The sequence below is a fragment of the Bacillus sp. FSL E2-8868 genome (assembly GCF_038005505.1).
In the GTDB taxonomy this organism is placed as follows: Bacteria; Bacillota; Bacilli; order Bacillales; family Bacillaceae_G; genus Bacillus_A; species Bacillus_A mycoides.
Window position 1 is genome coordinate 691156 of record NZ_JBBOTI010000003.1, and the last position, 57159, is coordinate 748314.

At 38.2% G+C, this 57159-nt stretch carries 58 protein-coding genes, 9 tRNA genes, 3 rRNA genes, 2 pseudogenes and 2 riboswitches (1 of these 74 only partly in view); of the genes and pseudogenes, 59 read left to right on the plus strand and 13 right to left on the minus strand.

The features are described 5' to 3' along the window. The first annotated feature begins 27 nt into the window (after nucleotides 1-27). The 25 genes from rpsN to NSS74_RS24740 all read left to right on the plus strand — a co-directional run bounded on the left by rpsN (nucleotide 28) and on the right by NSS74_RS24740 (nucleotide 15242). Nucleotides 28-213, plus strand: coding sequence for a 30S ribosomal protein S14 (gene rpsN / locus NSS74_RS24620; protein WP_001085700.1), 186 nt, complete (start codon nucleotides 28-30; stop codon nucleotides 211-213). 29 nt (nucleotides 214-242) lie between these two features. Continuing rightward, a complete protein-coding gene (gene rpsH, locus NSS74_RS24625; protein WP_002091529.1) occupies nucleotides 243-641 on the plus strand; it encodes a 30S ribosomal protein S8 in 399 nt (132 codons plus the stop codon). A gap of 32 nt (nucleotides 642-673) precedes the next feature. After that, nucleotides 674-1213: a 50S ribosomal protein L6 gene (rplF, locus tag NSS74_RS24630; protein ID WP_002139937.1), complete on the plus strand. Its 540-nt coding sequence runs from the start codon at nucleotides 674-676 to the stop codon at nucleotides 1211-1213. Nucleotides 1214-1244: 31 nt separating this feature from the next. Then, nucleotides 1245-1607, plus strand: a complete 363-nt coding sequence (gene rplR, locus NSS74_RS24635) for a 50S ribosomal protein L18 (RefSeq protein WP_002009761.1) — start codon at nucleotides 1245-1247, stop codon at nucleotides 1605-1607. Nucleotides 1608-1628: 21 nt separating this feature from the next. Further along, nucleotides 1629-2129: a 30S ribosomal protein S5 gene (gene rpsE, locus NSS74_RS24640; protein WP_002063426.1), complete on the plus strand. Its 501-nt coding sequence runs from the start codon at nucleotides 1629-1631 to the stop codon at nucleotides 2127-2129. Between the two features lie 13 nt (nucleotides 2130-2142). Then, a complete protein-coding gene (gene rpmD, locus NSS74_RS24645) occupies nucleotides 2143-2325 on the plus strand; it encodes a 50S ribosomal protein L30 (RefSeq protein ID WP_002009757.1) in 183 nt (60 codons plus the stop codon). Between the two features lie 33 nt (nucleotides 2326-2358). Then, nucleotides 2359-2799 (plus strand): 50S ribosomal protein L15, encoded by a 441-nt coding sequence (gene rplO / locus NSS74_RS24650; RefSeq protein WP_002009754.1) that lies wholly within the window; start codon nucleotides 2359-2361, stop codon nucleotides 2797-2799. Beyond that, nucleotides 2799-4100, plus strand: a complete 1302-nt coding sequence (secY, locus tag NSS74_RS24655) for a preprotein translocase subunit SecY (RefSeq protein WP_002091534.1) — start codon at nucleotides 2799-2801, stop codon at nucleotides 4098-4100. Before rplO ends, secY begins: the two co-directional genes overlap by 1 nt. Before the next feature lie 54 nt (nucleotides 4101-4154). Beyond that, complete coding sequence (locus NSS74_RS24660; protein WP_002063428.1) at nucleotides 4155-4805, plus strand: adenylate kinase; 651 nt, start codon at nucleotides 4155-4157, stop codon at nucleotides 4803-4805. Next, a complete protein-coding gene (gene map, locus NSS74_RS24665; protein WP_002139936.1) occupies nucleotides 4805-5551 on the plus strand; it encodes a type I methionyl aminopeptidase in 747 nt (248 codons plus the stop codon). Before NSS74_RS24660 ends, map begins: the two co-directional genes overlap by 1 nt. Nucleotides 5552-5619: 68 nt before the next feature. After that, complete coding sequence (gene infA, locus NSS74_RS24670) at nucleotides 5620-5838, plus strand: translation initiation factor IF-1 (RefSeq protein ID WP_001029884.1); 219 nt, start codon at nucleotides 5620-5622, stop codon at nucleotides 5836-5838. 35 nt (nucleotides 5839-5873) lie between these two features. After that, nucleotides 5874-5987 carry a 50S ribosomal protein L36 gene (gene rpmJ / locus NSS74_RS24675; protein WP_000868344.1) on the plus strand — a complete coding sequence of 38 codons (114 nt, stop codon included), beginning with the start codon at nucleotides 5874-5876 and terminating at the stop codon, nucleotides 5985-5987. A gap of 21 nt (nucleotides 5988-6008) precedes the next feature. Continuing rightward, complete coding sequence (gene rpsM / locus NSS74_RS24680) at nucleotides 6009-6374, plus strand: 30S ribosomal protein S13 (RefSeq protein ID WP_002091539.1); 366 nt, start codon at nucleotides 6009-6011, stop codon at nucleotides 6372-6374. Nucleotides 6375-6398: 24 nt separating this feature from the next. Beyond that, complete coding sequence (rpsK, locus tag NSS74_RS24685; RefSeq protein WP_002009745.1) at nucleotides 6399-6788, plus strand: 30S ribosomal protein S11; 390 nt, start codon at nucleotides 6399-6401, stop codon at nucleotides 6786-6788. Between the two features lie 180 nt (nucleotides 6789-6968). Further along, entirely contained in the window at nucleotides 6969-7913 is a 945-nt protein-coding gene (locus tag NSS74_RS24690; RefSeq protein ID WP_002029340.1) for a DNA-directed RNA polymerase subunit alpha, read from the plus strand. Between the two features lie 35 nt (nucleotides 7914-7948). Beyond that, entirely contained in the window at nucleotides 7949-8311 is a 363-nt protein-coding gene (gene rplQ / locus NSS74_RS24695) for a 50S ribosomal protein L17 (protein ID WP_000331490.1), read from the plus strand. A 104-nt stretch (nucleotides 8312-8415) separates the two neighbouring features. Further along, nucleotides 8416-9258 carry an energy-coupling factor ABC transporter ATP-binding protein gene (locus tag NSS74_RS24700; RefSeq protein ID WP_002009740.1) on the plus strand — a complete coding sequence of 281 codons (843 nt, stop codon included), beginning with the start codon at nucleotides 8416-8418 and terminating at the stop codon, nucleotides 9256-9258. Further along, nucleotides 9234-10115, plus strand: coding sequence for an energy-coupling factor ABC transporter ATP-binding protein (locus tag NSS74_RS24705; protein ID WP_002124690.1), 882 nt, complete (start codon nucleotides 9234-9236; stop codon nucleotides 10113-10115). Before NSS74_RS24700 ends, NSS74_RS24705 begins: the two co-directional genes overlap by 25 nt. Beyond that, the gene (locus NSS74_RS24710) at nucleotides 10103-10897 is read left to right on the plus strand and encodes an energy-coupling factor transporter transmembrane component T family protein (protein WP_002124692.1); all 795 of its coding nucleotides are present in this window, start codon (nucleotides 10103-10105) and stop codon (nucleotides 10895-10897) included. The genes NSS74_RS24705 and NSS74_RS24710 overlap by 13 nt, the downstream gene beginning before the upstream one ends. A 14-nt stretch (nucleotides 10898-10911) precedes the next feature. After that, nucleotides 10912-11655 carry a tRNA pseudouridine(38-40) synthase TruA gene (gene truA, locus NSS74_RS24715; protein WP_002124694.1) on the plus strand — a complete coding sequence of 248 codons (744 nt, stop codon included), beginning with the start codon at nucleotides 10912-10914 and terminating at the stop codon, nucleotides 11653-11655. A gap of 152 nt (nucleotides 11656-11807) precedes the next feature. Continuing rightward, on the plus strand, nucleotides 11808-12245 hold the full coding sequence (gene rplM, locus NSS74_RS24720; protein WP_002029337.1) for a 50S ribosomal protein L13: 438 nt from the start codon (nucleotides 11808-11810) through the stop codon (nucleotides 12243-12245). Nucleotides 12246-12266: 21 nt separating this feature from the next. Continuing rightward, nucleotides 12267-12659 carry a 30S ribosomal protein S9 gene (gene rpsI, locus NSS74_RS24725; protein ID WP_002009728.1) on the plus strand — a complete coding sequence of 131 codons (393 nt, stop codon included), beginning with the start codon at nucleotides 12267-12269 and terminating at the stop codon, nucleotides 12657-12659. A gap of 162 nt (nucleotides 12660-12821) precedes the next feature. Beyond that, nucleotides 12822-13250, plus strand: coding sequence for a DUF2521 family protein (locus NSS74_RS24730; RefSeq protein WP_002029335.1), 429 nt, complete (start codon nucleotides 12822-12824; stop codon nucleotides 13248-13250). 66 nt (nucleotides 13251-13316) lie between these two features. Further along, a complete protein-coding gene (gene cwlD / locus NSS74_RS24735; protein WP_002009721.1) occupies nucleotides 13317-14030 on the plus strand; it encodes an N-acetylmuramoyl-L-alanine amidase CwlD in 714 nt (237 codons plus the stop codon). Between the two features lie 144 nt (nucleotides 14031-14174). After that, the gene (locus NSS74_RS24740; protein ID WP_002029334.1) at nucleotides 14175-15242 is read left to right on the plus strand and encodes an Mrp/NBP35 family ATP-binding protein; all 1068 of its coding nucleotides are present in this window, start codon (nucleotides 14175-14177) and stop codon (nucleotides 15240-15242) included. A 53-nt stretch (nucleotides 15243-15295) separates the two neighbouring features. Here NSS74_RS24740 and gerD read toward each other — a convergent pair whose 3' ends face one another. After that, nucleotides 15296-15910, minus strand: a complete 615-nt coding sequence (gene gerD, locus NSS74_RS24745) for a spore germination lipoprotein GerD (protein WP_002009716.1) — start codon at nucleotides 15908-15910, stop codon at nucleotides 15296-15298. A gap of 139 nt (nucleotides 15911-16049) precedes the next feature. Here gerD and kbaA point away from each other — a divergent pair, with 139 nt between their 5' ends. Beyond that, nucleotides 16050-16661 (plus strand): KinB signaling pathway activation protein KbaA, encoded by a 612-nt coding sequence (gene kbaA, locus NSS74_RS24750; RefSeq protein ID WP_002124701.1) that lies wholly within the window; start codon nucleotides 16050-16052, stop codon nucleotides 16659-16661. A gap of 124 nt (nucleotides 16662-16785) precedes the next feature. Here kbaA and pdaB read toward each other — a convergent pair whose 3' ends face one another. Then, entirely contained in the window at nucleotides 16786-17550 is a 765-nt protein-coding gene (gene pdaB, locus NSS74_RS24755; protein ID WP_002029332.1) for a polysaccharide deacetylase family sporulation protein PdaB, read from the minus strand. A 192-nt stretch (nucleotides 17551-17742) separates the two neighbouring features. Between pdaB and NSS74_RS24760 the strand changes: the two genes are divergently transcribed. The 21 genes and pseudogenes from NSS74_RS24760 to NSS74_RS24855 all read left to right on the plus strand — a co-directional run bounded on the left by NSS74_RS24760 (nucleotide 17743) and on the right by NSS74_RS24855 (nucleotide 34861). Continuing rightward, nucleotides 17743-17961 carry a hypothetical protein gene (locus NSS74_RS24760; RefSeq protein ID WP_002139933.1) on the plus strand — a complete coding sequence of 73 codons (219 nt, stop codon included), beginning with the start codon at nucleotides 17743-17745 and terminating at the stop codon, nucleotides 17959-17961. A gap of 228 nt (nucleotides 17962-18189) precedes the next feature. Continuing rightward, nucleotides 18190-19760, plus strand: a 16S ribosomal RNA gene (locus NSS74_RS24765). 138 nt (nucleotides 19761-19898) lie between these two features. Beyond that, a 23S ribosomal RNA gene (locus tag NSS74_RS24770) occupies nucleotides 19899-22790 on the plus strand. Nucleotides 22791-22881: 91 nt separating this feature from the next. Beyond that, nucleotides 22882-22997: ribosomal RNA gene (gene rrf, locus NSS74_RS24775) — 5S ribosomal RNA — on the plus strand. Together the 16S, 23S and 5S rRNA genes with 9 tRNA genes alongside form the textbook arrangement of a ribosomal RNA operon. A gap of 9 nt (nucleotides 22998-23006) precedes the next feature. After that, nucleotides 23007-23081 (plus strand) — tRNA-Asn (locus NSS74_RS24780). A gap of 4 nt (nucleotides 23082-23085) precedes the next feature. Next, a tRNA-Thr gene (locus tag NSS74_RS24785) sits at nucleotides 23086-23158 on the plus strand. A 24-nt stretch (nucleotides 23159-23182) separates the two neighbouring features. Continuing rightward, a tRNA-Glu gene (locus NSS74_RS24790) sits at nucleotides 23183-23257 on the plus strand. Between the two features lie 5 nt (nucleotides 23258-23262). Next, a tRNA-Val gene (locus NSS74_RS24795) sits at nucleotides 23263-23338 on the plus strand. Nucleotides 23339-23354: 16 nt separating this feature from the next. Next, nucleotides 23355-23438, plus strand: a tRNA-Tyr gene (locus tag NSS74_RS24800). A 65-nt stretch (nucleotides 23439-23503) separates the two neighbouring features. Next, nucleotides 23504-23578, plus strand: a tRNA-Gln gene (locus tag NSS74_RS24805). A 5-nt stretch (nucleotides 23579-23583) separates the two neighbouring features. Further along, a tRNA-Lys gene (locus tag NSS74_RS24810) sits at nucleotides 23584-23659 on the plus strand. Between the two features lie 5 nt (nucleotides 23660-23664). Beyond that, nucleotides 23665-23736: transfer RNA gene (locus NSS74_RS24815), tRNA-Gly, on the plus strand. 10 nt (nucleotides 23737-23746) lie between these two features. Next, a tRNA-Ala gene (locus NSS74_RS24820) sits at nucleotides 23747-23819 on the plus strand. Between the two features lie 125 nt (nucleotides 23820-23944). Continuing rightward, nucleotides 23945-25090, plus strand: coding sequence for a glycerate kinase (locus NSS74_RS24825; protein ID WP_002124706.1), 1146 nt, complete (start codon nucleotides 23945-23947; stop codon nucleotides 25088-25090). 270 nt (nucleotides 25091-25360) lie between these two features. Next, nucleotides 25361-26254 (plus strand): arginase, encoded by an 894-nt coding sequence (gene rocF / locus NSS74_RS24830; protein ID WP_002029355.1) that lies wholly within the window; start codon nucleotides 25361-25363, stop codon nucleotides 26252-26254. 248 nt (nucleotides 26255-26502) lie between these two features. Further along, nucleotides 26503-27324, plus strand: a complete 822-nt coding sequence (gene cdaA, locus NSS74_RS24835; RefSeq protein ID WP_002124707.1) for a diadenylate cyclase CdaA — start codon at nucleotides 26503-26505, stop codon at nucleotides 27322-27324. After that, complete coding sequence (locus NSS74_RS24840) at nucleotides 27317-28852, plus strand: CdaR family protein (protein WP_340814442.1); 1536 nt, start codon at nucleotides 27317-27319, stop codon at nucleotides 28850-28852. Before cdaA ends, NSS74_RS24840 begins: the two co-directional genes overlap by 8 nt. Continuing rightward, nucleotides 28845-30191 carry a phosphoglucosamine mutase gene (glmM, locus tag NSS74_RS24845; RefSeq protein WP_002029377.1) on the plus strand — a complete coding sequence of 449 codons (1347 nt, stop codon included), beginning with the start codon at nucleotides 28845-28847 and terminating at the stop codon, nucleotides 30189-30191. The genes NSS74_RS24840 and glmM overlap by 8 nt, the downstream gene beginning before the upstream one ends. A 286-nt stretch (nucleotides 30192-30477) precedes the next feature. Next, nucleotides 30478-30662: pseudogene (locus NSS74_RS28025) on the plus strand (hypothetical protein). A gap of 12 nt (nucleotides 30663-30674) precedes the next feature. Then, nucleotides 30675-32477 carry a glutamine--fructose-6-phosphate transaminase (isomerizing) gene (gene glmS / locus NSS74_RS24850; RefSeq protein WP_002029375.1) on the plus strand — a complete coding sequence of 601 codons (1803 nt, stop codon included), beginning with the start codon at nucleotides 30675-30677 and terminating at the stop codon, nucleotides 32475-32477. 419 nt (nucleotides 32478-32896) lie between these two features. Next, a complete protein-coding gene (locus NSS74_RS24855; RefSeq protein WP_149190079.1) occupies nucleotides 32897-34861 on the plus strand; it encodes a S9 family peptidase in 1965 nt (654 codons plus the stop codon). A 181-nt stretch (nucleotides 34862-35042) separates the two neighbouring features. Here the strand turns inward: NSS74_RS24855 and NSS74_RS24860 are convergent, their stop codons facing one another. From NSS74_RS24860 to NSS74_RS24875, 4 genes are all read right to left on the minus strand, one after another. Further along, entirely contained in the window at nucleotides 35043-35549 is a 507-nt protein-coding gene (locus NSS74_RS24860) for a DoxX family membrane protein (protein ID WP_002029373.1), read from the minus strand. Between the two features lie 247 nt (nucleotides 35550-35796). Beyond that, the gene (locus tag NSS74_RS24865) at nucleotides 35797-36711 is read right to left on the minus strand and encodes a sigma factor regulator N-terminal domain-containing protein (RefSeq protein WP_340814443.1); all 915 of its coding nucleotides are present in this window, start codon (nucleotides 36709-36711) and stop codon (nucleotides 35797-35799) included. Beyond that, nucleotides 36711-37202, minus strand: a complete 492-nt coding sequence (locus tag NSS74_RS24870) for an RNA polymerase sigma factor (RefSeq protein ID WP_002029371.1) — start codon at nucleotides 37200-37202, stop codon at nucleotides 36711-36713. The genes NSS74_RS24865 and NSS74_RS24870 overlap by 1 nt, the downstream gene beginning before the upstream one ends. Before the next feature lie 140 nt (nucleotides 37203-37342). Further along, the gene (locus NSS74_RS24875; protein ID WP_061689452.1) at nucleotides 37343-38644 is read right to left on the minus strand and encodes a DUF5068 domain-containing protein; all 1302 of its coding nucleotides are present in this window, start codon (nucleotides 38642-38644) and stop codon (nucleotides 37343-37345) included. A 501-nt stretch (nucleotides 38645-39145) separates the two neighbouring features. Here NSS74_RS24875 and NSS74_RS24880 point away from each other — a divergent pair. Next, nucleotides 39146-39922, plus strand: coding sequence for an SDR family oxidoreductase (locus NSS74_RS24880; protein ID WP_340814445.1), 777 nt, complete (start codon nucleotides 39146-39148; stop codon nucleotides 39920-39922). Nucleotides 39923-39970: 48 nt separating this feature from the next. On the opposite strand, the gene NSS74_RS24885 is transcribed toward NSS74_RS24880, so the two are convergent. The 4 genes from NSS74_RS24885 to NSS74_RS24900 all read right to left on the minus strand — a co-directional run bounded on the left by NSS74_RS24885 (nucleotide 39971) and on the right by NSS74_RS24900 (nucleotide 43667). Further along, the gene (locus tag NSS74_RS24885) at nucleotides 39971-40639 is read right to left on the minus strand and encodes a methionine ABC transporter permease (protein ID WP_340814447.1); all 669 of its coding nucleotides are present in this window, start codon (nucleotides 40637-40639) and stop codon (nucleotides 39971-39973) included. Next, a complete protein-coding gene (locus NSS74_RS24890; RefSeq protein WP_002140121.1) occupies nucleotides 40614-41654 on the minus strand; it encodes a methionine ABC transporter ATP-binding protein in 1041 nt (346 codons plus the stop codon). The genes NSS74_RS24885 and NSS74_RS24890 overlap by 26 nt, the downstream gene beginning before the upstream one ends. Before the next feature lie 12 nt (nucleotides 41655-41666). Beyond that, complete coding sequence (locus NSS74_RS24895) at nucleotides 41667-42479, minus strand: MetQ/NlpA family ABC transporter substrate-binding protein (RefSeq protein ID WP_000756967.1); 813 nt, start codon at nucleotides 42477-42479, stop codon at nucleotides 41667-41669. Between the two features lie 85 nt (nucleotides 42480-42564). Next, nucleotides 42565-42678: riboswitch (SAM riboswitch) on the minus strand. An 80-nt stretch (nucleotides 42679-42758) separates the two neighbouring features. After that, entirely contained in the window at nucleotides 42759-43667 is a 909-nt protein-coding gene (locus tag NSS74_RS24900; protein WP_149190080.1) for an NAD(P)-dependent alcohol dehydrogenase, read from the minus strand. 145 nt (nucleotides 43668-43812) lie between these two features. On the opposite strand from NSS74_RS24900, the gene NSS74_RS24905 reads away from it, so the two are divergent. The 6 genes from NSS74_RS24905 to NSS74_RS24930 all read left to right on the plus strand — a co-directional run bounded on the left by NSS74_RS24905 (nucleotide 43813) and on the right by NSS74_RS24930 (nucleotide 50590). Then, on the plus strand, nucleotides 43813-44577 hold the full coding sequence (locus NSS74_RS24905) for a DUF6612 family protein (RefSeq protein WP_002191718.1): 765 nt from the start codon (nucleotides 43813-43815) through the stop codon (nucleotides 44575-44577). A gap of 118 nt (nucleotides 44578-44695) precedes the next feature. Continuing rightward, nucleotides 44696-46132 (plus strand): FAD-binding oxidoreductase, encoded by a 1437-nt coding sequence (locus tag NSS74_RS24910; RefSeq protein ID WP_340814448.1) that lies wholly within the window; start codon nucleotides 44696-44698, stop codon nucleotides 46130-46132. Beyond that, nucleotides 46129-46662 carry an MFS transporter gene (locus tag NSS74_RS24915; RefSeq protein ID WP_012260185.1) on the plus strand — a complete coding sequence of 178 codons (534 nt, stop codon included), beginning with the start codon at nucleotides 46129-46131 and terminating at the stop codon, nucleotides 46660-46662. Before NSS74_RS24910 ends, NSS74_RS24915 begins: the two co-directional genes overlap by 4 nt. A gap of 78 nt (nucleotides 46663-46740) precedes the next feature. Beyond that, complete coding sequence (locus tag NSS74_RS24920; protein WP_340814496.1) at nucleotides 46741-48459, plus strand: DUF3981 domain-containing protein; 1719 nt, start codon at nucleotides 46741-46743, stop codon at nucleotides 48457-48459. A gap of 117 nt (nucleotides 48460-48576) precedes the next feature. Then, nucleotides 48577-49836, plus strand: a complete 1260-nt coding sequence (locus NSS74_RS24925; RefSeq protein WP_061689449.1) for a multidrug effflux MFS transporter — start codon at nucleotides 48577-48579, stop codon at nucleotides 49834-49836. A 250-nt stretch (nucleotides 49837-50086) separates the two neighbouring features. After that, nucleotides 50087-50590, plus strand: coding sequence for a hypothetical protein (locus tag NSS74_RS24930; RefSeq protein ID WP_002140130.1), 504 nt, complete (start codon nucleotides 50087-50089; stop codon nucleotides 50588-50590). A gap of 60 nt (nucleotides 50591-50650) precedes the next feature. Here the strand turns inward: NSS74_RS24930 and NSS74_RS24935 are convergent, their stop codons facing one another. Together NSS74_RS24935 and NSS74_RS24940 are read right to left on the minus strand one after the other, a co-directional pair. Further along, nucleotides 50651-50761 (minus strand): DUF3951 domain-containing protein, encoded by a 111-nt coding sequence (locus NSS74_RS24935; RefSeq protein ID WP_340814449.1) that lies wholly within the window; start codon nucleotides 50759-50761, stop codon nucleotides 50651-50653. A 144-nt stretch (nucleotides 50762-50905) separates the two neighbouring features. After that, nucleotides 50906-50977 (minus strand): annotated as a pseudogene (locus NSS74_RS24940) (DUF3951 domain-containing protein); the annotation flags it as partial. A gap of 171 nt (nucleotides 50978-51148) precedes the next feature. Next, nucleotides 51149-51254, plus strand: a riboswitch (SAM riboswitch). Nucleotides 51255-51391: 137 nt separating this feature from the next. Between NSS74_RS24940 and NSS74_RS24945 the strand changes: the two are divergent. Genes NSS74_RS24945 through NSS74_RS24965 form a run of 5 tightly spaced genes read left to right on the plus strand, consistent with a single transcriptional unit; the run spans nucleotide 51392 to nucleotide 56691 of the window. Further along, entirely contained in the window at nucleotides 51392-52309 is a 918-nt protein-coding gene (locus NSS74_RS24945; RefSeq protein WP_340814450.1) for an ABC transporter permease, read from the plus strand. Between the two features lie 16 nt (nucleotides 52310-52325). Next, nucleotides 52326-53330, plus strand: coding sequence for an ABC transporter permease (locus tag NSS74_RS24950; RefSeq protein WP_002029386.1), 1005 nt, complete (start codon nucleotides 52326-52328; stop codon nucleotides 53328-53330). Beyond that, nucleotides 53287-54297, plus strand: a complete 1011-nt coding sequence (locus NSS74_RS24955) for an ABC transporter ATP-binding protein (protein WP_340814452.1) — start codon at nucleotides 53287-53289, stop codon at nucleotides 54295-54297. The genes NSS74_RS24950 and NSS74_RS24955 overlap by 44 nt, the downstream gene beginning before the upstream one ends. Next, entirely contained in the window at nucleotides 54294-55067 is a 774-nt protein-coding gene (locus tag NSS74_RS24960) for an ABC transporter ATP-binding protein (protein ID WP_002091442.1), read from the plus strand. The genes NSS74_RS24955 and NSS74_RS24960 overlap by 4 nt, the downstream gene beginning before the upstream one ends. Nucleotides 55068-55080: 13 nt before the next feature. Continuing rightward, nucleotides 55081-56691 (plus strand): peptide ABC transporter substrate-binding protein, encoded by a 1611-nt coding sequence (locus NSS74_RS24965; RefSeq protein WP_340814455.1) that lies wholly within the window; start codon nucleotides 55081-55083, stop codon nucleotides 56689-56691. 24 nt (nucleotides 56692-56715) lie between these two features. Here NSS74_RS24965 and NSS74_RS24970 read toward each other — a convergent pair whose 3' ends face one another. Beyond that, nucleotides 56716-57159, minus strand: partial view of a YusW family protein gene (locus NSS74_RS24970; RefSeq protein WP_012260194.1) — the 3' portion only. It continues 24 nt past the right edge of the window; only the last 444 of its 468 coding nucleotides appear in the window; its start codon lies off the right edge, out of view; the stop codon is at nucleotides 56716-56718.

Below are 57159 nucleotides of genomic sequence, written 5' to 3' on the forward strand. Positions count from 1 at the left end.
CCAACGCTAAGTAGAGGAGGCGAAAACGTGGCTAAAAAATCTATGATCGCGAAACAAAAGCGTACTCCTAAGTTTAAAGTACAAGAGTATACACGTTGCGAACGCTGCGGTCGTCCGCATTCTGTATACCGCAAATTTAAGCTTTGCCGTATTTGTTTCCGTGAACTTGCATATAAAGGTCAAATTCCTGGTGTTAAAAAAGCTAGTTGGTAAAACCCACAAATGGGAAGGAGGTAAAACACATGGTGATGACAGATCCAATTGCAGACATGCTTACTCGCATCCGTAATGCGAATATGGTACGTCATGAGAAATTAGAGGTTCCTGCTTCTAAAATCAAAAAAGAGATCGCTGATCTTTTAAAACGTGAAGGTTTCATTCGTGATGTAGAATACATCGGGGATAACAAACAAGGTATCCTTCGTATTTTCCTGAAATATGGTGCAAACAATGAACGTGTAATCACTGGATTAAAGCGTATCAGTAAACCTGGCTTACGCGTTTACGCAAAAGCTGATGAAGTACCTCGTGTACTTAACGGATTAGGTATCGCTCTTGTTTCTACATCTAAGGGAGTAATGACAGACAAAGATGCTCGTCAATTACAAACTGGTGGAGAAGTAGTAGCATACGTTTGGTAATATATATTTAAAACGAACGGAGGTGTGACCACATGTCTCGTATTGGTAAAAAGATTCTTGAAATCCCTGCAGGTGTTACTATTACAATTGCAGAAGACAATACTGTAACAGTAAAAGGCCCTAAAGGTGAATTAACTCGTACTTTCAAAACTGATATGTCTATCAAAATTGAAGAAAATACACTAACAGTTGAGCGTCCATCTGAACAGAAGGAACACCGTGCATTACACGGTACAACTCGTGCTTTAATCGGAAACATGGTTGAAGGTGTAACTACAGGTTTTGCACGCGGACTTGAATTAGTCGGTGTTGGTTACCGTGCTCAAAAACAAGGTGATAAACTTGTTTTAAGCGTAGGTTATTCTCATCCAGTAGAAATGACTCCAGAAGCAGGACTTGAAGTTGAAGTACCTGTACCAACTAAAATCGTAATTAAAGGTATCGACAAGCAACGTGTTGGCGAATTTGCTGCTAACATCCGTGCTGTACGTGCTCCTGAGCCATATAAAGGTAAAGGTATTCGTTACGAAGGCGAAGTTGTTCGTCGTAAAGAAGGTAAAACTGCTAAGTAAACCCGTTAGGTGAAAGAAAGGAGTGACAAGAATGATCACTAAAGCTGCTAAAAATGCGACTCGTAAGAAAAGACATGCACGTGTACGTGCTAAACTTACTGGTACTGCAGAACGTCCACGTTTAAACGTGTACCGTTCTAACCAACATATTTACGCTCAAGTTATTGATGATGTAAATGGTGTAACATTAGTAAGTGCATCTACTCTTGATAAAGACCTTGCTCTTAACGGTACTAGCAATACTGAAGCTGCTACGAAAGTTGGAGAATCAGTTGCTAAGCGTGCTGTAGAGAAAGGCGTTAAAGAAGTAGTATTTGATCGCGGTGGTTACTTATACCATGGCCGTGTTAAAGCTCTAGCTGAAGCTGCTCGTGAGGCTGGATTACAATTTTAATGGTCAAAGGAGGGAAAATTGATGCAACGCATTGACCCAAGTAAATTAGAACTTGAAGAACGTGTAGTTACGATAAATCGTGTCGCGAAAGTTGTTAAGGGTGGTCGTCGTTTCCGCTTTGCTGCACTAGTTGTAGTTGGCGATAAAAACGGTCATGTTGGATTCGGTACTGGTAAAGCACAAGAGGTACCAGACGCAATCCGTAAAGCTATCGAAGACGCTAAGAAAAACCTAATCGCAGTACCATTAGTTGGTACAACAATTCCACATACAATCAACGGTCATTTTGGAGCTGGTGAAGTATTCTTAAAACCTGCTGCTGAGGGTACTGGTGTTATTGCTGGTGGACCTGTTCGTGCGGTACTAGAATTAGCTGGTGTACAAGATATTCTTTCGAAATCTCTTGGTACTAACACACCAATCAACATGATTCGCGCTACTGTGAACGGATTAAGCGAACTTAAGCGCGCTGAAGATGTTGCAAAATTACGCGGTAAATCTGTAGAAGAGCTACTAGGTTAAGGAGGGAAAACAAATGGCGAAAAAGTTAGAAATTACCCTCACTCGTAGTGTAATTGGTCGTCCACAAGATCAACGTGCGACGGTAGAAGCTTTAGGTCTTAAAAAGTTGAATTCAACTGTAGTTAAGGAAGAAACTCCTGCTATTCTTGGTATGATCAACAAAGTTTCTCACCTTATCTCTGTAAAAGAAGCTTAAGGATAACTCATTAATATAAGGAGGTGCCTGGGAATGAAACTTCATGAATTAAAACCTGCAGAAGGTTCTCGTAAAGTACGTAACCGTGTCGGTCGTGGTATCGGTTCTGGTAACGGTAAAACTGCTGGTAGAGGTCATAAAGGACAAAACGCACGTTCTGGCGGCGGTGTTCGTCTTGGCTTCGAAGGTGGTCAAACTCCACTATTCCGTCGTTTACCAAAACGCGGCTTCACAAACATTAACCGTAAAGAGTTTACTATTGTAAACTTATCAACGTTAAATCGTTTTGAAGATGGTACAGAAGTAACACCTGAATTATTGCTGGAAACTGGCGTTATCAGCAAGTTAAACGACGGTGTTAAAATTCTTGCAAGCGGAGCAGTAGAGAAAAAATTAACTGTTAAAGCGCACAAGTTCTCTTCAAGTGCTAAAGAAGCAATTGAAGCAGCTGGCGGATCAGTTGAGGTGATCTAATGTTTCGTACAATCTCCAACTTTATGCGCGTTGCTGAGATAAGACGTAAAATATTATTCACTTTAGCGATGTTAGTCGTATTCAGGATTGGCACGTTTATCCCAGTGCCATTTACAAATGGAGACGTACTGAAAGCACAAGATCAATTAAATGCCTTAGGTATCCTAAATACATTTGGCGGTGGCGCCTTGAAGAACTTCTCCATCTTCGCGATGGGAATCATGCCGTATATTACAGCATCCATCATCGTGCAATTATTGCAGATGGATGTTGTTCCTAAATTTTCGGAATGGTCGAAGCAAGGCGAAATGGGCCGTCGTAAACTAACGCAATTCACGCGTTACTTTACAATTGTTCTTGCGTTTATTCAGGGGTTTGGTATGTCAATCGGTTTTAACGGTATGGTAGGTGGGCAATTAATTTTGAATCCAGGTTGGAGCACTTATTTATACATTGCTACGGTACTGACTGCTGGTACTGCATTTTTAATGTGGTTAGGTGAACAGATTACATCTAAAGGTGTAGGTAATGGTATTTCCATTCTTATCTTTGGTGGTATTGCCGCAGCGATCCCAAGTGTTATATCTCAAGTGTATCAACAACAGTTTCAAAATATCGGAGATCAATTGTTCATGAGTATCGTTAAAGTTGCATTGATTTTACTAGCTGTGCTAGCAGTTATTGTTGGTGTTATTTTCATTCAACAGGCTGTTAGAAAGATCCCAATTCAATACGCGAAGCGTGTAACAGGCGGGAATGGGAATCATGCTGGAGCACAAAACACTCATTTACCACTTAAGGTAAATAGTGCGGGTGTTATTCCAGTCATTTTTGCTGTTTCATTCTTAATTACGCCTCCAACTATTGCACAGTTCTTCCCGAAACATGATGTATCGCAGTGGATTATTGCAAACTTTAACTATTCTCACCCAGTGGGAATGATCATATATGTTGCGCTCATTGTAGCCTTCACATACTTCTATGCATTTGTTCAGGTTAATCCAGAGCAAATGTCAGAGAATCTAAACAAGCAAGGTGGATATGTTCCAGGTATTCGTCCGGGTAAGAATACAGAACAATATCTAACAAAAATCTTGTATCGTTTGACCTTTGTGGGATCAATTTTCCTAGCAGCGATTGCAATCTTACCAGTTATCTTTACGAAATTGGGAAATCTTCCTCCATCTGCACAGATTGGTGGAACGAGTATGTTAATCGTTGTCGGCGTTGCTTTAGAAACAATGAAGCAGCTAGAAAGCCAATTGGTAAAACGCCATTACAAAGGGTTTATCAAGCAGTGAGTAAGTGGGAAGAACTGTCTTCCCTACATGCTCATGTACTGAGGGGGAACAAGGATGAACTTGATTTTAATGGGGCTTCCTGGTGCTGGTAAAGGTACACAAGCCGAACAGATTGTTGCCAAGTATAACATCCCTCACATCTCAACAGGAGATATGTTCCGTGCAGCTATGAAGGCTGAAACTGAACTTGGTTTACAAGCAAAATCTTTTATTGATAAAGGTGCGCTTGTTCCAGATGAAGTTACAATTGGAATTGTTCGTGAACGTTTAAGCCAAGAAGACTGTATTAAAGGCTTCTTATTAGATGGTTTCCCACGAACTGTTGCACAAGCATCAGCTCTTGAAGAGATTATGAAAGATCTTGGCAAAAAAATCGACTATGTTTTAAACATTAATGTGGATTCAGGATTGTTATTAACACGCCTTACAGGTCGTCGCATTTGTAAAGAATGCGGTGCAACTTACCACTTAGAATTCAATCCGCCAGCAAAAGCTGATGTGTGCGATAAATGTGGTGGCGAATTATATCAACGCTCTGATGACAATGAAGAAACTGTAGCAAATCGTTTAGATGTAAATATTAAGCAAACAAAACCTTTGCTTGATTTCTACGAGGAGCTTGGCTACTTACAAAGCATTAATGGTGAGCAAGATATCAATAAAGTATTTGCTGATATCGATGTTCTCATCGGAGGCTTAGCTTAATGATCATCTGCAAAACTTCTCGCGAGATAGAAATCATGCGAGAAGCTGGCAGGATCGTTGCTTTAACTCATCAAGAGTTGAAACAACATATTACTCCAGGAATTACAACGAAAGAGCTCGATCAAATAGCGGAAAAGACGATTCGAAAATATGGTGCTACGCCATCTTTTAAAGGATACAACGGATTTCCGGGGAGCATTTGTGCTTCTGTAAATGAAGAGCTTGTACACGGGATTCCAGGGAAGCGTAAGCTCGAAGAGGGCGATATCATCAGTATCGATATTGGTGCGAAATACAATGGGTACCATGGAGATTCTGCATGGACGTATCCAGTTGGAAACATTTCTGAATCTGTTCAAAAGCTACTTGATGTCACAGAAAAATCGTTGTATCTTGGTCTAGAACAAGTAAAACCAGGCGAAAGATTATCAAATATCTCGCATGCGGTTCAAACACATGCTGAAGAGAATGGGTTCTCGATCGTTAGGGAGTATGTTGGTCACGGAATCGGGCAAGACTTACATGAGGACCCTCAAATCCCGCACTATGGTCCACCAAATAGAGGCCCTAGATTAAAGCCGGGAATGGTCATCTGTGTTGAGCCGATGGTGAATCAAGGAAGACGATATGTAAAAACACTATCTGATGACTGGACAGTGGTAACGGTAGATGGTAAATGGTGTGCCCATTTTGAGCACACGATTGCTCTTACAGAAGCAGGATACGAAATCCTTACCACTTTATAAGTAGCTGGCTCTCCGGGATTTCAGAGCAGTGTAAAATGTTACTGATTTGAAGAAGGGAGAACTATTGAATGGCTAAAGATGATGTAATTGAAGTCGAAGGTACCGTTCTTGAAACGTTGCCAAATGCTATGTTCAAAGTAGAATTAGAGAATGGGCATGTCGTATTGGCTCACGTTTCTGGTAAAATCCGTATGAACTTCATTCGTATTTTACCAGGAGACAAAGTTACGGTAGAATTATCTCCGTACGATTTAAATCGTGGTCGTATTACGTACCGTTTTAAATAATATAGCACTCCGTAATCTTTAAGGAGGTTCGAGACATGAAAGTAAGACCGTCAGTTAAACCAATCTGCGAAAAATGTAAAGTTATTCGTAGACGTGGAAAAGTAATGGTTATTTGTGAAAACCCTAAACATAAACAAAAACAAGGTTAATCAGAAGGAGGTGCATTCAGAATGGCACGTATCGCAGGTGTAGATATTCCTCGTGACAAGCGCGTTGTTATTTCTTTAACTTACGTATTCGGCATTGGTCGCCCAACTGCTGAAAAAATCATTACAGAAGCTGGTATTTCTTCGGAAGCACGAGTTCGTGATTTATCGGAAGATGAATTAGGACGTATCCGTGATATCATCGATCGTATTAAAGTTGAGGGAGACCTTCGTCGTGAAGTATCTCTTAACATTAAACGTCTAATGGAGATCGGTTCTTACCGTGGTCTTCGTCACCGTCGTGGTTTACCAGTTCGTGGTCAAAACTCTAAAAACAATGCTCGTACACGTAAAGGTCCACGTCGTACAGTAGCAAATAAAAAGAAATAATAAGTAAAGGAGGTTGAACTAACAATGGCACGTAAAACAAACACTCGTAAAAAACGTGTGAAAAAGAATATTGAAGCTGGTATAGCTCATATTCGTTCTACTTTCAACAACACAATCGTAACACTTACAGATACTCATGGTAACGCACTTTCTTGGTCTAGTGCTGGTGCACTTGGTTTCCGTGGATCTCGTAAATCTACTCCATTCGCTGCGCAAATGGCTGCTGAAGCTGCTTCTAAAGTTGCAATGGAGCATGGTTTAAAAACTTTAGAGGTTACTGTTAAAGGTCCTGGTGCTGGTCGTGAAGCTGCAATTCGTGCTCTTCAAGCGGCAGGTCTAGAAGTAACAGCAATTAGAGATGTTACTCCAGTTCCTCATAATGGATGTCGTCCACCAAAACGTCGTCGTGTGTAATTTTTCTGTATAGAATTTTCCCTTTTGTCTATAATGGATATGATGCATTATCGAGAAATTTCGTACAGAAACATCGCTTGTTGTGCACAATCGGGAACTGCCTAAGGGGGACTTTCGGTTAAACAGGGGTTCTTCCTTTGTTTAACCGGGGTTTCGACGTTTTGAAGGAGGGTTTAGTTAATGATTGAAATCGAAAAACCGAAAATCGAAACGGTTGAACTTAACGAAGATGCTAAGTATGGCAAATTCGTGATTGAACCGCTTGAGCGTGGATATGGTACTACTTTGGGTAACTCCTTACGTCGTATTCTTTTATCCTCACTCCCTGGTGCCGCTGTAACTGCTATCCAAATCGATGGCGTTTTACACGAATTTTCAACAGTTGAGGGCGTAGTAGAAGACGTTACGACGATGATCTTAAACTTGAAAAAGTTAGCTCTTAAAATCTACTCTGATGAAGAGAAGACGTTGGAAATCGATGTACAGGGCGAAGGTATTGTCACAGCTGCTGATATTACTCACGATAGTGATGTTGAAATCTTAAATCCAGATTTACACATTGCGACGTTAGCAAAAAATGCGCATTTCCGCATGCGTTTAACTGCAAAGCGTGGCCGTGGGTATACGCCAGCTGATGCAAATAAAAGCGAAGATCAACCAATAGGAGTAATTCCTATTGATTCTATTTATACTCCAGTATCACGTGTGACTTACCAAGTGGAAAAGACACGTGTCGGACAAGTGGCTAATTATGATAAGCTTACGCTTGATGTATGGACGGATGGAAGCATCGGGCCAAAAGAAGCTATCTCTTTAGGTGCCAAAATCTTAACTGAGCATTTAAATATCTTTGTTGGTTTAACTGACGAAGCACAAAATGCTGAGATTATGGTCGAGAAGGAAGAAGATCAAAAAGAAAAAGTTCTTGAGATGACTATCGAAGAACTAGATCTTTCTGTTCGTTCTTATAATTGCCTAAAACGTGCAGGAATTAATACTGTACAAGAGCTTGCGAACAAAACAGAAGAAGATATGATGAAAGTTCGTAACTTAGGACGTAAATCCTTAGAAGAAGTTAAACATAAACTTGAGGAATTAGGTTTAGGTTTACGTAAAGACGACTGAGGATTTAAACCCATCAACAAAGGAGGGAACTACGAATGGCATACAGAAAATTAGGCCGTACAAGTGCGCAACGTAAAGCTATGTTACGTGATTTAGCTACTGATTTAATTATCAACGAGCGCATCCAAACGACAGAAACTCGTGCAAAAGAACTTCGTTCTGTAGTGGAAAAAATGATCACTTTAGGTAAACGCGGAGATCTTCATGCTCGTCGTCAAGCAGCAGCTTTCATCCGTAATGAGGTTGCTAACGCTGAGACTGGTCAAGATGCACTTCAAAAATTATTCGCTGATGTAGCTCCACGCTATGCTGAGCGCCAAGGCGGATACACTCGTATTGCAAAAATTGGTCCACGTCGCGGAGACGCAGCACCAATGGTAATTATCGAGTTAGTATAATGATGATTAAAAGGGCAGGACAGTTCTTTTCAAGTAACTGGTCATGGCCCTTTTTTTTTAAGTATAAAAATAGGCTAACTTGACGAAAGAAAGGGTGCCTTGTATTGAAAAAAGAGAAACTTCGGACAGAAAATATATCATTTCAATATCCTGGGGCAGCCTCTTATGCATTAAAAGATGTTTCGTTTTCCTTATATGAAGGAGAATGGGTATCTGTTATTGGACAAAATGGTTCAGGGAAGTCTACACTTGCAAAATTATTGAATGGCTTATTTTTACCGGAATCAGGGAAAATTACTTTAAATGATACAATGATTTTATCAGAGGAAACAGTATGGGATGTTCGAAAGCAAATTGGCATGGTATTTCAAAATCCAGATAATCAATTTGTTGGAACGACAGTACAAGATGACGTTGTATTCGGCCTAGAGAACATCGGAATGCCAAGGGAGCAGATGATAGAAAGACTAGAACAAGCTCTGCAACTTGTCCGTATGGAAGATTTTTTAAATGAAGAACCCCATTCGTTATCTGGTGGACAAAAGCAGCGAGTCGCAATAGCAGGTGTTCTAGCACTTCAACCATCTATTTTAATACTAGATGAAGCAACTTCAATGTTAGATCCTCAGGGGAGACGTGAAGTAGTAGAAACGGTCAGACAACTTGTTGATCAAAAGGGTATTACGGTATTATCGATTACGCACGATTTAGAAGAAGCGGCACAGTCAGACCGTATTATTATTTTGAACAAGGGAGAAATATTAGAGGAAGGTACTCCAGAGCAAATTTTCAAATCCTCTCATATGCTCCAAGAGATTGGATTAGATGTACCTTTTTCGGTGAAAATAGCAGAATTATTAAAAAGAAATGAAATTCACTTGCAAAATACGCATCTTACAATGGAAAGCTTGGTGAACGAACTTTGGAGATTACATTCCAAAAAGTAGAACATCGTTATCAATATAAAACTCCATTTGAAAGACGCGCACTTTATGATGTAGACGTGTCGTTTCCAAGTGGGGGCTATTATGCCATTATCGGTCATACTGGTTCAGGTAAGTCGACGATGATTCAACATTTAAATGGTTTATTGCAGCCGACAAATGGTACGGTTCAAATTGGTGAACATTTAATTTCAGCAGGGAAGAAAGAGAAAAAGCTTAAGCCGCTACGAAAAAAAGTAGGGGTTGTCTTTCAGTTTCCAGAACATCAACTATTTGAAGAAACAGTTGAAAAGGATATTTGTTTTGGACCGACTAATTTTGGTGTATCTGAAGAAGAGGCAAAACAAAAGGCGAAAGATGCAATCCAGCTTGTTGGATTGGACATAGAGTTATTAGCACGTTCTCCGTTTGAATTAAGCGGTGGGCAAATGAGGCGTGTTGCAATAGCAGGCGTACTAGCGATGGAACCCGAAGTGCTTGTATTAGATGAACCTACAGCAGGGCTTGATCCAAAAGGACAGCACGAGCTCATGGAGATGTTTTACAATTTGCATAAGGAACAGGGGCTTACAGTCATTCTTGTTACCCATAATATGGAGGATGCCGCTAAGTATGCAGATCAAATAGTGGTCATGCATAAAGGAACGGTCTTTTTGCAAGGAAGAGCAGAGGAAGTATTTTCATATGCTGATGAATTAGAACAAATCGGTGTGGATCTTCCAATGTCTTTAAAGTATAAACGTGCAATTGAAGAGAAGTTTGGTATTTCAATTTCGAAGGCTACCTTATCTTTAGAGGATCTTACTCATGAAGTTGTACAGGTGTTACGAAAAGGTGGTCATGAATCATGCAGCAGTTGATTATTGGGAGATATATTCCAGGTCAGTCACTCATTCATCAACTTGATCCTCGTACGAAGCTGTTGATTGTCTTTTTATATGTATTTGTTGTTTTCTTAGCAAATAATGCGATTTCATATGGATTTTTATTTTTATATGCACTCATTGCTTTATTTTTTGCAAAAGTGCCGATTCGTTATGTACTTTCGGGCTTAAAACCAATTCTGTGGATTTTTCTTTTTACATTTTTCCTGCATATTTTTACAAATAAAGAAGGGGAAGTACTATTCCAGCTTGGTTGGTTTTCGATACATGAAAAAGGATTAGAGCAAGGGATATACATTTCTATACGATTCTTCGTTATTATTTTAATGACGACATTATTAACGTTAACGACGACACCTATTGAAATTACAGATGGGTTGGAGACGTTATTAAAGCCGTTCAAGCGTATAAAAGTTCCTGTTCATGAAATCGCATTAATGATGTCAATTTCACTACGTTTTATCCCGACATTAATGGATGAAACGAGTAAAATTATGAAAGCACAAGCGTCACGTGGCATTGATTTCGCCGGGGGACCGATAAAAGATAGGATGAAAGCTATTATCTCACTACTCGTTCCATTATTTATCAGTGCTTTTAAGCGTGCAGAGGACTTAGCGATTGCGATGGAATCTCGTGGATATAAAAGTGGCGAAGGACGTACTAAATTTAGGCAACTACGCTGGAAAATAAGTGATACAGTAACAATTGTAAGCTTACTTTGTTTAGCTTGTATTTTGGCATGGGTGCGGTCGTAATGGAGAATAGAGAAATGGAAAGAATAAAATGTACAGTTGCATATGATGGCATTCATTTTTGTGGTTACCAAATTCAACCACAGCATCGGACTGTTCAACAAGAAATAGAGAAAGCATTGCAGAAGTTGCATAAAGGAGAACTTGTTCGTGTGCAGGCATCAGGCAGAACGGATTCTACCGTTCACGCCAAAGGACAAGTGATACACTTTGATACACCTTTGTCTCTTGAAGAGTGGCAATGGAGTAATGCTTTAAATACAATGTTGCCGGATGATATTATTATCAGGCAGGTAGAGAAGAAAACAGAAGAATTTCATGCACGTTACGGTGTCGAGAAAAAAGAATATCGCTATCGTGTATTATTATCAAAGACTGCGGATGTATTCCGTAGAAATTACGTATATCAATATCCATATCCGCTCGAAATAAACTCTATAAGAAAAGCGATTCCTTATTTTATTGGAACGCATGACTTTACTTCTTTTTGTTCGGCAAAAACTGACAAAAAAGATAAAGTGCGAACAATTTATGAAATCGAATTAATTGAGCAAGACGATGAATTAATTTTTCGCTTTGTAGGTAATGGATTTTTATATAATATGGTCAGAATTATTGTTGGTACGTTACTTAGCGTAGGTCAAGGAAAGCTTGATCCGGATAGTATTCCAGAGATTTTAGCGAAACAAAATCGCCAGTTTGCTGGAAAGATGGCTCCAGGTCATGGACTTTACTTATGGCAGGTAAACTATAACAACTAATCCTGGTGTAACATTTGCTTGACATTAGAAACTCAAAAGTATATCATAACATATGGTATTGTTTCTAAAACCACGATTAGCCCCGGAAGGAAATCGTGTTTAAGATAAACAATAGATTTTTTCTATGGAAAAGATAACGAGGAGGGAAACACATGCGTACGACTTTTATGGCAAAAGCTAACGAAGTTGAGCGTAAATGGTATGTGGTTGATGCTGAAGGTCAAACTTTAGGTCGCCTATCTACTGAAGTAGCATCCATTTTACGTGGTAAACACAAACCGACATTTACACCACACGTTGACACGGGTGATCATGTAATTATTATTAACGCTGAGAAAATTCATTTAACAGGTAATAAATTAAACGATAAAATTTACTACCGTCACACTAACCACCCAGGTGGACTTAAGCAAAGAACAGCTCTAGAAATGCGTACAAACTACCCTGTACAAATGTTAGAGCTTGCAATTAAAGGCATGCTTCCAAAAGGACGTTTAGGACGTCAAGTGTCTAAGAAATTAAACGTGTATGCTGGAGCAGAGCATCCACACCAAGCACAACAACCAGAAGTTTACGAACTTCGCGGATAATTAATTAAAGGAGGGCTTACTTTGGCACAGGTTCAATACTATGGCACTGGACGTCGTAAGAGTTCAGTAGCGCGCGTACGCCTAGTTCCAGGCGAAGGACGCGTTATTATTAACGGTCGTGATTTTGAAAACTATATCCCATTTGCTGCATTACGTGAAGTAGTGAAACAACCTCTAGTTGCAACAGAAACTTTAGGTAACTACAATGTACTTGTAAACGTAAATGGTGGTGGATACACTGGTCAAGCTGGTGCTATTCGTCACGGTATTTCTCGCGCTTTATTAAAAGCTGATCCAGAATACCGTCTAACATTAAAACGTGCGGGTCTATTAACTCGTGACGCACGTATGAAAGAGCGTAAAAAATACGGTCTTAAAGGCGCACGTCGTGCACCTCAGTTCTCAAAACGTTAATTTTTGCGAACTACAAACCCCAACCATTTTGGTTGGGGTTTTTTTATGTTTAATTCTTCTTTTGTAATTTTTTTAGCTTGGAATATTTTAGTGCTACCGTCCTACGTATGCTTCTTCTTTAGAAGTTTAGACTAATACGTATTAGGGAGGTTTATAAGTACTATGAATGTCATTGTCAGCTTACAAGAAAAACAAAAAGAAAAGCAGTTAAAATACGAGCGGAAGATGCTGCGAGAATTATCATTAAAAACATTGCGTTTAAATATTCGTGATGCCTTTCAAATGCAAGAACTTCATCGTCAGTATGAAGATTATTGCATTGAACTAGGGATAGAATCTTATTTATTAGGAGCGAGATACAGTAAATTTGGTTATCATGGCGAATCATTCTTTGATGTGAAATATAGGGCTTTAGAAGAAGAACAACAATTAACTGAAACGTTATTTCAATTTTTAACGAGTATGACTATACGTGAAATTAAGTTGCAAGACGAGGAATTGCTTTTTGAATCTTGCCAGCAGTTTATCGGCTTGTGGTGGCAGGAAGGCTATGAAAAAGGCGAAAGAAGATATCGATTAAAGCTACACTAAGACAAGCATAAACTTTCCTCTTGTCCCATATAAGTAATTAGAGGGACTAGCTGGAGGAGGAAAGGTATGAAGAGAATTCGAATTATCTCTTTTGCGCTCGCTGCGGTTGTTTTGTTTTTTTTAGTTAAACAAGAATTTCAAATTACAAAATCGTGGCGAGCTTGGAATTTACCCTTATCAGGGAAAGTGATTGTACTAGATGCTGGGCATGGTGGGCCAGACGGAGGGGCTGTTGGTGGAAAGGATATTGTAGAAAAAGATATTACACTTGAGATTACAAAAAAGGTACAAGATTATTTACAAGAACAAGGTGCTTTAGTTATTTTAACGCGTGAAGGAGATTATGATTTAGCTAATAAAGATACAAAGTCATATAGTAGACGTAAAGCAGAGGATTTAAAAAAGCGTGTTGAGATCATTAATAAGCCTGATGTAGACTTTTTTGCGAGTATTCATTTAAATGCCCTAACTAGTAGTGGATCTAAGGGCGCACAAACGTTCTACTATCGTTCTTCGATTGAAAATGAACGGGCTGCGAAATTTATACAAGCTGAATTGAGAACAAGCTTAGAAAATACGAATCGTTCTGCTAAAACAATTCCTCACGTGTATTTATTGAAGTATGCTAAAACACCAGGTGCTTTAATTGAGGCTGGCTTTTTATCGAATGTGAATGAAAGATATATGTTAAATTCGGAGAAATACCAACAAAAAGTAGCTGCTGCAATATATCGTGGTATATTACGTTATTTTACGGAAAAAGGAAATCCTCCAGAATAAGGAGGATTTTTTCGAGTTTCTCTCGTTAACGAAGTTTTCCGAAAATATGTTATACTGGAAATGTAAACGCATTTATTTCAAAAATAAAGATAGATAAATTTAATTAACAATACGTTATTTTTCATACAGGGGGCTGGGCTAATTATGGTAACAAAAGAGCAGGTAGTGGAAGCATTGGAAGGGATTGTAGATCCGTTTATACATAAAACGTTAAAAGAAACAAATGCAATTAAAGAGGTGACAGTCAAGCCTGAGAAGGAACATGTAAGTGTTAAAATTGCAATTGTAAAGACGGGTACAGCGGAACAAATGCAGTTGCAGTCTGGAATTGTAAAGTTAGTAAAAGAACTTGGAGCAACAACAGTTGGACTTCGTTTTGCAGAATTTACAGAAGAGGAATTAGCTCAGTTTGCACCACCGCAAGAGGAAGAGAAAAGTGAATCCTTATTATCACCGAACTCAAATACAACATTTTTAGCAGTGGCAAGTGGAAAAGGTGGAGTAGGGAAATCAACTGTTTCTGTTAACCTTGCAATTGCTTTAGCTCGTTTAGGCAAAAAGGTTGGTATCATCGACGCGGATATTTACGGTTTTAGTGTACCGGATATGATGGGTATAGAAAAACGTCCAATCGTAAGAGGTGATAAGATAATACCAGTGGAGCGTCTAGGCGTGAAAGTAATCTCAATGGGATTTTTTGTAGAAGATAACGCACCTGTTATTTGGAGAGGACCGATGCTTGGGAAAATGTTAAATCACTTTTTCACAGAAGTAGAGTGGGGTGATTTAGATTACTTAGTATTGGACCTACCACCAGGTACGGGTGATGTTGCTTTAGATGTACATTCGATGTTGCCGGCTTGTAAAGAGATTATTGTAACAACGCCGCATCCAACAGCGGCATTTGTAGCAGCGCGCGCTGGAGCCATGGCTTTACGTACAGAACATAGTATTCTTGGTGTTGTTGAAAATATGGCGTATTTTGAAAGTAAAGCAACTGGTGAAAAAGAGTATGTGTTTGGAAGAGGTGGAGGAGATAAATTGGCTACGGAACTCCAAACGGATATACTTGGCCGAATTCCACTTCAACAACCTGATTGGAATAAAGAGGACTTTGCGCCGTCAGTATATGAAGATACACATACAACGGGTCTCATTTATCGTACGATAGCTGAGACAGTTATTGATAAAACAGCTGTCGCGCAAAACTAAAGTAGTAATGAGTGGACAATATATACATTGTCCACTCATTACTATAATTTTTATTATTGTTCTTTGTTCCCATCTTGAGAACCGCCTTCACCACCTGCGCCTTTCTTATCAGACCCGCCTTTTTCGGCTTTTTGTACACCTTTACTAATGATGTCAATCATCTTAGCTTGGAAGAGAGGACTTTCGGCAGTTTCAGTTAGTACTTGCTGTAAATATTGACGATATTCTTTACTCTTCATTGTTTGTAACATGATTTTCTCTACTTCAGGATTTTTCATAATCTCTATAACACCTGATTGGTATTCAGGATCTTTTAGTAAAGTTTTCATTAAGTTTGTTTGTTCTTTTCCCATACTTTTAGCAAATTTCGATGAGAACTCAGGGTCTTTAAAGAGCTTTTCCCAGAATTGTTGCCCTTTTTCAGATACCAGTGCATCTTCAATCGTTTTCTTTACTACTGTTTCATCTAGTATGAGTGCTTGTTTCATTTTTTCATCAGTTAATACATCTTGGATCGCTTTTTTTCCTTGATCGGTTTTTAAAATATCAACAATCATTTTTTTTGTTTGATCATAATCAAGTTCGGATTTTGCTTCTTTTTCTTGTGCACATGCCGCTAGTGCTATAAATAGAAAAGAAGAAATCAAAACGAGCAGCATCCGTTTCATAAGTTGGAGCTCCTTTCAGCAAAGTTCTCTTTTTTTAATATAAATCTCTTTAAGGAATTTATACATTAACATGGCTAGCTTTTTGAAATTGTCATTGTTACAATTTAATTAGAAATATAAGAATAATGGGGGATGTGTTGTGAATAGCCGCAAGTGGGTACGACTATTTTTTACGACGTTGTTTCTTGGTGGGATTAGCACAGTCTTTATTGGTTTTGTTTTAGAGTGGGACAAGTACGCTAAATTTTTTCAAAATTTCGACGGAAAAGAAATTTTAGCAATTTCCTTTTGGTTGATGGGCGTAGGGTTTATTTTTAGTGTTATAAGTCAAATGGGGTTCTTTGCGTATTTAACGATCCATCGTTTTGGATTAGGGATGTTTCGGTCATCTTCTTTATGGAATACAGTGCAACTGTTCTTTATTGCGTTCGTATTATTTGATTTCGTTTATTTAAGGTCAGTACTTGTTGCAAATGGGGAAGTTTCATTAGGGAATAACATACTTGTTGCTGGGATGTTATTTGTGTTTGGGGCAATTGTTGCTTATATAAAGAGTAAAGAAACGAATAAAAAAGCATTTGTTCCCGCTCTGTTCTTTATGGTTGTTGTAACAATTCTTGAATGGGTACCAGCGCTCCGGATTAATGATACAGATTGGTTATATTTAATGGTGATACCACTTTTATTATGTAATTCATATCAGTTACTTGTATTGCATCGTTTAATTGGACAAAAGAGTAAGTCAGCTTAATGAGGAGAGTGGATTTTTAATTATCCAGATTCTTATCGTCTGTAAATGCTAGTATAAAAAAGCTCTGCTATCTTAACAAAAGATAGCAGAGCTTTTTATGTGTGAAGGACCGTGTAGAAAGGAACTACTTAATATCTTCACTTTTTGTACTTGTGTTGGAAATAAGTTGTGATACAGATGTTTGTTCATATCCGTCGCTCTTTAATTTTTGTAAGAGTAATGGTAAAGCCTTATTTGTTTGAAGGGCAGAATCAGAAGCATGTAATAAGACGATATCTCCACCCTTTAAATTGCTAGAGACTGTGGAAATGATTTTATTTACGCCGGGATTTTTCCAGTCATTTGAATTGTTACTCCAATGAACGATGGTGTATCCGAGTGATTCCGCTATTTTAAGAGTTGTTTTGTTAAAATCGCCACTAGGTGGACGTAATAGCTTGACTTGTTTTACGCCAAGTTTCGTAAAAACATCTTGTGCCCGCAAAAGATCTCGTCGTATTTCATTTGCTTCTAGTGAAGTGTAGGATGTGTAATTATAGCCCATACTACCAATCTCATGTCCATCTTTCATGATGCGTTCGACAATATCAGGGTGTCTTTCAGCCCATGCAGCAGAGAGAAAGAAGGTTGCATTCTTAATTTCTCTTTCTTTGAGTGTATTAAGGATTGGAATAGCTTTTTTGTCCCCCCAGCTAATGTCAAACGTGAATGCAACTTGTTTTTTTGCAGTGTCCCCTTTGTAAATCACTTTAGGGCCAGTAGCAGTTGAAAAAGCAGATTCATGTGAATATGTTTTTAAAAAGAGTAGCCATGCTGTAAATAAGGAAAGTACGACTATTAAGCTAATGTGTTTAAATGTTCTTTTACTCGTAATAAAAAAGAAAAACATAATATTACGCCCCTTTGTCCAATCCTTTTCAGTTACATATATGCTTTAAAATTAAAAAAGAGAACAAGGGATTAATATCGTAAGTGGTGGATATAATGAGTGATAGAATTTTGTTTTTGGTGATACATTATTGATAATTGAAAATGAGTGGGGCGTTTATCGGTACACGTAAGGAGTTATTGAGGTGATAATTTGCTTGGGATTATGTTGACGAAGGAAGAGAAAAAAGAAATGGAATACATACTGAAGAGAGAGTTAGAGGAACTTTTATTTGATTTTGAAGATGAGCGTATACATAGCGTTGTAAAAAAGGCGATGGAAGAAAGGTATAAAATCATTTTTTGTTTATTTCGGAGAGTTGCTAATAGGGAAGAATGTATTCGTTATGTAAGAAAAAGAATTTTTTATTAAAAAGTGTTGACGCTAAGAGTAAGGATATGATAAATTAATAAACGTCGCTGATGCAGAAACGCAGAAAACGACAAAAAAGAAATTAAAAAACTTAGTTGACATCGAAAAATGAAGATGTTAACATAAGGAAGTCGCAAATAGGCGACTAAATGGATTCTTGAAAACTGAACGAAACAAACAACGTAAACGTCAATTTTTATTTTTAGATGCTACTTAGACAAACTAACTTTATTGGAGAGTTTGATCCTGGCTCAGGATGAACGCTGGCGGCGTGCCTATTACATGCAAGTCAGGCGAAGATAGTTAGAGCTTACTCTTATGAAGTTAGCGGCGGACGAATTGAGCAACACGTGGGTAACTTACCCATAAGACTGGGATGGCTTTCAGGAAACCCGGGGCTAATACCGGATAATATTTTGGGCTGCATAGTTCGAAATTGAAAGGCGGCTTCATTTATTCTTATGGATGGACCCGCGTCAGGAGTGGCCCAGTTGGTGAGGTAGCGGCTCGCAAGGCGACGAACGCGTAAGCGACCTGAAGAGGAGCAGGATCGTGCACTGGGACTGGGGCAGTACAGACTCCTACAGGAGGCAGCGGTAGGGAATCTTCCGCAATGGACGAAAGTCTGACGGAACAGCACCGCGTGAGTGATGAAGGCTTTCGGGTCGTAAAACTCTGTTGTTAAAGGAAGAACGAAATTGCTAGTTGAATAAGCTGGCGCTGACGTGCAACGAAGCCGGCTAACTACGTGCCAGCAGCCGCGGTAGCTACGTAGGTGGCAAGCGTTATCCCGGAATTATTGGGCGGCAAGCGCGCGCGGTGGTTTCTTAAGTCTGATGTGAAAGCCCACGGCTCAACCGTGGAGGGTCATTGGAAACTGGGAGACTTGAGTGCGAGAGAGATGAATTCCGCGTAGCGGCGGTGAAATGCGTAGAGATATGGAGGAACACCATTGGCGAAGGCGACTTTCTGGTCTTAACTGACACTGAGGCGCGAAGAAAGCGTGGGGAGCAAACAAGTTAGATACCCTGGTAGTCCACGCCGTAAACGATGAGTGCTAAGTGGCTGAGGGTTTCCGCCCTTTAGTGCTGAAGTTAACGCATTAAGCACTCCGCCTGGGGAATTTTGGTAACAAGGCTGAAACTCAAAAGGAATTGACGGGAAATTTTTCTTGGCAGTGGGCTTATATGGATTTGAAATTCAAGAAACCGCCTGAAAGAACCTTACCAAGTCTTGACATCCTCTGAAAACTCTAGAGATAGAGCTTCTCCTTCGGGAGCAGAGTGACAGGTGGTGCATGGTTGTCGTCAGCTCGTGTCGTGAGATGTTTGGGTTGGAGGTCCACCTGACGAGCGCAACCCTTGATCTTAGTTGCCATCATTAAGTTGGGCACTCTAAGAGTGACTGCCGGTGACAAACCGGAGGAAGGTGGGGATGACGTCGAAATCATCATGCCCTTGCTGGCCTGGGCTACACACATGCTACAATGGACATTTAAAAAACTGCAAGACACGGTGAGCTAATCTCATAAAACCGTTCTCAGTTCGGATTGCTTGGGGCTGCAACTACGCCTACATGAAGCTGGAATCGCTAGTAATCGCGGATCAGCATGCCGCGATTGAATCCGCTCGTTCCCAAGAGCGTATACACACCACCAAATCACACCACGAAGAGTTGCAACACCCAGGAAAGTCAGTGGGGTAACCGCTATGGAGCCAGCCGCCTAAGGTGGGACAGATGATTAGGTGAAGTCGTAACAAGGTAGCCGTATCGGAAGGTGCGGCTGGATCACCTCACTATGGAGGTGATGAACGCAGTTCGTAATAAACATCGACTTGTTTTGTTTCGTTCAGTTTTAGAGAACTATCTCTCAAGTTTAATCGTATGTTCTTTGAAAACTAGACGCAATTGTTATTTCACTGTTTTTATTTTAGTTTGATTCAAGTTAGAAGGGCGCACGGTGGATGCGCAGCACTAGGAGTCGATGAAGGACGGGACCGCATAGATATGCTTCAGGGAGCTTGTAAATGGCTTTGATCCGAAGATTTCCGGAATGGGGAAACCCACTACCGTAATGGTATGGTATCCTTTTGTGAATACATAGGGTATGGAAGACAGCATTGAAGCTAATTATCAAGTACCTGGAAGAAAGCAAATGCGATTTCCTGAGTAGCGGCGAGCGAAACGGAATCTGGCTTAAACCAAGAAGCACTCTTGGGGTTATGGGAACCATTCTATGCGGAGGTTACAAAGGAACGAGGTAGACGAAGCGACCTGGAAAGGTCCGTCACAGAGGGTAATAACCCCGTAATTCGAAACTTCGTTCTCTCTTGAATGTATCCTGAGTACGGCGGAACACGTGAAATTCCGTCAGATCTGGGAGGACCATCTCCCAAGGCTAAATACTCCTAGTGATCGATAGTGAACCAATTTCCGTGAAGGTGAAAAGCACCCCGGAAAGTGAAAGAGATCCTGAAACGATGTGCCTACAAATAGTCGAGCCCGTTAATGGGTGATGGCGTGCCTTAAAGATGAACTACGGCGAGTTACGATCCCGTGCAAGGTTAAGCTGAAGAGGCGGAGCCGCAGCGAAAGCGAGTCTGAATAGGGCGTTTAGTACGTGGTCGTAAGGCCCGAAAAACGGAATCTACCCATGTCAGGGTGAAGTTCAGGTAACACTGGATAAGGTAGAACCCGCGTTGAAAAGGGTACGCAGGGGATGAGGTGTGGGTAGCGGAGAATTCAATCGAACCTGGGGCTGGCTGGTTCTCCCCGAAATAGCTTTAGGGCTAGCCTTAAGTGTAAAGTCTTGGAGGTAGAGCACTGATTGAACTAGGGGTCCTCATCGGATTACCGAATTCAGTCCAAACTCCGAATGCCAATGACTTATCCTTAGGAGTCAGACTGCGAGTGATAAGATTGTAGTCAAGGAAACGGCCCAGATCGCCAGCTAAGGTCCCAAGTGTGAAGTAAGTGGAAAAGGATGTGGGTTGGCGGAGCCTTTAGGATGTTGGCTCAGAAGCAGCCACTGCATTTAAAGTACGTAATAGCTCACTAGTCGAGTGACTCTGCGCCGAAAATACCCGGGGCTAAATACACCACCGAAGCTGCGAATTGATACCAATGGTATCAGTGAAGTGAGGAGCGATTCTAGGGTACGTGAAGTCAGACCGGAAGGACTGGTGGAGCGCTTAGAAGTGAAGATGCCGGTATGAGTAGCGAAAGACAGGTGAGAATCCCGTCCACCTGCCAGATGCCTAAGGTTTCTGAGGAAGGCTCGTCCGCTCAGGGTTAGTCGAGACTGGCCGGGAAGTGAGCAGGCGTAGGCGATGGACAACAGGTTGATATTCCTGTGCCACCTCTTTATCGTTTGAGCAATGGAGGGACGCAGAAGGACTGAAGAAGCGTGCGATTGGTTGGCTAACACGTCAAGCAGTTAGGCTGAGTAAGTAGGCAAATCCGCTTATCAGCTGAAGGCTGAGCTGTGATGGGAAGCTCCTTATGGGCAAGTCTTTGATTCGCTGCCAAGAAAAGCTCTGTAGCGAGATAAAAGGTACTTAGCACCTGTACCGCAAACCGACACAGGTAGGCGAGGAGAGAGATACAAGGTGTGCGAGAGAACTCTGGTTAAGGAACTCGGCAAAATGACCCCGTAACTTCGGGAGAAAGGGTGCTGTAACGGAAAGCCGCAGTGAATAGGCCCCAGAGCTGTTTTAGCAAAAACACAGGTCTCTGCGAAGCCGTAAAGGCAAGTATAGGGGCTGACACCTGCCCGGTGCTGGAAAGGTTAGGGAGAGGGGTTAGCGTAAACGGCTCTGAACTGAAGCCCAGTAAACGGCGGCCGTAACTATAACGGTCCTAAATTTAGCGAAATTCCTTGTCGGGTAAGTTCCGACCCGCACAGGTGTAACGATTTGGGCACTGTCCTCCCCAACCCAGAGCTCGGTGAAATTAGTACCTGTGAAGATGCAGGTTACCCGCGACAAGGACGGAAAGACTTGTGGAGGCTTTACTGTAGCCGTGTGAATTTTGGTACAGTTTGGCTGGGATAGGCGGGAGCCATTGAAACCGGAGCGCTAGCTGGTGGAGGCGCTGGTGGGATACCGCCCTGACTGTATTGAAATTCTAACCTACGGGTCTCATCGACCCGGGGAACTTAGTCGTCAGGTGGGCGGTTTGACTGGGGCGGTCGCCTCCTAAAGTGTAACGGAGGCGCCCAAAAGGTTTCCTCAGAATGGTTGGAAATCATTCGTAGAGTGCAAAGGCATGGGGAGCTTGACTGCGGGAACTACAGATGAGCAGGGACGAAAGTCAGGCTTAGTGATCCGGTGGTTCCGCATGGAAGAGTATCGCTCAACGGATAATACGGGGATAACAGGCTTATCTCCCCCAAGTCCACATCGACGGGGAGGTTTGGCACCTCGATGTCGGCTCATCACATCCTGGGGCTGTGTAGAGATGCGGTCCCCGGGGTTGGGCTGTTCGCCCATTAAAGCGGTACGCGAGCTGGGTTCAGAACGTCGTATGAGACAGTTCAGTCCCTATCCGTCGTGGGCGCAGGAAATTTGGAAGGCTGTCCTTAGTACTTGCAGAGGACGGGATGGACGCACCGCTGGTGTACCGATTATTCTGCAAGGGCATAGCTGGAGTGGCTATGTGCGGAAGGGATAGGTATACTGAAAGCATCAGCATGAAGCCCCCTCAAGGCAGAGATTTCCCATAGCGTAAGCTAGTAAGATCCCTGAAAGATGATCAAGTTGATACGTTCAGGTGGAAGCATGAGTACGGCATGGGCTGACGAATCCCTAATAGATCGAGGACTTAACCATATAATATGAAGCTAATGTTATCTAGTTTTGAAGGAATATATATTTAAAATTCCTTTGGACATTCTCAAAAGAATGTGTATAATGATAAAAGTCTGGTAATGATGGCAGAGAGGTCACACCCGTTCCCATACCGAACACGGAAGTTAAGCTCTCTAGCGCCGATGGTAGTTGGGACCTTGTCCCTGTGAGAGTAGGACGTTGCCAGGCTTATATTATTCCGCAGTAGCTCAGCGGTAGAGCTATCGGCTGTTAACCGATCGGTCGTAGGTTCGATTCCTACCTGCGGAGCCATTATGCTTCCATAGCTCAGCTGGTAGAGTACTTCCATGGTAAGGAAGAGGTCACCGGTTCAAGCCCGGTTGGAAGCTTGGGAAAAGTTTTGTTTTTTTTTTGGCCCGTTGGTCAAGTGGTTAAGACACCGCCCTTTCACGGCGGTAACACGGGTTCGAATCCCGTACGGGTCACCACTTTTGGAGGATTAGCTCAGCTGGGAGAGCACCTGCCTTACAAGCAGGGGGTCGGCGGTTCGATCCCGTCATCCTCCACCATATATTTTTAAATGTCGGAGGGGTAGCGAAGTGGCTAAACGCGGCGGACTGTAAATCCGCTCCTTTGGGTTCGGCAGTTCGAATCTGCCCCCCTCCACCATTTTCTTTAAAATAACCTGAGAGGGTTTATTTTTTTGAAAAGATAACCATACTAGTAAATATTAATGGGCTATAGCCAAGCGGTAAGGCAACGGACTTTGACTCCGTCATGCGCTGGTTCGAATCCAGCTAGCCCAGCCATTTACGAGCCATTAGCTCAGTTGGTAGAGCATCTGACTTTTAATCAGAGGGTCGAAGGTTCGAATCCTTCATGGCTCACCATTTTCGCGGAAGTAGTTCAGTGGTAGAATACAACCTTGCCAAGGTTGGGGTCGCGGGTTCGAATCCCGTCTTCCGCTTAATTACTAAGGGGCCTTAGCTCAGCTGGGAGAGCGCCTGCCTTGCACGCAGGAGGTCAGCGGTTCGATCCCGCTAGGCTCCATATAAATAGGAAAAGCTTACATCATTTGATGTAAGCTTTTTTTGTGTTTAAATTCCACTCAAAAAGGAAACTTTTCCGTATATCGTTTAAAATGAAAAAAAAGGATTGAATAAGGGGGGATAATTATGAAAGTTGTCATTGCATCGGATTCATATAAAGAAAGCCTGAAAGCTATAGAGGTATGTGAAGCTATTGAAAGGGGCTTTGCAGCAGTTTTTCCTAAAGCAGAGTACGTTAAAGTACCAATTGGAGATGGAGGTGAAGGAACGGTCGAATCTCTTGTTGGTGCTACAATGGGGGGAATTATATCACTTAATGTGACAGGGCCGCTTGGGGAGAGTGTGCAAGCCTATTATGGTATGTCTAAGGATAAGGAGACAGCATTTATTGAAATGGCGGCAGCATCAGGATTACAACACGTTCCAATTGAAAAGAGAAACCCACTTATTACAACGACAAAAGGGACAGGTGAACTGATATTACATGCATTAGATCAAGGAGCTAAACACATTATTTTAGGGCTTGGAGGAAGTGCTACAAATGATGGTGGGGCAGGTATGTTGTCTGCTTTAGGCGTAGAGTTTATTAATAGGAAAGGTGAAGTAATTGAGCCCTCTGGAGGAACATTACATTTGATTACTGCTCTTAACCTTTCTCGTATGGATACACGTTTGAAGGATATAAAGCTAGAAGCAGCATGTGATGTCGACAATCCATTAGTTGGACCAAAGGGAGCGTCTTTTGTATTTGGGAGACAAAAGGGTGCGAATGTAGAGATGATGAAAGAGCTAGACGGGAATTTAAAACATTATGCTAATATACTTAAACAGTACGTATCTTTTGATGTGTCCCTAATACCTGGTGCAGGGGCAGCTGGAGGAATGGGAGCCGCTGTCGTTGCAGTACTAAAGGGACAGCTAAGAAAAGGGATTGAAATTGTATTAGATTATACAAATTTTGATAAGTGTATAGAGGGTGCCGATCTTATTGTAACTGGTGAGGGAAGGATAGATGAACAAACAGCTTATGGAAAAGCTCCTGTTGGTGTCGCGAAGCGGGCGAAATGCCGTCATATTCCTGTAATTGCTATTGGTGGATCTGTATCTCCGAACTATACAATTGTTTATGAAAAGGGAATTGATGCAGTATTTAGTATTACAGCAAGTCCAATGACATTAGAAGAGGCATATAAAAGGGCAGAAGAGAATATAGAAATGACAGCGAGAAATATTGCAGCAGTGTGGAAACTAGCATCAGAAAAACGCTTCTAAGTGTAGAAGTGTTTTTTAAATTCAGTTATTTGAGGATATTTTGTGTAATTCTAGGTATTGATGGAGAAAGGCACGGATAAAAATATTAGCTGATAGAAAAGTTAGTTGGTTCATTAAGTTAACTTTATACATAGAATAGTTTGAAAATCGGGAGTCCAACGTAAATATAAGTGAATAAAATGTATATCCATGCAGAAAAATGTCGAGTTGAGTCAGACTATATAAAAGATTTAAAATATTTAGTGAAGGCATAAAAGGGGGATACTATCTATGAAAAAAGAAATCTCAGTTATTGGAGTTCCAATGGATTTAGGACAGATGCGTCGCGGGGTTGATATGGGACCAAGCGCGATCCGTTATGCAGGGGTAGTTGAAAGAATTGAACAAATTGGATATGACGTAAAAGATATGGGAGATATATGTATAGAGAGAGAAAAAGAAGTAGATGAAAATACAAAGTTACGAAACCTTACTCAAGTTGCAACTGTATGTAATGAACTAGCGACTAAGGTTGATCATATTATAGAAGAAGGTCGTTTTCCACTTGTATTAGGCGGTGATCATAGTATTGCTATCGGTACGCTAGCTGGTGTGGCGAAACATTATAAAAATTTAGGTGTTATTTGGTATGATGCACACGGTGATTTAAATACAGAAGAAACATCACCATCTGGAAATATTCACGGTATGTCACTTGCTGCAAGTTTAGGTTATGGACATTCTTCACTTGTAGATTTATACGGGGCATACCCGAAAGTAAAAAAAGAGAACGTTGTAATTATAGGTGCACGTGCATTAGATGAAGGAGAAAAGGACTTTATTCGTGAAGAAGGCATTAAAGTATTCTCAATGCATGAAATTGATCGTATGGGTATGACGGCTGTTATGGAAGAAACAATTGCGTATTTATCTCATACTGACGGTGTTCATTTATCATTAGATTTAGATGGGCTTGATCCTCATGACGCACCAGGAGTTGGAACACCTGTAATTGGTGGTCTATCTTATCGTGAAAGCCACCTAGCGATGGAAATGTTAGCAGAAGCTGATATTGTTACATCTGCTGAATTTGTTGAAGTAAATACGATTTTAGATGAGAGAAACAGAACAGCAACAACAGCGGTTGCTTTAATGGGTTCTTTGTTCGGTGAAAAACTAAAATAAATGTAAGAAAAGCAACTGAGAAGTTGCTTTTTTTATTTGAAAATAGGCGTATAATAATGACTTATATTATACTGTAGGATAATAAAGTTTGACATCTTACCAATTTAAGCTAAAGGGGGGCGTTTGTAATTGTCGTTTGGTTCATGTATGGTATAATTAACTAGTTGTTGGAAATACATACAGATAGAGCATAAAATAATATTTCAATATATGGATAGAATTGCTCGTAAGTAGGAGGAAGGGTTAGCATGCCTTTTGAAGATACGACCATTTTGAAATATCTTAGTACGGCATTAGATATTGCTGTTGTATGGTTTATTATATATAAGCTAATTCTTATAATTCGGGGCACGAAGGCTGTGCAACTTTTAAAAGGTATTACAGTTATTATTGTCGTCCGGATGATTAGTATTTTACTTGAATTGCATACGCTATATTGGCTAACGGAACAAGTATTAACGTGGGGATTTTTAGCCGTTATTATTATCTTCCAGCCAGAATTGAGAAGAGCACTTGAGCAGCTAGGACGGGGTAGCTTATTTTCGCGTGTGGGAAATCAGGGGGAAGATGAACCTGAAATTGTTGCAACAGCGATAGCTAAAGCAACGGAATATATGGGAAAACGTAGAATTGGTGCACTAATTACTTTGTCAAAAGAGACCGGGATGGATGATTATGTAGAAACGGGTATTCCGCTAAATGCAAATGTATCATCGGAATTACTCATTAATATTTTTATCCCTAATACCCCTCTTCATGATGGAGCAGTAATTATGCAGGGAAGTACAATTAAAGCAGCAGCATGTTACCTTCCGTTATCAGAAAGCCCCTTTATTTCTAAGGAGTTAGGAACTAGGCATCGCGCTGCAATGGGAGTTAGTGAAGTCACTGATAGTATTACAGTAGTTGTGTCGGAAGAAACAGGCCAAATTTCTTTAACGAAAAACGGTAAGTTACATCGTGATTTGAAGACAGAACAGTTGAAGGACATGTTGTTAGCAGAATTTAGTGGGAACGAAAAAACGACTTCTTCGTCTTTATGGAATTGGAGGAGAAAGCGTCATGGATAAGTTAATGGAGAATCATTGGTTTTTAAAAGGAATCTCATTACTATTGGCGTGTATGCTTTTCATGTCAGCAACTTTAACTGAAAAAAATACGACATCGAGTATATTACCTTTCGTAAATGAAACGAAAGAAACATTAACTGATTATCCTATTACCCTGAAGTATGATGAAGAGAAATATATTGTAAGTGGTATTCCATCAGGTGGAGTTAAGGTGAAGTTGGAAGGTCCAAAATCAGCAGTTGCTACAGCGAAAGCAAAAAAACAATTTGATATATCAGTTGATTTGCGAGATAGTCAAAAAGGAACTTATGAAGTTTCTTTAAAAGCGAATGGGCTTCCAGATGATGTGAAAGGAACAGTCCAACCAGCAACAATCAAAGTTACTCTTCATGAAAAAGCGAGAAAATATGTTCATGTAGACTTAAAATTATCAAATGAGGATCAGATGCCAGCGGGTGCTACTCTCGAAAAATCAAACATTAAACCTGATACTGTTGAGGTAGTTGGGACGAAAGAAGAAATCGAAAGTATTTCATCTGCTAAGGCGTATATTGATTTAAAAGGTGTTAATAAAACTGTTACAAAAACAGCCGAAGTTACATTATACAATAAAGAAGGAAAACGTTTAAATGTAAGAACGAGTCCATCTAAAATTAGTGTAACATTGAATGTGGCGACGCAAGCTACGGCCAATAATACTGAAAAAACTGTTCCTGTGACGTATACGAAAAAGGGGAGTTTGCCAGAAGGATTGACTGTTACAAATATTAGCGTTGAGCCGAGAGAAGTAACGATAGCAGGTCCAAAAGACATTTTGGATAATATACAATCTATAGAGGGGGTCGAGGTAGATTTTAGTCAATTGACGGATTCTACAACATTCGATGCCTCTGTTTTATTGCCAAAAGGTGTAACAAGTGCAAAACCAAATCAAGTGAAGGTTTCCGTAGGGGTACAAAAGGTAAAACAAACGAAAAGTAAAACTATTGATGGTATCCCGATTCAAAAAAGTGGAATTCCGAATGATGTTACTGCGCAGCTACTTTCGCCACAAGATGGAAAGATAAGCGTTGATATTTCAGGAGAAGCAAGTATAGTAGATAAAATAACAGCTGCTCAAATAACAGCGGCGATTAATCTTCAAAATGTATCTCCGGGGACGAAAGATGTTTCTATTCAAGTGAGTGGTCCTGGTAATATTTCGATAGAAGCAAAACAAAAAAGTGCTAAAGTCACAATTGTGAAGAAAGAAAAGCCGGATAAAGAAGTACAGGGTAATATTGAACAACCAGATTCAAAAAACAATCAAGAAAATCAAACTGAAAAACCAAAAAATCCTGAACCAGATCCAGAAAAGGATCAGGAAAAAGAAAAAGAAAAAGAAAAAGACAAAGACAAAGAAAAAGAAAAAGAAAAAGAAAAAGAAAAAGAAAAAGAAAAAGAAAAAGAAAATGGCCAAGAAACGAGCCAAGAACCAACAGTAGATAATCAAAAAGAGCACGAAAAAGGAGCGAATAATAATGGGTAAATATTTTGGTACAGACGGAGTACGCGGGGTTGCAAATAAGGAATTAACACCTGAATTAGCTTTTAAAATAGGACGTTTTGGTGGCTATGTATTAACAAAAGATACAGATCGTCCAAAAGTAATTATTGGCCGTGATACACGTGTATCTGGACATATGCTAGAAGGAGCTTTAGTAGCAGGCCTATTATCAACTGGAGCGGAAGTAATGCGCCTTGGTGTTATTTCTACACCAGGTGTGGCTTATTTAACAAAAGCTTTAGGGGCGCAAGCAGGTGTTATGATCTCTGCATCTCATAACCCAGTACAAGATAATGGAATTAAGTTCTTCGGTTCAGATGGATTTAAATTAACAGATGAGCAAGAAGCAGAAATTGAAGCGTTATTAGACAAAGAAGTTGATGAGCTACCACGTCCAACAGGTACTAACCTTGGACAAGTGAGTGATTACTTTGAAGGTGGACAAAAATATTTACAATACATTAAACAAACTGTAGAGGAAGATTTCTCTGGTTTACATATTGCTTTAGATTGTGCACATGGTGCTACATCTTCTTTAGCTCCATATTTATTTGCAGATTTAGAAGCTGATATTTCAACAATGGGAACTTCACCGAACGGTATGAATATTAACGCTGGAGTAGGTTCTACGCATCCAGAAGTGTTAGCTGAATTAGTAAAAGAAAAAGGTGCTGACATTGGTCTTGCTTTTGATGGTGACGGAGACCGTTTAATCGCAGTAGACGAAAAAGGAAACATCGTTGATGGCGATCAAATTATGTTTATTTGCGCGAAGTATATGAAAGAAACTGGTCAATTGAAACATAATACAGTTGTTTCAACAGTTATGAGTAACTTAGGTTTCTACAAAGCGCTTGAAGCAAACAATATTACAAGTGATAAAACAGCAGTTGGTGATCGCTACGTAATGGAAGAGATGAAACGTGGTGGATATAACCTGGGCGGAGAACAATCAGGTCATATTATCTTACTTGATTACATTACAACTGGTGATGGAATGTTAAGTGCACTTCAACTTGTAAACATCATGAAAATGACGAAAAAGCCATTATCTGAGCTTGCAGGCGAGATGACAAAATTCCCACAATTACTAGTAAACGTTCGTGTAACAGATAAAAAACTAGCATTAGAAAACGAGAAAATTAAAGAAATTATTCGTGTTGTAGAGGAAGAAATGAACGGAGACGGTCGTATTCTTGTTCGTCCATCTGGAACAGAACCACTTATTCGTGTAATGGCAGAAGCACCGACACAAGAAATTTGTGATGGGTATGTACATCGTATTGTAGAAGTTGTGAAAGCGGAAGTTGGAGCTGAATAATTTACCAAATTTGTTTTGAAAGGAGCACAAGAAGTGCTCCTTTTTCATATGTTTTATAGACAATGAAAAAAATTTCATTGACGATTTATATTGTTTGTTATACGATGGTCTTGTTCTTTTTCTCAAAGGAAATATTGTAAATTATAAAAGCGCCAGAACTACAAGTAGTGTAGTTGACGAGGTGGAGTTTATCGAGATTTCGGCGGATGACTCCCGGTTGTTCATCACAACCGCAATCTTTTACTTAAAACATTAAGGTGACTTAGTGGACAAAGGTGAAAGTGTGATGAGAGAAAAGGAACGGATGAATACTAGCTGTATAAGTATATACGGACTTTAACCCAATCGAGAGGAAGGTGAAAGCCGTTACAAGCTTACAGGGCTAGCAATATGTAATCCGTTTTTTTAATATAAATAAATGGTATCGGACTATGTCGTTACATGTTCGCAAAGCAGTGTAAGCATTTGTAACGGCGACTAAACATGTGTGGAATCGTAGGATTTATTGGAGAGCAAGATGCAAAGGAAATTTTATTAAAAGGTTTAGAAAAGCTAGAATATCGCGGATATGATTCAGCAGGTATTGCAGTACAAGCAGAGAACGGTGTTGTTGTATACAAAGAAAAAGGCCGTATTGCAAAACTTCGCGAAGTCGTAGAAGAGAACGTAGCAGCAAGCGTGGGAATCGGTCACACACGCTGGGCTACACACGGTGTTCCAAGCAAACTAAACGCGCATCCGCATCAAAGTACATCAAAACGCTTTACACTAGTTCATAACGGTGTAATTGAAAACTATGAGTTAGTGAAAAAGGAATATTTACAAGATGTAACGTTCGTAAGTGAAACAGATACAGAAATTATCGTGCAACTTATGGAACAACAAGTGAGCACAGGACTAAGTGTAGAAGAAGCGTTCCGTAATACGCTATCTCTTTTACATGGCTCTTATGCAATCGGATTACTTGATGCTGAAAATCCAAACATGATTTATGTTGCTAAAAACAAAAGCCCGCTATTAGTAGGTGTTGGTGACAACTTTAATGTTGTGGCGAGCGACGCTATGGCGATGTTACAAGTTACAGATCAATTTATTGAGTTAATGGATAAAGAAATCGTAATCGTAACGAAAGAAAGTATTACAATTAAAAACTTACAAGGTGAAACGATTGAACGTGCACCGTTTACAGCGGAATTAGACGCAAGTGATATTGAAAAAGGAACATACCCTCATTTCATGCTTAAAGAAATCGATGAGCAACCACTTGTAATCCGTAATATAATTCAAAAGTACCAAGATGAAAATGGCGAGATTGAACTGAATGAAGATATCCGTAACGCAATTTTAGATAGCGATCGTATTTACATCATTGCATGTGGAACAAGTTATCATGCAGGTCTTGTTGGAAAACAATTTATCGAGAAGTTTGCAAAAATGCCAGTTGAAGTGCATGTAGCAAGTGAATTTTCTTATAACATGCCATTATTAACAGAGAGACCATTCTTCATTTACATTTCACAAAGTGGTGAAACAGCTGATAGCCGTGCAGTACTTGTACAAACGAATGAAATGGGTCATAAAGCATTAACGATTACAAACGTACCTGGTTCTACGCTTTCTCGTGAAGCTGATTATACACTTCCGTTATACGCGGGACCAGAAATCGCAGTTGCATCAACGAAAGCTTACACAGCACAGCTTGCGGTACTTTCAATTTTAGCTGCGGACATTGCTAAAGCAAAAGGCGAAGTTCTTGATTTTGATTTAACACACGAATTAGGACTTGTAGCAAATGCAATGATAGAACTTTGTGATCAAAAAGAAGAAATGGACGCATTAGCAAAACAATTTTTAGCAACAACGCGTAACTGCTTCTTCATCGGACGTAGCGTAGACTTCTTCGTAGGTTTAGAAGGTGCGTTAAAACTAAAAGAAATCTCTTACATCCAAGCAGAAGGATTTGCTGGAGGAGAATTAAAACACGGTACAATTGCCTTAATCGAAAACGGTACACCAGTTATCGCACTTGCTACACAAGAGCACGTAAACCTTGGAATTCGTGGTAACGTGAAAGAAGTAGTAGCACGCGGAGCTAACCCATGTATCATCTCAATGAAAGGCTTAGAAATGGAAGGTGACAGCTTCGTATTACCAGCTGTACACGAAGCACTAGCACCGCTAGTAGCAGTTATTCCATTCCAACTTATCTCATACTACGCAGCACTTCACCGCGAATGTGACGTTGATAAGCCACGTAACTTAGCTAAATCTGTTACTGTTGAGTAGGAGATTGGTAGAGTAACTAGATTATTGTAAATTTAAAATAAAGTCACGACGTTTATAAAAAAGTTGTGAAGCTTTGCCCCTTTGGATATGATTATCTAAAGGGGCATTTTTGTGTCGAAAAAAAAGAACATCTAAAATCGATAAGTGGATTAAAGAGGGGCAAGGAACTGGCAGTGGGAGAGATTATCAGCCTTGTCTTGAAATTCAAGATGATCCCTCATTAGATCGGTCAATGGGATTTAAAAAGTATAAAAACCGGCAGACAACATGAGGTTTTATTGAATTTGGGATGGAATTACTTTTATTTAACTGAATTTTCTGTTGTTATTTCAGATATTCGTTGATGGAAAAAAACCACTGATTAGAGTTTCACTTTATTGAACAAATTAGATTACTAGACATTACGAAGGGGTTTATTAATGAAAATGAATGAAAAAACATATCTAAGTATAGAAGAGATTATTTCATTACCAACCTTATCAGGTACAAACATAAGTGACGATGGCAAAAATGTAGCATTTGTAAAGAAGACAGCTAACTGGGAAGACAATACGTATAGAAATTATGTATGGATATATGAAAAGGATAAAGAGCAGAGTTACCCACTAACAGATGGGGATATAGATAGCACACATCCATTATGGTCTCCAGATTCTAAGACTATTGCATACCTTAGTCAAGGCGGTGACGGAGCTAATACAAATCAGATCTTTGTTAAGTCAATAGATGGTGGTAGTAAGGTTCAAATTACGGATGAGAAGGAAGGAGTTAATACATTCAAAAGGGAGCCTACTGGTAAAGGTTTTTATTATGTTGCCCAGTCAAAAGAATGTGAGGAAATAAAGAAGCGTAAGGAACGATATGGAGATTTCCACCATGTAGGTAAGGAACATCGGAATAATTGTTTATACTACGTTGAAATAGAAAAAGGGATACAAAATGATAAAGGGGAACGGAAGGTTAGCAGTGTTTATCAACTAACGAATGGTAAGGATTTTTATATACATAACTTTGATATTTCAAATGATGGGACAAAGGTTGTATTTATGGCTACACCAAGCCTAAACGATCATATGAATGGTGATCTATACATATTAGATGTTGAAGCTGAGGAACTACAAAAGATGAATGTAGATAAGTTGTTGGGCGGGAGCGTTTGCTTTTCTCCTGAGGGCAGCAAAATATGTTACTCAGCAAGCATAAGGGAGAAGGAGTACTATAGAAACCATATACAAGAAAGTACATTAGAGATATATGATATGAATACTGGAGAGGTAATTCAGCCTCTAACAAACTTTGATAGTACGGTTATGCCATTACAGTGGACAGATAAGGGGATTTTAATTAGATGGCAGGATAAAACTAATTATCTCATTGGGTTGCTATGCGAAGATGGCACTGTGGAAATGTTAAGTGACAAAGTAGATGGCTTTATAATGGATGCTTCTATAACAAGGGATGGACGTCATATATCCTATAGTAAGGCCATAACAAATGAAACCTTTGAAATCTATTTAGACGATAAAAAAATAACGGATGAAAATAGCTTTTTTAAAGGGAAGCTGAAAAGTAACAGGGAAATAATCTCATGGCAAAGTAGTGATGGTTTTGAAATAAAGGGTGTTTTATCAACCCCAGTAGATTTTGATGCCAACAAAAAATATCCTTTATTAGTAGTAATCCATGGTGGTCCGGCTTGGGCATCTTTTCCGATATTCTCAGACTGTTTTAATGAGAAATATCCGATTGAGCAGTTTATCGAAAAAGGCTTTATAGTTTTAGAGCCAAACTATAGAGGAAGTTCTGGCTATGGTAATGAGTTCTTAAAAGCCAACTATAGAAAACAGGGAATTGCTGACTACGATGATGTTATATCTGGAGTGGATAAACTAGTTGAGCAAGGGATTGCAGATAAAGATAGAGTAGGGGTTATGGGATGGAGCAACGGGGGATATATATCAGCTTTCTGTTCTACATTTAGTAATAGATTTAAAGCTATTTCAGTTGGAGGTGGAATTACTAACTGGAGTACCCATTATGTGAATACAGATATACCTTACTTTATTAGAATGCATTTAGGAAATACTCCATGGAATGATCCAGAGATATATACGAAAACATCACCAATGACGTATATTAAATCAGCCTGTACGCCTACCTTAATCCAACATGGCGAAAAGGATGCAAGGATTCCAACTTCCAATGCATATGAGCTATATCAAGGGTTAAGGGATATGGAAGTTGATACAGAATTAATTATTTTTAAAGGAATGGCATATAGTTCTGATCAGCCAGGAATTAATGTGGCTATTATGAAGCAGAATTTGATGTGGTTTTCACACTATATTCTTGGAGAAAGTATGAAAGGTTTTAGGGTTTTATAATGGCTTGTTTTAGTCTTTAAGCTTTTTAGGTGCTTGAAATAAAGTCGTACACATTTATCCGGTTATATATGATTGAGTTTAACATTTCGGATAAGGCAAACTGTGAAATATTTTGGTGTAAATGAGAAAAGAGCCTGAATGTAGGCTCTTTCCTTATTTATATTTAAAAGATGAACTATTCTTATGCAGTTTTACTTAATTTATATGCTTCACGGTTATTTTTTTTGAAAAGTTTTGGGAAAACATAACCATCTAATCCAATACGTCCAGCATTATGTCCTGCAACTAAAATGAACATAGTTAAAATAAGTAGGTTTGGGTTTACACTAACAGTTCCGCTTAATAAAAATGAAAGGTTCATTATGATGCCGAAAAATGCAGCTGTTTTTGTTAATCCACCCAAAATCAAACCTAGACCTACTAAAATTTCTCCCCATTGAACTAAAAAGCTAAATAGGTCTGCGTTTGGAAGAACAAAATGTTGAAGAAAATCTGCCCACCAACCTTGTACTGCAGGGTGGTCACCTGATGCTTGAGCGATAGCTCCTTTTAGAAAACCACTTGCATCAAAAGACTGTCCAAAAACTTTTCCTATTCCAGCAGCGAGCCATGCATATCCTATGTAAAGTCGTAAAAATAATAATATGAAAGTAGCGCGTTTATCAGTTCTTAAAAAATTGATAACCATTGAAATCCCTCCAATGTATTGTATTTACATGTTTATTATATATCCATTGTGAATAAATTCACAATGGATAAAGTGTGAACAAAAATTATGATTTTTCATTTGTACATAAAGTATTTGGAAATATATTGTTTGGAGGATGAATAATACATGAAGGGAGCTCTCCACTAAAATAGGTTGCTCCCATAGTAAACAGATTCATGTACGTTCTTTTAACTAGCTACTATTAGTTTATCTTGTCTTTTCCTTATTATTTCTCTGGTTTTATATAAGGAACAACTTGTGCAGTAGCCCCTACAGAAGCACCGCGAATAAAGTCTTGGTTTTCTAATTCCTTAAAGTTTTCCGTTTTTCCTGTTAGCACAACCCCTAAGATTTTCACTTGATCGAATGGTTTGTTTTCGTTTGATTTTAAAAATTTTTGAATGTCCTTGTCATACCCATCATTATATTGTTTAAGGGAATCAAAGAACCTTTTGTACGATTCTTCGGGAGGGGTTCCTGGCTCAAATCCGTAAACTGGCATACCAGCAGGGCCTCCGCTCTCATCTCTAATAGGTGAGACCATATATAGCCATACGATATTTAAGTTAACCGGTATTTTTGTTTGAATTTCTTTTAATGTATAAGGTTGATCGAAAGAGATAGCGACTTCCGCAACATAGTTTTCCATTTTGGAAACTGCACTTAATTCATTTTTGACTCCATCGTAATATTCCTTGATGGCCGGATTATAAAATGTAGCAACTTTATTTTTCGTTTGTTTATCGTAATTATAAGACTCTTTATTAGACCTACCCCAATGAGTTCCTGGTATTAACTCATTGTAATCGATGTTAGAGCGAAACCAATCGTAAGGGCTTGTCAGTGTATTCCATCGCACTACGTAACCATTAATGTTTTTAGAACGATTGGATGTGATATTGCCGCCAAACATAGATGAACTACTCGTTACTTGAGAATCAATTTGTATATTCGGTTCTGCAATTGCGTTATGTAAAAAGAGTTTTTCGTGAAGCTTCGTAGAGCTTTTTGCTGCGAAGTAATTGCCAACTTTATAAAATATAGGGATAAGTATGATTACAACGATAATAGAGGTAATAATATTTTTAAATAACTGTTTTCTTTTAGCTTTTTTTAATGCATCTTTTAAAGAAGTATCCATTAAGGTTTTCCTCCTATTTTTGAGTGAACTGCTTTACGTGCACGATGTAACTTCTGTTTGACGCTGTTTACTTGAATATCTAGTATTAGGGCGATTTCCTCATATGAAAAGTTGTAGTAGTACTTTAAAAAGAAGGCTTCTTTATATTCTAGTTTTATATCTTTTAATAGATAGAAAATCTCATCTTTATTTAAAACAGCGTCTAATTCTCGGTCGGTATATTGTAATTTTGAATAAATCTCTTCAGTTAAATAGATGTTTTGTTGCTCTTTTTTCCTTTTCAAGTCAATGTATTCGTTTAATGCGACTCTGAAAAACCATGGACGTATGTTACCCTCGGTTAGATCATCTAGCAATGTGTATACTTTATAGAAGGTATTTTGGATGATGTCTTCTGCATCTTCTTTTATAGCCCCTTTCGCTAATAGTAGTTTGAACACTTCCTCTCCTAAATTGATAAGATAGGAGGTCAATATATTTTCTTTTCCCATCACTTTTCCTCCCTACACTTATACAACGGATAGGTAATGATAAATGTATACACTTAAATTAAAATTTTGTTCTTTATACAAATAGAAAAGGCATATAACAATCATATGTTATATGCCTTTTCTATTATATGTTTAGTAATCTATTTAGGTAATGTAAATTTAGCTTTTTTACCCTGTGAAATATCTTTTGCTTCTTTATTTCTCATAGGTCCTAACTCAATCTCGAAGCTTTTGTCTTTCAAAATCTTTTCATACTGCTCTTGGTCTAAAATATATACTTGCAGCAATTCTCCAGATGTTCCAGTTTTAACTGCAGCGTTATAGTCGTAATTTAATAGCATACCTTCATTAATCGTATATTGTGTACCATCATTCACTCTTAATGTAGAGCTTATAGGAGATAGTGAAACGTCTTGAGCATCTTTGTTATCAAGCTTGAATTTTACTGTTAACAGAACAAGACCGTTTTTAAAATTTGCAAAGCGTGGAGCTTCGACGGAATTTGGTGTGAATTGAGTGAATTGGTATCCGTCTAATGTAACATTAACAGCGCCTAATTCTTGGCTGTTATTAATACTTGATTTCTCTTTTAACATTTTTTTATCGCCCATGTTATTAGCTGTAGCTTTATCTTGGTAGAAAGTGTTATCTGTTGCAACCTTTTCAGCACCTTGTTTGTTTAAACTTAATGAAAAGCTTCCAGGACTTCCGATTGGAGCATCAAATTTTCCTTTATTAGCTTGTGCAGTTGGGACTGTGACTGAGACCGTTGAGAGATTTGAAATTTTTGCTAGATCATCTTTTCCGAATGGATAAGCGATATAACCAGAAATAGTTTCTCCTGCTTTTACTAAGTAATCATTCGTTGGAGCAAGCTTAGTTGGTAGCTGATCTTCTGTTGGAATTAAATCTCTATAGTTACTATATGCTTTCTGAGCACCAGTAAATGACATGTCCAATGCTGGCATATAATAAATATCTTTAGCTGAACTATTTTTTACGCTGTAGTGTACAAGAATAACTCCGCCCTCTGTTTGACGATTAAACGGAATGTCGAAGTTTGTATGGAATCCATTTAATTCAACTAATGTATAACCATTCATTGTTACTGAAACATCTTCAGCTTTATAGACTTGTGGTTCCTTATTTTCAAAAAGAACTTTTGTTTTACCACCTGTTTCTTTTTCCATATAGGAAATCAGCTTAGAGTAATCGCTTGAGCTAGTAGCTGTATTTTCAGGCTTTTTATCTTCAACTTTTTTATCTTCGGATTTTTTTTCTTCAGGTTTATTTTCTTTCGTTGTATCCGTTTTTTCTGTTTTGTTTTCTTGCGTTACATCTTCTTTTTGTTCTTTATTTGTCGTATCGCTTTGACCACATCCAGTTATTACAAAAGCTGCTACGATTAGTGTAGAAAATAAAGAAAGTAATTTTTTTGACATGTTTCTTCCCCCTATTTGTTTAAAACCAGTTGGGTCTGTATAATCAGACCCTTTATATCTCTCACATTAGCCCCACGTTTTATTATAAGAAAGTGAACCAGTATTTACCAGTGTTTTTCTGATTGTTTTTATTATTTTGATATCTTAATGGTTATTTTTAATAGAAACATAGTTAAAGCTTATATAGGTAATTACAATATTTTTCCGCCAAAAGAGAGAGAAGATTATCTTTTCTATTTTAAATATTGAATCTTTTTGTTAGAGTAAATAATAGAGATATATTGAAAGGGGGACAAAGACTCGATATGTGGATGAACTTGTAATGATTAGAAATTAGATAGATGAATTTTTCTCTCGTAAGTGAGGGTTTATTTAGCTATCTGTAAATCATTCAAGGAATGCATATTTAGCTTGTACATCCCCTTTGTAAGGATAGATGCCTATGTGGGGGAATTTATATCTCTTATATAAAATATGCGTCCTTTAAACTTGGAGGAGTATATGATGAATCAATTGAAAAATAAAGTAGCTGTTGTTACAGGTGTTAGTCGTCTAGACGGTATAGGAGCAGCTATTTGCACGGAGTTAGCAGAGGCTGGATACGATATATTTTTTACGTATTGGACAGAATACGATAAAGAGATGCCTTGGGGCGTTGATAAAAATGAACAAATACAATTAAATGAAAAGTTGATACAAAACGGTGTCAAAGTATCGAGCATGGAGTTAGATCTAACTCAGAATGATGCATCAAATCAGCTTATAAATAAAGTTACTGAACAATTAGGGTACCCTCATATATTAATTAATAATGCAGCATATTCTACAAATAATGATTTCTCTAATTTGACTGCTGAAGAACTAGATAAGCACTACATGGTAAATGTTCGTGCGACTACATTGTTAAGTAGTCAATTTGCCCAAGGTTTTGATAAGAAATCTGGTGGTAGAATTGTGAATATGACGTCGGGACAATTTAAAGGACCTATGGCAGGAGAATTAGCGTATGCAACAACGAAGGGAGCAATTGACGCTCTTACTAGTACGTTGTCAGCGGAAGTGGCCCATTTAGGGATAACAGTGAATGCAATTAATCCAGGTCCAACTAGTACAGGATGGATGACTGAGGAGATAAAGCAAGGATTAAGACCGATGTTTCCTTTCGGCAGAATTGGTGAGCCAAAGGATGCAGCAAGACTTATTAAGTTTTTAGTGAGCGAAGAAGCCGAATGGATTACAGGGCAAGTTATTCATTCAGAAGGTGGATTTAAGAGATAATTTTATAATTAAAAAGAAGGTATCTCATTTCAATGAGATACCTTCTTTTTAATCTTTCTTCAATCTTCGTGCAACACCATTCCCTAAAGACTGTAATCCTTGAACGAGGATAATCAAAATAAAGACTGTTGCATACATTACTTCAGGTTCATAGCGTAAATGTCCGAATCGATATGCTAAATCACCAAGGCCGCCAGCACCTACAAGTCCAGCCATTGCTGTTGCACCGATTAAGCCGATCGTTGCGATTGTTAATCCAAGTACGAGAGACGGGCAAGCTTCTTTAACCATAACGTGCCAAATGATTTTTAAAGTAGAGACTCCCATTGCTTGATATGCTTCAATGACACCGCGATCCACTTCTAATAAAGCAGTTTCCATTAAACGGGCAATGTAAGGGGCTGTGAAGACCACCAGTGGTACGATAACACCTTGCACGCCAATGGACGTTCCCATTAGAAACTTTGTAAAAGGTAAAATGAAGAATAATAGAATGATAAACGGAAGAGAACGAATGATATTAATAACTGTATTAAGAATAGGATAGATAATTTTATTTTCTCGCTGTCCACCAGGTCTCGTTAAAACAAGTGTGACACCGAGTGGTAATGCAATAAGAATAGAGATAAGTAGTGAAATAGATGTCATTTGAAATGTTTGAATTGTTGCTTCCCATATTACGTTACCCCACTCATCCAAAAAGGACTTGTTTCCCATAATCTGTTCTACCTCCTTCTACGATGATCCCTTGTTCTTGTAAAAATGATAAGGCACGGTGTACTTCACTTTTTTCACCTTGCATATGAACGATCAGTTTTCCATATGCCTCATGTTTTAACTGCGTAATATTGCCTGATAAAATATTCGGATATACGTGGAAACGTTTTGTAGCGATAGCTAACGCTGGTTCTCCTGAAGCGGTTCCTATAAATGAAAGTGTTACGATTTCCCCGGTGCTTTGTAGTTCTTTCTGTACATCTTCTGGAATTTTAGCTGCAAACGCGCTATTTACAAATTTCTTCGTTGTTACATGTTGTGGGTTTGTGAAAATATCTTTTACGGTTCCACTTTCGACTACCGCCCCATGTTCCATTACAGCAACTTGGTCACAAATACGCTGGATGACATTCATTTCGTGTGTAATTAGCAAAATCGTAATTCCGATTTCTTCGTTGATCTTTAATAATAAATCAAGAATAGAATCGGTCGTTTCCGGATCTAATGCGCTCGTTGCTTCATCACTTAATAAAACTTCAGGCTCATGAGATAGTGCGCGAGCGATCGCTACACGTTGTTTTTGACCACCAGATAATTCACTTGGATAGGCATCTTTTTTATTAAAGAGATCAACAATGCGTAAATACTTTTCTACCCTTTTTTCAATTTCATTTTTGGGAAGACCAGATAGACGTAAGGGTAGTGCGATATTTTCATAAACGGTAACGGTTTTAAGTAAATTGAATCCTTGAAAAATCATGCCGATCTTTTTTCTCGCCTTTGCGAGTTCTTTTGTCGATAAGGTTGTTAACTCTTGTTCATTTACAATGATATCTCCTGTCGTTGGTTTTTCTAATAAATTTACACAACGGATTAATGTACTTTTACCAGCGCCACTATATCCGATGATTCCAAATACTTCGCCCTTTTTTACTTTAAGGGAAGTTGATTTAAGAGCCTCAACATTCCCTTTTTTTGTTGTAAATACTTTGGAGACATTTTTTAATTCAATCATTATAGTCAGCTCCTACCAAGACGGTAAAACAGAACCATCGAATTTTTTCTCAATGAAATCTTTTACTTCTTTAGATTGATAAGCTTTCTTTAATTTATTAACAACAGCATCATCTTTATTTTCGGTACGAACAACGACCCAATTCACATATGGTGAATCTTTTCCTTCGCGGAAAATAGAATCTTTCGCTGGGCTTAATTTTGCACCTAATGCAAAGTTTGTATTAATTGCAGCTGCCTTTACTTCACTTAGTTGTGTTGGTAATTGAGATGCCTCTAATTCAACAATCTTTAAATTTTTCGGGTTTTCAATTACATCTTTTGCAGTCGCTTTTTCTGTAGCTTTTGGATCAACCTTTAAAACACCTGCTTTTTCAAATAGCTTTAAAGCACGAAGCTCATTTGTTGGATCATTTGGGACAGCGATTGCATCGCCCTCTTTTAATTCTTTTACATCTTTTAAGCTTTTAGAATATACACCCATAGGGAATGTTACTGTGGAAAATACTTCAGTTAATTTCATGTTGCGTTCAGCTTTAAATACGTCTAAGTAAGATTTAGTTTGATAGCTATTTACATCGAGGCTTTTTTCATCTAAAGATACGTTTGGCGCTACATAATCATTAAATACCTTTACATCAATTTCGAGACCATCTTTTGCTGCCACTTCTTTTACCTTTTCAAAAATTTGTTCATGCGGTCCGCCTGTTACACCGACAGTAATCTTTTTCTCATCTAATGCTTTTACCTCTTTATCAGAATTAGCACCACATGCACCTAACAATAATACAGCTCCGCTTACAATACTTAATAACACCTTTTTCATCTATAATTCCCCCTTAATATACGTTCCAAAATAAAAAGCACCTCTCAAAAATAAGAGAGGTGCCGAATAGACGAAATAGGTTCCTCTCTTATCTTCCAAAACGAAAATCGTTCTGCAGGAATTAGCACCTTAGCTTATACGTTATAAGCTCGGTTGCCGGGCATCATCGGGCCAGTCCCTCCGCCACTCTTGATAAGAGTATGTGTATGTAGTTTTTAAATATGGTACTAATAGTAAATCTTACAAAAAGAATTGTCAATATTATTTTCTGAATATATTTTATTTTAAGGTAATCGAAACGTTCCCTTTTTTATGTCCCTTTTCCACATACATATGAGCTTCAGCAATTTCTTCTAATCGGTAAGTTCTATCAATAACGGGCTTTAGTTTTTCCGTTTCGACTAGTTTTTTTAATAGAATCATATCCTCTTTACTTACCTTGGCCATCATTCCATTAACAGATACATATTTTCCATTGGGTGTTAATGTATTTGTACAAAGGGATTTTTTATACTTCCCAACTGCATCAAATATAATATCGTAGCATTTGCCTTGCTTAGTAAAATCTTCTTTCGTATAATCAATTACTTTATCAGCTCCTAAAGATTGCACGAGTTCAAAATTTGAATTACTACAAACAGCCGTAACGGTCGTGCCGAAATATTTAGCAAGTTGTACAGCAGCTGTTCCTACTGATCCGGAGGCACCATATATGAGCACTTGTTGCCCTTTTTTTATACGGCCCTTTCTCAGGAAATGTAATGCTGAAGTTCCACCAAAAGGAATAACTGCCGCTTCTTCATACGTCACATTGGTAGGTTTTAATGTTATTAATCCACTTTCATGTACGCATGTGTACTCGGCATAACCACCGAGGTTTAGTTCTGTTAATGCAAAAATTGGATCACCTTTTTTAAATTGAGTTACATCTGTTCCTACTTCCTCGATTTCACCGGATAACTCTACGCCGAGTACAGGTTTTCTCGGTTTTCTGAAACCTAATATGATCCGCATAGGAATCCAAAATAAGAGGGGGCTATTAAAGCCGCGTATTCTACAATCTCCAGTCGTTACACTTGTTGCGTGAATTTTAATTAATACTTCGTTCTTTTTAGGTGTAGGTTTCTCTATATTTTGAAGATGAAGAACGTTAGGTGGTCCATACTGTGTGCAAATGATCGCCTTCATAATGACCTCCTGAAATGAGTTGTTGTTATTTACATCATATTTAAAACTCTCATCAAACATGTCGCTATATAGCGAATAAAGATTAAAAATTATATAGATTTCGTAGGAAAAGAGGTGATATTATTTTGAGAAAGGGGGCGACATTATGAAAAAAACTATTTTTATTTCAAGTTTAGTGCTTGCAATCAGTCTGGGGGTAGGGTGTAGCAATGAGAAAACAACAAAGACTGATGAACCGAAAAAAGAAGCCATGCAAAAAGAAAAGGAATTAGCAGCGAAGGATGTTTTCAAGAAAACGAACGAAGCTTTTAAAAATGAAGAAAATGTAACGATGACATATGATGTAGGGATAAAAGCTGAGGGAACAGAGATGGATATATTAAAGGCTAAGATGCAATTAGAGCCAAAGACAAAGAATTCTCGTTCTGAAATGAATATTTCTGGTACAGATGTTGTAGTGTATACAGTGGATGGTAAAGTTGCTGGTGAGGTGAAAAACCCTAATACAGGAGAAGTTATAACCGTACCAGAGGAGCAATTAAACGCTGGTGGAATGAAAGCGACTCAAGATATTATAGATAAGTTAGAAGTACCAGCAGTAGTTTTAGATAAAATGAAGATGGAGAAAAGCGGAGATAAATATAAACTGAAATTTACATTAAAAGGGCAAGAAACAGAAAGTATGTTAACTAGCATGGATGAAACGCAGAAGAAAATGCTACAAGCACAAAACGCAAAGATAGAAGAAGTGGATGCAGAATATATCATTACAAAAGATTTTAAATATGAATCAGCGAAGATAGATATGATTATGAGTAGTAATGGTAAGGATAAGGCACACATTATTACGAATGCAAAATATACATCGTACGAAAAGTTTGAGCCAATACAGCTGCCAGCAGCAAAGTAACAGTCTTGATGAGGGAGGGACCTAAAATAAAGGGTCTCTCTCTTTTTTGTTAATACCTTCTTCGTAGGAAAGTAGGTACAATATGAAGAGGAAGAACGTTAGAAGAGGAGAGTGCCATTTGAAAAAAAGAAAGATAGCAGTTGTTATTGTAGCGTATACAGTGTTGCTCGCGACATCTGTATATACATACAAAGGGCAACTGGATCATCCTATTATGAGTGATGTAGGGAAGTTGCTTCCAACGAAAATTAAACGTGTTGAAAATGCTGAGGATGAACGTTCATTAAAACAGTTAGTGCAAGATGCAAATGTTTCTGGAGAGAAGATTTCTATTGCAGGTATGCAACATAGCCAAGGCGGACAGACGTATTATCCGAACGGTACGATGCTTGATATGAAAGGATATAATAAAATATTAGAATTCGATCCGGAGAAGAAGAGGATTAGGGTGCAAAGCGGTGTCACATGGAATGACATTCAAAAGAAAATCAATCCATATGGTCTTGCAGTTCAAGTGATGCAATCTCAAAATATTTTTACTGTTGGTGGTTCATTAAGTGTAAATGTACATGGGCGTGATATTCGTCATGAAGCATTGATTGATACAGTAGAGTCGTTCAGATTGTTAATGGCAGATGGTACGGTGCGTAATGTAAATAGAGAAGAAAATGCTGACTTGTTTCCATATGTAATTGGGGGATATGGATTATTTGGTGTGATTTTAGATGTGACGCTACAGTTAACAAACGATGAATTGTATGAAACGCATACGAAAGTACTAGATTATAAAGAATACTCTTCATACTTTAAGAATAAAGTGCGAAGGGATGAGAATATACGTATGCATTTAGCACGTATTTCTGTTGCCCCAAATTCATTTTTAAAAGAAATGTATGTAACAGATTATGTACTGGCAGAAGATCAACAGAAGCTGGGAGAGTACAGCAAATTAAAAGAAGAAAATATTATAGCTGCGCCGAAATTTTTACTTGGGTTATCACGTTATAGTGACTGGGGAAAGGGCGCATTTTGGGATATACAAAGAAGTTATTTTGAACGTACAGATGGTAAGTATGAAACTCGAAATAACGTAATGAGATCTGATAGTGCTTTTATGGAATACGATAATCCAAACTTGACCGAAGTTTTACAAGAGTACTTTGTACCGATAGATGGTTTTGCAGAGTATATAGATGATTTGCGAAGCGTTTTAAATGAAGAGGAATTAAACCTACTTAACATTACAATCCGCTATGTAGAAAAGAATGAGAATGCGGTGCTATCTTATGCGAAAGATGATATGTTTGCGCTTGTGCTTCTAATTAATCAAGGGCGTTCTGAAGATGAAATAAAGAAAACAAAAGTGGTCATTCAAAAGATGATTGATGTTACGTTAAAGCATAATGGAAGTTATTATTTACCGTATTATTCTTATCCGGAAAAGGAGCAACTAAAGAAAGCGTATCCTCGCATAGAAGAATTCCTTCAGAAGAAGAAGGAAGTAGACCCAGAGGAAAGGTTTGTGAATTTATTTTATAAGGAGTATAGCAAATGACATATAGAAGATTTGTAGCCTCACAAAGCATTATTATGATGGCAGGTAGTATGGTATTTCCTTTTTATATACTATTGCTTCGAAATGTAGGAAATAGTTTCTCGCAATTTGGCTGGGCGTACGGCTTATTTGCCTTAACTTCAGCTCTAGTATATCCGTTAGTTGGAAGAATCTCTGATAGGGTAGGTGATAGAAAGTTATTAATTATATACGCATGGTCCATGGCTATATTAATGCTTTTTTTCCCTATTGCAACAGAAGTTTGGCATGTATACATTCTCCAAATTTTAATGGGTATTTTAGGTGCTGTGCAGCGTAATACGGAGAAGACATCGTTAGCACGAAAGGTAGAACAGAAAAAAGCTGGTTATGAGATTGGAAAATATCATGTGTGGACATCGGTTGGAGGAGCAGTAGCAGTTATTGCAACGGGATATTTAGTAGATTTCTTTACGATTGGCACCATTTTTTATATAGCATCTATTTTATATGCAGTGAGTGGAATTGTATTAAGTAGCAAAAAAATATAATCATACCCATTTTTACCTGATTACCCTTTATTTGTTATACTTATGGAGAAGACAAAAGAAAAGGGGACATTGCCTTTGATGAAATTTATAGTTTTAGCTATTCTCACTTTGTTTTTGATTCCATGGACTAGAAGCGGTAATAAAATTCGCGCGGTGGATAAAGGAGGAAATGAGAAAGTTGTAAAGGGTAAGAAATCATCTATTTTAGTTATTCCTGTTTTATTTTGGATAGGTATTGCAATCTATGAATATTTCTGGCTAATTGATGATCGAGCAGATTCTATTCTTACTCATTATTCTGTTGCAGTAGCGATTTTAATTGGGCTTGTTTTATTCTCACAAGAGCAGGTAGGGAAATTAGAAGGTACGTTAAAGGGACTTCTAATGTTCCTTTTACTCGCAAGTTACGGCTATTTTGGTTATTTGCACGATATAGTAATCACGCAAAAAAAATATGATTCTGTTGTGAAGATCGAGAAAGATATTTCAGAGCCATTTACTGAAAATGATCAGCCGTTTACAGTGCCGCCAAAGACAGCGGAGAATAAGATGAAAAAAGTATTTGGGGATATTCCGAAAGTAGCTTATTTTGAGCTAGGGGAATTAACGCCACAAATGGTAAATGGTGAGGCTTTATATGTAGCACCGATTGAAGTTTCAGGCTTTTTTAAAGCACGTAAAGCTGAGACAATTCCAGGGTACGTAACGATGTCAGGTACGAATCCTGATGCGGAAGCGAAACTGCATCTTGGTTATAAAATGAAATATGTGCCGAGCATGTTTTTCGGTAATAAATTAGAACGTGTCGTTCGAAAAGCAGAGCCAGATTTAGTTTTTAAAGGGAAACCAAAATTTGAAGTTGATGATAAAGGGAAACCGTATTATACAATGACGTATGGTGAATTTATTTCAGGAAGATCTGGATTTGAAGTAGAAGGTGTTGTAGTAGTAGACGCACAAACAGGTGAAGTGAAAAGATACGACAAAGGAAAGGCACCTAAATTCGTTGATGGCGTATTAAATCACGAGACTGCATCTACATTAAATACGTATTTCGGTAAATATATTCACGGATTTTGGAATACAAAATTCTCACAAACGGATATGAAGATTCCGACTGAGTGGGGAACGAAAGAAGGAGTTACACCAATCTTCGGTAAGGATGGAACGTTATATTATTTTACTGATTTCACCTCTCCGAAAGAAGGAGTAGATTCTGCACTAGGCTATTCGCTTATTGATGCGCGTACAGGTAAGTTGTATTACTATAACGGAAAAGAAGTAAAGGGAATTATGGATGGTTCGGCTGCTACAGAAGTAGTGGATAATTCCTTTAAGAGAGAGAAATGGCATGGAACAATGCCGGTTATTTATAACGTATATGGTAAACCTTCTTGGATTGTACCTGTTATTGATGACGGCGGATTAGTACGTGCTCATACTGTCATATATGCTTCTAATGCAAAAGTGTTTGCAACAGGTTCAACGCAAAAAGAAGCACTTGAGAATTATAAAAATGCGCTGAGCGGAAGTGGTGATTCATTTAGACCGACTTCAAATGGGAAAGAAGCGCAAAAAGAAGGTACTGTACAACGTGTGTATAAAGAAAAATCAGGTGAAAATACGATTGTGTACGTACTATTAGAAAACGAGCAAAAAGTATTCATGGTACCGGCGAAGAAATTCCCATATGCAATGTTTACAGAAGTAGGAGATCCAATTCAAATCACATATTTAGACACAGGAGAAATGATGGCATCTGTATCTAAATTTACAAATAGTAATTTGAAAAAGTAAAGCGATAGAGATTCTATCGCTTTTTTTACATTATTAAACAGGAAAATACGGTATACTTGACGTATATTCATGTTGTAACTATAATTGTTACGATTAAGTGTTTATATGAAAGGGTGAATGGAAAAAGTGAATGGAGTTAATCACGAAATATATAAACCTGTAAAGACAAACAGGTTATGGATGATTCTTGTATTAGGGACACTTACGGCAATTGGGCCATTATCTATTGATATGTATTTGCCTTCTTTACCAAAGTTAACGGATGATTTACAAACGGGTGCATCCCTCGCGCAGCTTACATTAACTGCTTGTCTGCTTGGGCTTTCAGTAGGGCAGTTATTTATTGGTTCAATTAGTGACATTTACGGAAGACGCAAACCTCTTATTATCGCTCTTATTATTTATGTTGCTTCTTCTTTACTTTGTGCTGTTGCACCATCGATTTGGAGTTTAGTGCTTTTACGTTTCTTACAAGGTGCTTCAGGATCTGCTGGTATCGTTATATCACGTGCAATGGTACGTGATATGTATTCAGGTTCTGAAATGACGAAGTTTTTCTCACTGCTTATGTTAGTAAACGGAGCAGCGCCTATTTTGGCACCGATTATTGGAGGGCAATTATTACAGTTCACATCATGGCGCGGCGTTTTTATCGTTCTTGGAGCAATTAGTGTATTCATGCTAATATCAGCTACTTTCGTATTACGTGAAACATTACCTCCTGAAGAAAGAGAGACAGGTGGATTATCAGGAACGCTTGCAACATACGGAAAGCTTCTGAAAGATCGTTTATTTATGGGGTATGCACTGTCGCAAGGATTAGTAACAGCTGCAATGTTTGCTTATATTTCTGGTTCACCGTTTGTGTTGCAAAATATATACGGGGCATCACCACAACAGTTTAGTTTGTTCTTTGCAATTAACGGTATCGGTATTATTATTGCTAGCCAAGTTACTGGCCGCTTAGCGGGGAAAGTTAATGAGAAAACTTTATTTGTTGCTGGTATTATTATTGCGGCTGTTGGCGGTCTATCGTTACTACTTACAATCGCACTTGGAATAGGGCTAATCGGTGTTTTATGCTCGCTATTTCTTGTTGTATCAAGTGTTGGGGTTGTATCAACAACTGGGTTCTCGTTAGCGATGAGAAATCAGAAACAGGCTGCAGGAACGGCATCGGCTTTATTAGGTTTATTACAGTTCATTTCAGGAGCACTTGTTGCACCATTAGTAGGTATTGGCGGAAGCAATACCGCATTACCGATGGGGGTTGTGATAGCGCTTTGTGAAATTGGTGCTGTGTTATGTTATCTATTTATGGCCAGAAGAAGTGAGAAGCAGTTTGAACTGCAACAAAGACAAAATTTAGAGGCTTAATTTATAAAAAAGAGCTGATTCAAACATGTGTTGAATCAGCTCTTTTTTCATTTCTTTGAAATAACTTATACAGTGTTGTAAGGTGATGCAAAAGTTATTTGCATAAAGTGACGATACTGTGACAAAAATGTTGGTGTGTATATTAAGATCTCGTCTTAAGTGTAAAAAGTAGGGTGTTCTCGGTATAATAACAAGTGGAGATAAAAGAAACTATAATGAGTAATAGCTGTAGATAAAAGGAGAAGAAGAGATGAAGAAGGTTTTGGGTATTGCTGTAATGGGAAGTATGCTCCTTCTAGCAGGGTGTAATGGAAATAAAGATACAAAAGAACCGAAAGAAAAGGTAGAGCAATCTACTGAACAAACAGAAGAGATGAAAGAATACCGTGCAGTACATGAAAAATACGATATGAAAATGAATAAAGAAATTAATAAAGCACTACAGTTATTTGAAGTGGCAAAAGAAAAGGGCGGTAAGGAAATAACTAGTGCTAAATATAAAGAAGACGTGCGAACGGTAACAACGGGCATGTTAGAAGATATTGATCATATGCGTAAAGAAATTCGTGTGCCGAAGTCGAAAGAGGACGAACATGAACTATATGTTGGTTTCTTAAATGAAGCAGAACAAGCGATGAAAAAATTACAGAAGTTAGCTAAAGAAGAAGATTCATCGTTGATTCGTGATATAGAAGTTAATTTTTCAACAGCATCGACATACTATAAACGCTTTCAAACAGAGGCGAAAAAATAACCTTGCGCATGCGCAAGGTTATTTTTTCTTTTTACCATCTCCGTCTTCATCCTCGGATACTCATACCTTCTGTTCTTCGTGAAATTCTGAAATTGTTTGGCCAGTAATATTATCGAATGGAGTGTAAAAAGAAGTGATGCTTTTCTTTTTAATGAAGAGTTTATCCCGCATTAACGGGCAGTAAGACCCCCACCTCAAAGTTCAGTGAAAGCAAAGAAGTTAGATAGGGGATCAACTGCCCGTAAAAGCCCGATTGGTGAGGGCTGATAATCAGTGGGGGATGAACAAAACCCCCACTGATTAAAGTTTCACTTTATAGAAGCCGATGATGACGAGTATGACGATTGTTAATGGCAATCCTATAGTAGCCAGAAGTAGTGGATCCATTTTATAACTCCTTTAAAGTAATTAATTTTATTATAAGATAAAGTAGTGATTTTAAGAAATAATGATATTTAAAACTGATTTTTCTAAATATATCAAATTAGATTGACTTTTAAATTTTTCAGAATTATAATTCAAAATATACAATTTGAACCAAATAATAATATAGCAATTTACTTATCCAGAGAGGTAGAGGGACTGGCCCTATGACACCTCAGCAGCGGGTTCTGTAACAGGAACACCGTGCTAATTCCAGCAAGCAAGTCTTGAAAGATAAGTGATGGGCCTTCGTTTATTAAGCCTTGATCTTATTTTTTAAGATCAAGGCTTTTTGTGTTTTAAGAAGTAGAGAAGGAGTAATGGCAACAAATATGTCAATAAAACAAAGTAAATTCATCTGTTTAGGGGGTTATTGAAGTGTATGTTATTAAAAAACTATCGGTTATGGTATTCACGCTATGGGTCATTACGACATTAACATTTTTAATTATGCATATTATTCCAGGTGATCCGTTTTCATCAGATGCGAAAATCTTTCCTGAAGAAGTAATACAAAACATGAGAGCGAAGTATCACCTTGATGAACCGTTATGGAATCAGTATGTTGCTTATTTGGATGGGGTAGTTCATTTTGATTTTGGCGAATCTGTTCAATCGACAGGTCAAGGTGTATCGGAAATTATAACAACTGGTTTTGGACCATCGGCAATTATTGGTTTACAAGCACTTGTTATTTCATTGTTAGTCGGAATTGCCGCAGGTACATTTGCCGCGCTATATCATGGGAAAGTGATTGATTATAGTGTGAGCTTGCTTGCGATTCTCGGTATTTCTATTCCTAGTTTTATTTTAGCACCACTATTTATACAAGTATTCGCCATACAATTGGAATTACTACCAGTGGCGTCTTGGGGAACATTTGAGCATACTGTATTACCCTCCTTCGCATTAGCGTTAGGACCAATCGCAGTTATTACAAGATTTGTTCGCTCTAATATGATTGAAGTGTTGCAGAGTGATTATATTAAGCTAGCGAGAGCGAAAGGTATACCAATTAAGAAAATCATTATAAGACATGCTCTTCGAAATGCGATTGTTCCGGTACTTACATTTGTTGGCCCATTAATGGCTGGACTTTTAACAGGGACTTTCGTTATTGAAAAAATCTTTTCAATTCCTGGTTTAGGAAAATATTTTGTAGACAGTATTTTCAACCGAGATTATCCGGTGATTATGGGAACAACCATTTTCTATAGTGCGCTATTAATTGTATGTATTTTTATTACAGATATCATTCATCGTATTGTTGATCCGCGCATTCGTTCTATTACGTAAGGAGGGTGATGTTTAAATGGGGGCTTATGAAATTAATGACCAGTTATTAACGAATGAAGAGAAAAAAGAATTAACGATAAATAAAGATCAGCAAACGATTAGCCGGAAAAAGGAAGTGTTTCGCAAGTTTATATCAAACCCTATAGCAGTTTTAGGGGCAGTGACGTTATTACTAATTATTGTTTTCTCGCTTATTGGCGAAAGTTTAACGCCATTTACTGCGAGTGAACAAGTAAAAGAAGCAACTAATTTACCGCCTAGTAGTGAGCATTGGTTCGGAACAGACGATTTAGGGAGAGATATTTGGGCGCGTACTTGGGCTGGTGGAAAAATTTCATTAACAGTTGGATTGGTAGCAGCAGCTCTTGATATAGGGCTTGGTGTACTTATCGGTGGCTTTAGTGGATATGTGAGAGGACGTAATCGTCTTGGAACGTTAATTGATGAGTGGATTATAAGAGGGATTGAAGTGTTATACGGTATCCCGTATTTACTGATTGTTATTTTACTATTAATCATTATGAAACCAGGACTTTTTACAATTATTATAGCTCTTGCGTTAACGGGATGGATTGGCATGGCACGTCTCATTCGGGCGCAAGTACTTTCATTGAAACAAAGAGAATTTGTTATTGCAGCAGAGCGATTAGGTACATCTCATATGAAAATTATATATGGGCATTTAATTCCAAACTTAACAGGGATTATTATCGTCAATTTATCATTCACAATTCCAGCAGCTATTTTCTCAGAATCATTTTTAAGTTTTATCGGACTTGGAGTACAATCACCAGCAGCGAGCTGGGGCACGATGACAAACGATGCACTCGGGACATTACTAAGCGGAGAGTGGTGGCAACTTTTCTTCCCGGCAATCATGATTGCATTCATCATGTTCGCATTTAATGCGATTGGTGATGGTTTGCAAGATGCGATTGATCCGAAAATCGTAAAACGTAATCGAAAGGAGAAAAAACATGGCACAAATCTTATCTTTAGAAAACGTAACGTTGGCCGTTGAAAAAGAGAATAGTAAGCAAGCAATTGTGAAGCATGTTTCCTTTTCTATTAACGAAGGTGAAATAGTTGCACTTGTCGGAGAAAGTGGTTCAGGGAAAAGTGTTACAGCACAATCAATTATCGGCTTAAATCAAGAATCGATTCATATTGATGATGGAAATATATCTTTCCAATCAAAGGAATTAACGGATTTACAAGAATCAGAATGGAATCAAATTCGCGGGAAAGATATTTCCTTTATCTTTCAAGACCCGCTTTCATCTTTAAATCCGACGATGAAGGTTGGAAGACAAATTACAGAAGTAATTGTGCAGCATGAAAAGAAATCGAAAAAAGAGGCAAAAGAAATTGCAATTAACTTACTAAATGATTTAGGGATACATGAAGCAGAGAAACGCTTTGAACAATACCCGTATCAGTTGAGCGGAGGTATGAGGCAGCGTATTTGTTTAGCAATTGCATTTGCTTGTCACCCGAAGCTCGTTATTGCAGATGAACCTACAACAGCATTAGATGTAACGATTCAAAAGCAAATTATGGAGTTGTTAAAAGAAAGAAAGGAAAAACAAAATACGAGTATTTTATTAATTACACATGATTTGGCACTTGTACGTGAAGTAGCTGACCGAGTAGTAGTTATGTACGGGGGACGTGTTGTTGAAAAAGGAACGATTCAAGAAGTAATTGGCGCACCTAAGCACCCTTACACAAAAAGTTTATTGCAAGCAATTCCGAATATGGATGATTCAGAAAAGGTACTTAGAGCAATTGAGGGAACAACACCTTCAATTGAAACGTTAAATAGTTTTGGATGCCCGTTTGTGAATCGTTGTCCTGTAGCGATAAAAGGATGTATTCATCGATTCCCAGAGAGAACAACATATTCTGAGGAGCATAGTTCACATTGCTGGCAGCATATCCTAGAGCATAATAAAGCGAAATCAAAAGAGAGGGTGAATGCCTCATGACGACAGATTTAATTACTGTAAAGCAAGTAACGAAAACGTATGGAAGTAAAAATAAAGAAATCGCAGCGTTAAAAGGTATATCACTTTCTATCCCAAAAGGAACAACGCTTGGCATTATTGGAGAAAGTGGTTCTGGAAAGACAACACTTGGTAAGCTCATAGCTGGGATCGAGCGTCCAACGTCTGGTGAAATTGATTATAACGGTCAAGTTGTTCACAAGCTGAAGTCAGCTCATAAGCGGGATTTCTTGCAGAAAGTACAGTTCATTTTTCAAGATTCCACAGCTGCATTAAATCCGCGCTGGAAAGTACGCGATATTGTAACAGAAGGCTATATTTCATTCGGTTTAGGCGATAAAGGATTGAAAGATAAAGTCGCAGGTGATGCACTAGAGCGTGTTGGATTAGATAGACGATATATTGATCGCTATCCACACGAATTTAGCGGAGGACAACGTCAACGTATTGCCATTGCAAGAGCGCTATTATGTGAGCCAGAAGTATTAATCCTTGATGAACCAATTTCAGCATTAGATGTTTCACTGCAAATCCAAATTGTACATTTACTGCAAAAGATTCAAAAGGAACAAGGCTATACATATTTATTTATCGCACATGATTTACCGATGGTTCACTATTTATGTGAAAAAGTGGCTGTCTTATACAAAGGAGAACTTGTTGAATTTGGATATACGGACGAAGTATTCCGTAATCCACAACATTCTTATACAAAAACATTATTAGCATCAACACCAAAAATTTCAGGTTAAAGGAGAATGTAGGATGAAGAAGTTTTTATTATTTGTCATTATGACTGTTTTAGCAATAACTTCTGTTGCTTGTGGTAAGAAAGAGACGCAAAAGGCGAGTGCTGGTAAGGGAGAAGGGGATCGATTAGTAACGAATATTAGCAGTGATCCGTATACCCTTGATTCTGCTATTGCGACAGATAGCACGTCAGGTTATGTAATTGGACAGTTGTTTTCAAGTTTATATACGCAAGATAGTGATGGGAAATATCAAAATGAATTGGCAGAGAAAGAAGAAGTAAATGCGGATGGAACTGAATATACAATTCATTTAAAGAAAGATATTAAATGGTCAGATGGCTCTTCTATTACAGCAAATGATTTTGAGTTCGCATGGAAGCGATTATTAAACCCGAAAACGGGTTCTATGAATGCGACAGAAATGTATTTTATTAAAGGTGCAGAGGCATATAATACTGGAAAAGGTGAAGAGGGACAAGTTGGGATTCAAGTGGTTAATCCTCAAACGTTAAAAGTAACACTTGAATATCCAGTTGCTTCTTTCAAACAAAAGCTAGCAAGTTCATTATTTATTCCATTATCTAAAAAATCAATTGATGATAATAATAAATTAAAAACAGACCCAAAAGAGTTAATTACGAACGGACCATTCACGTTAAAAGAATGGAAGCATAACCAAGCAATTACAGTACAAAAAAATAAAGAATACTATGATAAAAAGGTAACATTAAAAGAAATTGAGTTTCGTATTATTCCAGACTCTAAAACAGCGTATCAATTATTTAAATCAAAAGAATTAGATTTACTAAGTGGTTTACCACAAGAGATGATTGAGAAAGAAAAAGGAAATAAAGAATATAAGCGTGTTGCAGGATTCTCATCTTATATTTATTCGTTTAACGTAGAAAAAGAGCCGTTTACAAATGCAAAAGTACGTAAAGCATTTTCATTAGCGGTTGATCGTAAGTTTATCGTTGAAAAACTGTATAAAAATAATGCACAAGAAGCATATGCTTTTGTTCCAGAAGGGGCAAAAACACAAGGCGGCCGTGATTTCCGTAAAGAAAAAGGCGATTACGTAAAATTTGATCCAGCGGAAGCGAAAAAATTATTAGAAGAAGGCATGAAAGAGCAAGGATGGTCTACATTACCTGAAGTAACATTAAAATTCACTACAGATACACAACATAAAAAAGTAGCAGAAGCAATGCAAGAAATGTTTAAGAAAAACCTTGGTGTAGATATTAAATTAGAAAATAAAGAGTGGAAGAGTTACATCGACACATACAAGCAAAGTGATTTCCAATTAGCTTATATGGGGTGGGGAGGTTCTAACTTAGACCCTAGTGCCCGTTTAGAATTATATGCAGGTGATGGTCCGAGCAACTATGCGAAGTGGTACAATAAAGAATTTGATAATTTAATTAATCAAGCAAAAACAGAACAAGATGAAAATAAACGTTTTGATATATTGCATAAAGCAGAAGACATTATGTTTGATGAAACACCATTGATCCCAATTATTTTCCCAAGTGCTTCGTATTTACAAAAATCATCAGTATCTGGCGTCCAATTCATTATTGGTTCTAGTCCAGAACTAAGATACGTAAAAATTAAAAAATAAAGAAGTAGGCAATCGCCTACTTCTTTATTTTATTTCTTTCTTATATTCTTTTTTCGTTCCATCAGAGAAGATAACTTCTAAAGCGAATTTTTGATAGTCTTTATCAAGTTTGAATACATTTACTACTTGATCAATTACTTCTTGGTCAGGAGTATCTTTATCAAATTTCAACTCTTGTAGAAGTGGGCTTAATTTTGTAATAGCCTCGTCGCCTGTTAATTTTACATCTGCTTTATGGTCTTCAACTTTTGCTTCCATTTTTTTATCGGCTGCTACATTTTTATAATCAGCTTCGTAGTCTTTCTTCGTATCCTGATAGTCCGCTTTTAAATCGAATTCATTGAAGTTTAGCTTTAAATCAGCAGGAGCCTCGTTTTTTGCCTCTTCTGTAGTCTTTTTATTAGAAGTTGTGTCTTCTTTTGCAGGAGCTTTACATCCTGTTAATGCAGGTACTAGCATAAGAGCTAA

Bases quoted from the DNA above. Each gene is read 5' to 3' on its own strand.
- rpsH (WP_002091529.1), top strand. From the start codon at position 243: ATGGTGATGACAGATCCAATTGCAGACATGCTTACTCGCATCCGTAAT.
- rplF (WP_002139937.1), top strand. From the start codon at position 674: ATGTCTCGTATTGGTAAAAAGATTCTTGAAATCCCTGCAGGTGTTACT.
- rplR (WP_002009761.1), top strand. From the start codon at position 1,245: ATGATCACTAAAGCTGCTAAAAATGCGACTCGTAAGAAAAGACATGCA.
- rpsE (WP_002063426.1), top strand. From the start codon at position 1,629: ATGCAACGCATTGACCCAAGTAAATTAGAACTTGAAGAACGTGTAGTT.
- rpmD (WP_002009757.1), top strand. From the start codon at position 2,143: ATGGCGAAAAAGTTAGAAATTACCCTCACTCGTAGTGTAATTGGTCGT.
- rplO (WP_002009754.1), top strand. From the start codon at position 2,359: ATGAAACTTCATGAATTAAAACCTGCAGAAGGTTCTCGTAAAGTACGT.
- secY (WP_002091534.1), top strand. From the start codon at position 2,799: ATGTTTCGTACAATCTCCAACTTTATGCGCGTTGCTGAGATAAGACGT.
- NSS74_RS24660 (WP_002063428.1), top strand. From the start codon at position 4,155: ATGAACTTGATTTTAATGGGGCTTCCTGGTGCTGGTAAAGGTACACAA.
- map (WP_002139936.1), top strand. From the start codon at position 4,805: ATGATCATCTGCAAAACTTCTCGCGAGATAGAAATCATGCGAGAAGCT.
- infA (WP_001029884.1), top strand. From the start codon at position 5,620: ATGGCTAAAGATGATGTAATTGAAGTCGAAGGTACCGTTCTTGAAACG.
- rpmJ (WP_000868344.1), top strand. From the start codon at position 5,874: ATGAAAGTAAGACCGTCAGTTAAACCAATCTGCGAAAAATGTAAAGTT.
- rpsM (WP_002091539.1), top strand. From the start codon at position 6,009: ATGGCACGTATCGCAGGTGTAGATATTCCTCGTGACAAGCGCGTTGTT.
- rpsK (WP_002009745.1), top strand. From the start codon at position 6,399: ATGGCACGTAAAACAAACACTCGTAAAAAACGTGTGAAAAAGAATATT.
- NSS74_RS24690 (WP_002029340.1), top strand. From the start codon at position 6,969: ATGATTGAAATCGAAAAACCGAAAATCGAAACGGTTGAACTTAACGAA.
- rplQ (WP_000331490.1), top strand. From the start codon at position 7,949: ATGGCATACAGAAAATTAGGCCGTACAAGTGCGCAACGTAAAGCTATG.
- NSS74_RS24710 (WP_002124692.1), top strand. From the start codon at position 10,103: ATGCAGCAGTTGATTATTGGGAGATATATTCCAGGTCAGTCACTCATT.
- truA (WP_002124694.1), top strand. From the start codon at position 10,912: ATGGAAAGAATAAAATGTACAGTTGCATATGATGGCATTCATTTTTGT.
- rplM (WP_002029337.1), top strand. From the start codon at position 11,808: ATGCGTACGACTTTTATGGCAAAAGCTAACGAAGTTGAGCGTAAATGG.
- NSS74_RS24730 (WP_002029335.1), top strand. From the start codon at position 12,822: ATGAATGTCATTGTCAGCTTACAAGAAAAACAAAAAGAAAAGCAGTTA.
- cwlD (WP_002009721.1), top strand. From the start codon at position 13,317: ATGAAGAGAATTCGAATTATCTCTTTTGCGCTCGCTGCGGTTGTTTTG.
- NSS74_RS24740 (WP_002029334.1), top strand. From the start codon at position 14,175: ATGGTAACAAAAGAGCAGGTAGTGGAAGCATTGGAAGGGATTGTAGAT.
- gerD (WP_002009716.1), bottom strand. From the start codon at position 15,910: ATGAAACGGATGCTGCTCGTTTTGATTTCTTCTTTTCTATTTATAGCA.
- pdaB (WP_002029332.1), bottom strand. From the start codon at position 17,550: ATGTTTTTCTTTTTTATTACGAGTAAAAGAACATTTAAACACATTAGC.
- NSS74_RS24825 (WP_002124706.1), top strand. From the start codon at position 23,945: ATGAAAGTTGTCATTGCATCGGATTCATATAAAGAAAGCCTGAAAGCT.
- rocF (WP_002029355.1), top strand. From the start codon at position 25,361: ATGAAAAAAGAAATCTCAGTTATTGGAGTTCCAATGGATTTAGGACAG.
- cdaA (WP_002124707.1), top strand. From the start codon at position 26,503: ATGCCTTTTGAAGATACGACCATTTTGAAATATCTTAGTACGGCATTA.
- NSS74_RS24840 (WP_340814442.1), top strand. From the start codon at position 27,317: ATGGATAAGTTAATGGAGAATCATTGGTTTTTAAAAGGAATCTCATTA.
- glmM (WP_002029377.1), top strand. From the start codon at position 28,845: ATGGGTAAATATTTTGGTACAGACGGAGTACGCGGGGTTGCAAATAAG.
- glmS (WP_002029375.1), top strand. From the start codon at position 30,675: ATGTGTGGAATCGTAGGATTTATTGGAGAGCAAGATGCAAAGGAAATT.
- NSS74_RS24855 (WP_149190079.1), top strand. From the start codon at position 32,897: ATGAAAATGAATGAAAAAACATATCTAAGTATAGAAGAGATTATTTCA.
- NSS74_RS24860 (WP_002029373.1), bottom strand. From the start codon at position 35,549: ATGGTTATCAATTTTTTAAGAACTGATAAACGCGCTACTTTCATATTA.
- NSS74_RS24865 (WP_340814443.1), bottom strand. From the start codon at position 36,711: ATGGATACTTCTTTAAAAGATGCATTAAAAAAAGCTAAAAGAAAACAG.
- NSS74_RS24870 (WP_002029371.1), bottom strand. From the start codon at position 37,202: ATGGGAAAAGAAAATATATTGACCTCCTATCTTATCAATTTAGGAGAG.
- NSS74_RS24875 (WP_061689452.1), bottom strand. From the start codon at position 38,644: ATGTCAAAAAAATTACTTTCTTTATTTTCTACACTAATCGTAGCAGCT.
- NSS74_RS24880 (WP_340814445.1), top strand. From the start codon at position 39,146: ATGATGAATCAATTGAAAAATAAAGTAGCTGTTGTTACAGGTGTTAGT.
- NSS74_RS24885 (WP_340814447.1), bottom strand. From the start codon at position 40,639: ATGGGAAACAAGTCCTTTTTGGATGAGTGGGGTAACGTAATATGGGAA.
- NSS74_RS24890 (WP_002140121.1), bottom strand. From the start codon at position 41,654: ATGATTGAATTAAAAAATGTCTCCAAAGTATTTACAACAAAAAAAGGG.
- NSS74_RS24895 (WP_000756967.1), bottom strand. From the start codon at position 42,479: ATGAAAAAGGTGTTATTAAGTATTGTAAGCGGAGCTGTATTATTGTTA.
- NSS74_RS24900 (WP_149190080.1), bottom strand. From the start codon at position 43,667: ATGAAGGCGATCATTTGCACACAGTATGGACCACCTAACGTTCTTCAT.
- NSS74_RS24905 (WP_002191718.1), top strand. From the start codon at position 43,813: ATGAAAAAAACTATTTTTATTTCAAGTTTAGTGCTTGCAATCAGTCTG.
- NSS74_RS24915 (WP_012260185.1), top strand. From the start codon at position 46,129: ATGACATATAGAAGATTTGTAGCCTCACAAAGCATTATTATGATGGCA.
- NSS74_RS24920 (WP_340814496.1), top strand. From the start codon at position 46,741: ATGAAATTTATAGTTTTAGCTATTCTCACTTTGTTTTTGATTCCATGG.
- NSS74_RS24925 (WP_061689449.1), top strand. From the start codon at position 48,577: ATGGAAAAAGTGAATGGAGTTAATCACGAAATATATAAACCTGTAAAG.
- NSS74_RS24930 (WP_002140130.1), top strand. From the start codon at position 50,087: ATGAAGAAGGTTTTGGGTATTGCTGTAATGGGAAGTATGCTCCTTCTA.
- NSS74_RS24935 (WP_340814449.1), bottom strand. From the start codon at position 50,761: ATGCGGGATAAACTCTTCATTAAAAAGAAAAGCATCACTTCTTTTTAC.
- NSS74_RS24950 (WP_002029386.1), top strand. From the start codon at position 52,326: ATGGGGGCTTATGAAATTAATGACCAGTTATTAACGAATGAAGAGAAA.
- NSS74_RS24955 (WP_340814452.1), top strand. From the start codon at position 53,287: ATGGCACAAATCTTATCTTTAGAAAACGTAACGTTGGCCGTTGAAAAA.
- NSS74_RS24960 (WP_002091442.1), top strand. From the start codon at position 54,294: ATGACGACAGATTTAATTACTGTAAAGCAAGTAACGAAAACGTATGGA.
- NSS74_RS24965 (WP_340814455.1), top strand. From the start codon at position 55,081: ATGAAGAAGTTTTTATTATTTGTCATTATGACTGTTTTAGCAATAACT.